The organism is Streptomyces sp. SID8352 (genome assembly GCF_009862265.1).
In the GTDB taxonomy this organism is placed as follows: Bacteria; Actinomycetota; Actinomycetes; order Streptomycetales; family Streptomycetaceae; genus Streptomyces.
In genome coordinates this window covers 61457-119127 of the sequence record NZ_WWGX01000035.1, presented here as the reverse complement: position 1 = coordinate 119127, position 57671 = coordinate 61457, and the positions used below count along the sequence as shown (strand labels likewise).

Annotated in this window: 39 protein-coding genes (2 of these 39 running past the window's edge); 14 read left to right on the top strand and 25 right to left on the bottom strand. The window is 75.6% G+C overall.

Annotated elements, in window-relative coordinates; all coding sequences use genetic code 11:
• Together GTY84_RS12000 and GTY84_RS11995 are read right to left on the bottom strand one after the other, a co-directional pair.
• Positions 1-660: the beginning of a helix-turn-helix domain-containing protein gene (locus GTY84_RS12000; RefSeq protein WP_161226173.1), read on the bottom strand. It extends 1056 nt beyond the left edge of the window; only the first 660 of its 1716 coding nucleotides appear in the window; the start codon lies at positions 658-660; its stop codon lies off the left edge, out of view.
• A 121-nt stretch (positions 661-781) separates the two neighbouring features.
• Positions 782-1456, bottom strand: a complete 675-nt coding sequence (locus tag GTY84_RS11995) for a GntR family transcriptional regulator (protein WP_161226172.1) — start codon at positions 1454-1456, stop codon at positions 782-784.
• Positions 1457-1692: 236 nt separating this feature from the next.
• On the opposite strand from GTY84_RS11995, the gene GTY84_RS11990 reads away from it, so the two are divergent.
• From GTY84_RS11990 to GTY84_RS11980, 3 genes are read left to right on the top strand one after another with little or no spacing between them, the layout of a single operon-like run.
• Positions 1693-3186, top strand: a complete 1494-nt coding sequence (locus GTY84_RS11990) for an NAD-dependent succinate-semialdehyde dehydrogenase (RefSeq protein WP_161226171.1) — start codon at positions 1693-1695, stop codon at positions 3184-3186.
• Positions 3183-4421, top strand: coding sequence for an iron-containing alcohol dehydrogenase (locus GTY84_RS11985; RefSeq protein ID WP_161226170.1), 1239 nt, complete (start codon positions 3183-3185; stop codon positions 4419-4421). Before GTY84_RS11990 ends, GTY84_RS11985 begins: the two co-directional genes overlap by 4 nt.
• Positions 4418-5398, top strand: a complete 981-nt coding sequence (locus GTY84_RS11980; RefSeq protein WP_161226169.1) for a 3-hydroxyacyl-CoA dehydrogenase — start codon at positions 4418-4420, stop codon at positions 5396-5398. The genes GTY84_RS11985 and GTY84_RS11980 overlap by 4 nt, the downstream gene beginning before the upstream one ends.
• 107 nt (positions 5399-5505) lie before the next feature.
• On the opposite strand, the gene GTY84_RS11975 is transcribed toward GTY84_RS11980, so the two are convergent.
• The 6 genes from GTY84_RS11975 to GTY84_RS11950 form a co-directional block, all read right to left on the bottom strand.
• A complete protein-coding gene (locus GTY84_RS11975; RefSeq protein WP_161226168.1) occupies positions 5506-6225 on the bottom strand; it encodes an aspartate/glutamate racemase family protein in 720 nt (239 codons plus the stop codon).
• Positions 6226-6345: 120 nt separating this feature from the next.
• The gene (locus tag GTY84_RS33765) at positions 6346-7863 is read right to left on the bottom strand and encodes a helix-turn-helix domain-containing protein (protein WP_161226167.1); all 1518 of its coding nucleotides are present in this window, start codon (positions 7861-7863) and stop codon (positions 6346-6348) included.
• Positions 7860-8930 (bottom strand): DUF917 domain-containing protein, encoded by a 1071-nt coding sequence (locus GTY84_RS11965; protein WP_161226166.1) that lies wholly within the window; start codon positions 8928-8930, stop codon positions 7860-7862. Before GTY84_RS11965 ends, GTY84_RS33765 begins: the two co-directional genes overlap by 4 nt.
• Positions 8931-8982: 52 nt before the next feature.
• Positions 8983-10047: a DUF917 domain-containing protein gene (locus GTY84_RS11960; RefSeq protein ID WP_161226165.1), complete on the bottom strand. Its 1065-nt coding sequence runs from the start codon at positions 10045-10047 to the stop codon at positions 8983-8985.
• Complete coding sequence (locus GTY84_RS11955; protein WP_237532195.1) at positions 10040-11599, bottom strand: hydantoinase/oxoprolinase family protein; 1560 nt, start codon at positions 11597-11599, stop codon at positions 10040-10042. The genes GTY84_RS11960 and GTY84_RS11955 overlap by 8 nt, the downstream gene beginning before the upstream one ends.
• Positions 11600-11624: 25 nt before the next feature.
• Positions 11625-12983, bottom strand: a complete 1359-nt coding sequence (locus GTY84_RS11950) for a cytosine permease (RefSeq protein WP_161226164.1) — start codon at positions 12981-12983, stop codon at positions 11625-11627.
• A 648-nt stretch (positions 12984-13631) separates the two neighbouring features.
• On the opposite strand from GTY84_RS11950, the gene GTY84_RS11945 reads away from it, so the two are divergent.
• Together GTY84_RS11945 and GTY84_RS11940 are read left to right on the top strand one after the other, a co-directional pair.
• Positions 13632-14363, top strand: coding sequence for a YoaK family protein (locus tag GTY84_RS11945; RefSeq protein WP_161226163.1), 732 nt, complete (start codon positions 13632-13634; stop codon positions 14361-14363).
• A 55-nt stretch (positions 14364-14418) separates the two neighbouring features.
• Positions 14419-15216: a hypothetical protein gene (locus GTY84_RS11940; RefSeq protein ID WP_161226162.1), complete on the top strand. Its 798-nt coding sequence runs from the start codon at positions 14419-14421 to the stop codon at positions 15214-15216.
• Between the two features lie 97 nt (positions 15217-15313).
• Here the strand turns inward: GTY84_RS11940 and GTY84_RS11935 are convergent, their stop codons facing one another.
• From GTY84_RS11935 to GTY84_RS11915, 5 genes are all read right to left on the bottom strand, one after another.
• Complete coding sequence (locus GTY84_RS11935; protein WP_161226161.1) at positions 15314-15973, bottom strand: MSMEG_1061 family FMN-dependent PPOX-type flavoprotein; 660 nt, start codon at positions 15971-15973, stop codon at positions 15314-15316.
• 247 nt (positions 15974-16220) lie between these two features.
• On the bottom strand, positions 16221-16898 hold the full coding sequence (locus GTY84_RS11930; RefSeq protein ID WP_161226160.1) for a LuxR C-terminal-related transcriptional regulator: 678 nt from the start codon (positions 16896-16898) through the stop codon (positions 16221-16223).
• Entirely contained in the window at positions 16895-18085 is a 1191-nt protein-coding gene (locus GTY84_RS11925; RefSeq protein ID WP_161226159.1) for an ATP-binding protein, read from the bottom strand. The genes GTY84_RS11930 and GTY84_RS11925 overlap by 4 nt, the downstream gene beginning before the upstream one ends.
• 1101 nt (positions 18086-19186) lie before the next feature.
• Positions 19187-19822, bottom strand: coding sequence for a response regulator transcription factor (locus GTY84_RS11920; protein WP_161226158.1), 636 nt, complete (start codon positions 19820-19822; stop codon positions 19187-19189).
• Between the two features lie 370 nt (positions 19823-20192).
• Entirely contained in the window at positions 20193-20852 is a 660-nt protein-coding gene (locus tag GTY84_RS11915; protein ID WP_161226157.1) for a TetR family transcriptional regulator, read from the bottom strand.
• Positions 20853-21020: 168 nt separating this feature from the next.
• Between GTY84_RS11915 and GTY84_RS11910 the strand changes: the two genes are divergently transcribed.
• From GTY84_RS11910 to GTY84_RS11900, 3 genes are read left to right on the top strand one after another with little or no spacing between them, the layout of a single operon-like run.
• Positions 21021-22088 carry an ABC transporter permease gene (locus tag GTY84_RS11910; protein ID WP_161226156.1) on the top strand — a complete coding sequence of 356 codons (1068 nt, stop codon included), beginning with the start codon at positions 21021-21023 and terminating at the stop codon, positions 22086-22088.
• The gene (locus GTY84_RS11905) at positions 22085-22975 is read left to right on the top strand and encodes an ABC transporter ATP-binding protein (protein ID WP_161226155.1); all 891 of its coding nucleotides are present in this window, start codon (positions 22085-22087) and stop codon (positions 22973-22975) included. Before GTY84_RS11910 ends, GTY84_RS11905 begins: the two co-directional genes overlap by 4 nt.
• A complete protein-coding gene (locus tag GTY84_RS11900; RefSeq protein ID WP_202550899.1) occupies positions 22972-23856 on the top strand; it encodes an ABC transporter ATP-binding protein in 885 nt (294 codons plus the stop codon). The genes GTY84_RS11905 and GTY84_RS11900 overlap by 4 nt, the downstream gene beginning before the upstream one ends.
• Before the next feature lie 46 nt (positions 23857-23902).
• Here the strand turns inward: GTY84_RS11900 and GTY84_RS11895 are convergent, their stop codons facing one another.
• From GTY84_RS11895 to GTY84_RS11850, 10 genes are all read right to left on the bottom strand, one after another.
• Positions 23903-24124, bottom strand: a complete 222-nt coding sequence (locus GTY84_RS11895; protein ID WP_161226154.1) for an acyl-CoA carboxylase subunit epsilon — start codon at positions 24122-24124, stop codon at positions 23903-23905.
• Complete coding sequence (locus tag GTY84_RS11890; protein WP_202550924.1) at positions 24121-25671, bottom strand: acyl-CoA carboxylase subunit beta; 1551 nt, start codon at positions 25669-25671, stop codon at positions 24121-24123. Before GTY84_RS11890 ends, GTY84_RS11895 begins: the two co-directional genes overlap by 4 nt.
• A 186-nt stretch (positions 25672-25857) precedes the next feature.
• A complete protein-coding gene (locus GTY84_RS11885) occupies positions 25858-27615 on the bottom strand; it encodes a fatty acyl-AMP ligase (RefSeq protein ID WP_161226152.1) in 1758 nt (585 codons plus the stop codon).
• Positions 27612-28184 (bottom strand): flavin reductase family protein, encoded by a 573-nt coding sequence (locus GTY84_RS11880; RefSeq protein WP_161226151.1) that lies wholly within the window; start codon positions 28182-28184, stop codon positions 27612-27614. Before GTY84_RS11880 ends, GTY84_RS11885 begins: the two co-directional genes overlap by 4 nt.
• Positions 28174-29838, bottom strand: coding sequence for a hypothetical protein (locus tag GTY84_RS11875; protein WP_161226150.1), 1665 nt, complete (start codon positions 29836-29838; stop codon positions 28174-28176). The genes GTY84_RS11880 and GTY84_RS11875 overlap by 11 nt, the downstream gene beginning before the upstream one ends.
• A gap of 89 nt (positions 29839-29927) precedes the next feature.
• The gene (locus tag GTY84_RS11870; protein WP_161226149.1) at positions 29928-31562 is read right to left on the bottom strand and encodes an NAD(P)/FAD-dependent oxidoreductase; all 1635 of its coding nucleotides are present in this window, start codon (positions 31560-31562) and stop codon (positions 29928-29930) included.
• Between the two features lie 103 nt (positions 31563-31665).
• Positions 31666-36366 (bottom strand): type I polyketide synthase, encoded by a 4701-nt coding sequence (locus tag GTY84_RS11865; protein ID WP_161226148.1) that lies wholly within the window; start codon positions 36364-36366, stop codon positions 31666-31668.
• Positions 36363-45101, bottom strand: coding sequence for a type I polyketide synthase (locus GTY84_RS34615; RefSeq protein ID WP_161226147.1), 8739 nt, complete (start codon positions 45099-45101; stop codon positions 36363-36365). Before GTY84_RS34615 ends, GTY84_RS11865 begins: the two co-directional genes overlap by 4 nt.
• Positions 45098-46441 (bottom strand): NAD(P)/FAD-dependent oxidoreductase, encoded by a 1344-nt coding sequence (locus GTY84_RS11855; protein WP_161226146.1) that lies wholly within the window; start codon positions 46439-46441, stop codon positions 45098-45100. The genes GTY84_RS34615 and GTY84_RS11855 overlap by 4 nt, the downstream gene beginning before the upstream one ends.
• Positions 46442-46471: 30 nt before the next feature.
• The gene (locus tag GTY84_RS11850; RefSeq protein WP_161226145.1) at positions 46472-46756 is read right to left on the bottom strand and encodes an acyl carrier protein; all 285 of its coding nucleotides are present in this window, start codon (positions 46754-46756) and stop codon (positions 46472-46474) included.
• Between the two features lie 606 nt (positions 46757-47362).
• Here GTY84_RS11850 and GTY84_RS11845 point away from each other — a divergent pair.
• From GTY84_RS11845 to GTY84_RS11825, 5 genes are all read left to right on the top strand, one after another.
• Complete coding sequence (locus GTY84_RS11845; RefSeq protein WP_161226144.1) at positions 47363-48139, top strand: alpha/beta fold hydrolase; 777 nt, start codon at positions 47363-47365, stop codon at positions 48137-48139.
• The gene (locus tag GTY84_RS11840) at positions 48124-49254 is read left to right on the top strand and encodes an acyl-CoA dehydrogenase family protein (RefSeq protein WP_161226143.1); all 1131 of its coding nucleotides are present in this window, start codon (positions 48124-48126) and stop codon (positions 49252-49254) included. The genes GTY84_RS11845 and GTY84_RS11840 overlap by 16 nt, the downstream gene beginning before the upstream one ends.
• Positions 49251-50732 carry an AMP-binding protein gene (locus GTY84_RS11835; protein ID WP_161226142.1) on the top strand — a complete coding sequence of 494 codons (1482 nt, stop codon included), beginning with the start codon at positions 49251-49253 and terminating at the stop codon, positions 50730-50732. Before GTY84_RS11840 ends, GTY84_RS11835 begins: the two co-directional genes overlap by 4 nt.
• 1088 nt (positions 50733-51820) lie before the next feature.
• Positions 51821-53140, top strand: coding sequence for a cation:proton antiporter (locus GTY84_RS11830; protein WP_161226141.1), 1320 nt, complete (start codon positions 51821-51823; stop codon positions 53138-53140).
• Between the two features lie 396 nt (positions 53141-53536).
• The gene (locus GTY84_RS11825) at positions 53537-55342 is read left to right on the top strand and encodes a radical SAM protein (protein ID WP_161226140.1); all 1806 of its coding nucleotides are present in this window, start codon (positions 53537-53539) and stop codon (positions 55340-55342) included.
• A 31-nt stretch (positions 55343-55373) separates the two neighbouring features.
• On the opposite strand, the gene GTY84_RS11820 is transcribed toward GTY84_RS11825, so the two are convergent.
• A complete protein-coding gene (locus tag GTY84_RS11820) occupies positions 55374-56318 on the bottom strand; it encodes an EamA family transporter (RefSeq protein WP_345943412.1) in 945 nt (314 codons plus the stop codon).
• Between the two features lie 186 nt (positions 56319-56504).
• Here GTY84_RS11820 and GTY84_RS11815 point away from each other — a divergent pair, with 186 nt between their 5' ends.
• Complete coding sequence (locus GTY84_RS11815) at positions 56505-57197, top strand: hypothetical protein (RefSeq protein ID WP_161226138.1); 693 nt, start codon at positions 56505-56507, stop codon at positions 57195-57197.
• A 148-nt stretch (positions 57198-57345) separates the two neighbouring features.
• Here GTY84_RS11815 and GTY84_RS11810 read toward each other — a convergent pair whose 3' ends face one another.
• Positions 57346-57671 carry the end of an amino acid ABC transporter permease gene (locus GTY84_RS11810; protein ID WP_161226137.1) on the bottom strand. Its footprint extends 337 nt past the window's final position, so 326 of the gene's 663 nt are visible here — the last part of the coding sequence; its start codon lies off the right edge, out of view; the stop codon is at positions 57346-57348.

The following is a 57671-nucleotide window of genomic DNA, read 5'->3' as shown; positions in this document are numbered from 1 at the left end:
GGCCCGTGCCTTCGAGGCGTCCAGGAACGCCTGGAAGACGGCCCGCGCCTTGGGCGAGGCCACGTCGAGGAGGTGCTGTTCGAGCTGGTCGGCGACCGCTCTGACCATGGGCCGCAGCAGTGAGCGGCCGTCGATGAGCCCGCTGGAGAGGGTCACCACCGCGACGATCTTCTGGGTCGCGGGGTGCCGGATCGGCGTCCCGGTGCAGACGGAGTCGCTGTACATGTCCGCGTAGTGCTCGGCACCGGTGATCTGGACGCTCTGCCCGGTCGCCAGGACCGTGCCGACGCCGTTGGTGCCCACCAGCGACTCGTCCAGGACGGCGCCGCGGCCGGTGCCGACCCGGTCGAAGTGGCGGGAGGAGTCGCGGTCAGCGGCCCACCGGCCCAGGATGCGGCCCTGGGCGTCGGCCAGGAGCAGCCCCACGCCCGTTCCGGACAGGTCGCTGGAGAAGCGGGACATCGGCGCCTGGAACAGGTCCAGGAGATGCTGGTCGAGTTCGTCCTCCGCCACGTGCGGAACCTCGCGGACGTTGGCCGGCACGCCGAGCGCCTCCCGGGAGCGCTGCCAGGACCGCAGCAGCTCGGGTGCGACGCCGATGCGTTCGGTGCCCCCTGTCAGCCACTCGTCCTTGAGCGTGTGGATTGGCGCCATCGACATGCTCTTCTCCTTCCTGGAGCAGAGTCGGAGCATTGTGCGACATGGCGCGTATAGTGCCACATCACATCATCCGGTAATAGGAGAAGACGGTGGGCCCCGGACCGTGCGGGCCGCCGTCCCCTCAGGCCGTGCGGCGGCGGTGCTCCTCGGCGGCCAGGGCCGCCGCGCCCCGGACGTGGTCCTCGCACGCGGCGCGCGCCTCGGCGGGGTCGCGGTCGACGGCGGCGGCCCGGGTGATGCGGCCGAAGTGCTCGAAGGAGATCCGTGCCCGCCGGGCGTCGGTGAAGGCGTAGCGGCGGAAGATCTGGACCCGGGCGTGGATGCGGGCGACCTCCTCGGTGAGGACGGGGTTCCCGGCGCCTTCGAGCAGAAGGCCGTAGAACCGCTCGTTGGCCTCCTCGCGCGTGCGGACGGTGCCCCGGAGGTAGCTGACGTCCATTCCGGCCAGGAGTTCCCGCAGGGCGGTCCTGGCCCGCTCCGGCGCGTGGACCGCGAAGAGCTCCCCCACCAGGCCCTCCAGGGCGCGCCGGACCTCGTAGATCTTCTCGATGTCCTGCGGGGTCAGGACGGTGACGACCGGGCCGTGGTGGGCGACGACGGTCACCAGCCGTTCGGTCTCCAGCTGGCGCAGCGCTTCCCGGACGACGGTGCGGGAGACGCCGTAGGCCTCGCACAGGGCGCTCTCCCGCAGGGCGTCGCCCGGCTGGTGGGCACCGCTGAGGATGTCCTCCCGCAGGAGGCGCGTGATCTGCTGCCGCAGGGGTGCCGCGTGCCGGGTCAGTCTCGGGGTGCTCATGACGGGTTCCTCAAACTCCAGCCGCTGCCCGGCGTCCCCGGGGCGGTCCCGGTCCGTGGGGCAGCTGTCTCAAATCGATGCACCGGGCCTGATCCGGCCCTCGGACCCCTAGCGTATTACGGGATGACGGTCATACGTCATGGGCGTGCACGCGCCGTGCGGCACCGGGGGCAGTCCCGCCGGGCCGGCCGGCCCGCCGCCGTATTGCTGCCGCCGAAACGAGGAGGGCCCCTTCCATGACGACTCCGACCGCGCCGGTCACCGCGCAGGTCCGCGGACGGGAGATTCCCGTCGGCCTGTACGTCGACGGCGCGTGGACACCTGCCGCCGGGACGTTCCCGGTCGTCAACCCGGCCGACGGCCGGACCGTCGCCGAGGTCGCCGACGGCACCGTCGGGCAGGCGCTCGGCGCCCTCGACGCGGCCGTCGCCGCCCAGGACGGCTGGCGCCACGTGCTCCCCCGCGAGCGCGCCGACCTGTTCCACCGCGCGCACCGGCTGCTCCTGGAGCGGGCCGACGAGATCGTCGAGACGATGACGCTGGAGAGCGGCAAGCCGCTGGGCGAGGCCCGGGGCGAGTTCCAGCTCTCGGCCGACTTCTTCCTCTGGTACGCCGAGCAGATCGCGCACCTGCACGGCACCTACGCGCACGGCTCCCGGGGCGACTACCGCATCGTGACCACCCATCAGCCGGTGGGTCCGTGCCTGCTCATCACCCCGTGGAACTTCCCGCTGCTGATGATCGCCCGCAAGGCCGGGGCGGCGCTGGCGGCGGGCTGCGCGGTGGTGGTGAAGTCCGCGAAGGAGACGCCGCTGACCTGTGCGCTGTTCGTGCGGGCCCTGCACGACGCCGGTTTCCCGGCAGGTGTGGTCAACCTCGTCCACACCACGTCCTCGGCGAAGGTGTCGGCGGCGCTCATGGCGGACAGCCGGCTGCGCAAGGTGAGCTTCACCGGTTCGACCGGTGTGGGCAGCACCCTGCTGGGCCAGGCGGCCGCGAACATCACCAACGCCTCGATGGAGCTGGGCGGCGACGGCCCGTTCCTGGTGCTGGACGACGCCGACCTCGAACTGGCGGCGGAGCAGGCGGTGCTGTGCAAGTTCCGCAACGCCGGTCAGGCGTGCGTGGCGGCCAACCGGATCATCGTCGACAGCAGGGTCGCGGAGGAGTTCACGGCCCGGTTCGTGGCACTGACCGAGAAGCTGAGGGTCGGCGACGGGTTCGACCCGGACACGGAGATCGGCCCGATCATCTCGGCCCGCCAGCGCGACACCGTCAGGGAGCTGGTGGACGGCTTCCGGGAGACCGGCGCGACGCTGCTGACCGGCGGCCGGGAGGTGCCGGGCGACGGGTTCTTCTTCGAACCGACCGTCTTCTCGATGGCGGGGGCGGCGGCGGGCGACATCTGCCGCCGGGAGCTGTTCGCGCCGATCGCCGCGATCTACCCGGTGGACTCGGTCGCCGAGGCGGTCGCGGCGGCCAACGACACCGGCTACGGGCTGGCCGCCTACGTGTTCACCCGTGACGTGGACCGCGCCATCGCCGTGAGCGAGCGCCTCGACTTCGGCATGGTCGGCGTCAACCGCGGGGTGATGGCCGACCCGGCGGCGCCGTTCGGCGGCATCAAGGCCTCCGGCCTGGGCCGCGAGGGCGGGCACGAGGCGATCCACGAGTTCCTCGAACCCAAGTACCTGGCGATCACCGTGAACGGGACGGGGGCCGGACTGTGAGCGCGGACGTCTTCCCCACCGGTGTGCTGCGCCAGCCCGGGACCGTGCTCTTCGGTCCCGGTGAGCGGCGCCACCTGCCCCGTCTGCTCGCCGGGATCGCGCGGCACGTCCTGGTCGTCACCGACGCCCGCATGGCGGGATCGGCCGTGTTCACGGACCTGGTGGCCGCCGTCGAGGCGGAGGGGCTCACGGTCTCGGTGTTCTCCGGGACCGAGCCGGACCTGCCCCGCGAGAACGCGCTCGCCGTCGTCCGGGAGTACGGCGGCGCCGGTGTGGAGGCGCTGCTCGCGGTCGGCGGCGGGTCCTGCCTCGATCTGGCGAAGGTGGCCTCCGCCGTCCTCGCGCACGGCGGCGACGTGCGGGACTACTACGGCGAGTTCCTCGTCCCTGGACCCGGGCTCCCGGTCGTCACCGTCCCCACCACCGCCGGCACCGGCGCCGAGGTGACCTGCGTCTCCGTCGTCTTCGACCGGGAGCGGGGCATGAAGGTCGGCGTGGCCAGCCCGCACCTGGAGCCGTACGCCGCGGTCATCGACCCCGAGCTGACCCTCACCTGCCCGCCGGCGCTCACCGCGGCCACCGCGGCCGACGCGCTGACCCATCTGGTCGAGACGTTCACCGACCGGGTCAAGGACGTGACGCCGGAGTTCCTGGACCGTCACCTCTACGTCGGGAAGAACCCGCTGACCGACATCTTCTGCCGCAGCGGGCTGACCCTGCTCAACACCTCCCTGGAGGCCGTGGTCGCCGACCCGTCCGACATCGGGGCACGCTCGGCGACCATGCTGGCCGCCTACAACGCCGGGATGGCCATCAACACCGCCGGCACCGCCGCGGCGCACGCGATCCAGTCCCCGATCGGCGCGCTGACCGGCACCTCGCACGGGTTCGGGGTGGGAGCCCTCCTGCCGTACGTGATGCGCTTCAACCTCCCGGCCCGGGTCGCGGAGTTCGCCGAGATCGGGCGGCTGCTCGGGGCCGCCGCTCCCGGGGCGGCGCCCATGGAGCAGGCGCGGGCCGGGATCTCCCGGGTGGAGGAGCTGCTGGAGACCGTCGGCTGCCCGACCGATCTGCGGACGCTGGGCCTGGACCCGGGGGACTTCTCCCGCGTGGCCGACCAGGCGATGCTGGCGACCCGTCTGACGGCGAACAACCCGCGCGACCTCACCCACGCGTCGGTGGTCGAGATCCTGCGGCGCGGCTACGACAACGACCGCGGCTGGTGGTCGGTGTGACGGGCACCCCCTCCGCTCCCCCGCCGGACGCTCCGGCTCCGGTCGCGGTCGCCGGGGCCGGCTCCATCGGGGTCGCCTTCGCGATCGTCTTCGCCCGGGCCGGGCACACCGTGCGGGTGTGGGACCCCTTTCCCGCGTCCCTGGAGCGCGCCCGGGGCGAACTCGCCGACCGCCTGGAGCGGCTGGCGGCCCACGGGCTCGCCGGGGACCCGGCCGCCACGGGGGCCCGCGTCGCGTTCACCGACGACCTGGCGGAGGCGGTCGCGGAAGCGGCGCTGGTCCAGGAGTGCGCCCCGGAGCGGGCGGACGTCAAGCGGGACCTGATCCTGCGCGCCGCGCGGAGCGCGCCGCAGCGGGCGGTGTTCGCCAGTTCGAGCTCCGCGATCCGCCCCGGCCTCCTCGCCGAGGGCCTGCCCGGCACCGTGCGGGAACGGGTCCTGGTCGGCCACCCCGGCAATCCGCCCTACCTCATCCCGGTGATCGAGGTGGTCCCCTCCCCCGCCACCGCCGGGTGGGCGGCCGAGCGGGCCCGTGCCCTCTACGCCGGGGCGGGGCTGCGCCCGGTCACCGTCCGCCACGAACCGGAGGGGTTCGTGTTCAACCGGCTCCAGGGGGCGGTGCTGCGCGAGGCCTACTGCCTGCTGCGGGACGGGGTGGCGACCGCCGACGAGATCGACGAGGTCGTCCGCAGCGGTCTCGGCCGCCGGTGGAGCCTGATCGGCCCGTTCGAGACCGCCGACCTCAACAGCCGCGGCGGGCTGGCCGCGCACGCGCGGACCATGGGGCCCGCCTACGCCCGGATGGGCGCCGAGCGCGGGCAGGACGATCCGTGGACGGAGGACCTCGTGTCGGACGCGGTGGCCCAGCGCCGCGCCCTGCTCCCGCTGGAGCGGTGGGAGGAGCGGGTCCGCTGGCGCGACGAGCGGCTGATGCGGCTGACCCCGCTGTGGGAGGAGGGCCGCGACGGCGCCTCCTGAGCGCCCGCACCGGGGGGCCGCCCCCGCCGGGCCGCCCGCCGGCGGTCCCGCGGGGGCGGCGCCGTCCGGTCCCGGGCGCGCGGGCGGGGCCGCGGGGGCCGGCGTCCTCAGGCGGAGCGGGTCTTGGCGGGCGGTGTCATGTAGGTGGTGCGGCTCGGGGTGACGCCCAGGCGGACGCAGCTCTCCAGCCAGGTGACGGCGGCGCCGGTCGGGTCGATCACGGGGACGGCGTGGCCCGCGGCGGCCAGGCGGTCGCGGAGTTCGGCGGCGACGCCCAGCATTCCGGTGCAGCCGAGCACGATGACGTCCGCCTCGCCCCGGGTGACCGCGTCCGACGCCTGGGCGAAGAGGCGGTCGAGGAGCACCCGGCGGTCCTCCAGGCCGAGCACCGGCAGGTCGACGACGCGGATGGTGCCGATCCGGCCCTCGATGCCGTAGCGGCGGCCCAGCGAGCGGAGCATGGGCAGCACGTTGGGCAGCACGGTGACGATGCCGATCCGCTCGCCGAGGCTGAGCGCGGTGAGCATGGCGGGCTCGTAGCCGCCGACCACGGGGGCGTCGATGATCTCCCGGGCGGCGTGCACCCCGGGGTCGCCGAAGCAGGTGACGAAGACGCCGTCGACGCCTTCCGCCGCGGCCTCCTCCACCCGCCGGAGGATGCCGGGCCCGGCCAGGGCCTCGTCGTACTCCGACTCGATGCTGGCGGTTCCCCGCTCCAGCGACACCACGTCGACCTCGGTCCCGGCGGCGGCCCAGCCGGTCACCTCCGTGCGGACGTGCTCGATCAGGGCATCGCCGATCACGGGGAGGATGACCCGAATGCGCATCTCGTCTCCTTCGGTAGCGGGGGTACGGGGAGAGTAGGCAGCCCGGAGGGGACCGGGAAGGTGCGCGATGCCCAGCGGGCCGCCGTGTCCTGTGCGACCCGCCCTGCCGCGGGGGTGCCGTCAGGCGCCGAGGGCACGGCAGGCGACCTGGAGGGCGAGGCGCCGGCTGGGGTCGTCCAGGTCGATGCCGAGGCGTTCGCGGACCTGCTGGAGGCGGGCGGTCACCGTGTTGCGGTGCACGCCGAGGGCCTGGGCCGTCAGGACGACGGATCCGCCGCTCTCCAGGTAGGTCCGCAGGGTGGCCAGCAGGTGGGTGTGCGCGGGGTCGCGCAGCGGGGCGAGGGAGGTGTCGGCGAAGGCGCGGGTGGCCTCGGAGCGCTGCCAGGTGGCCAGCAGCCGGGCGACGCCCAGTTCGTCGGAGTGCTCGACGGCGGGGCGGTGGTCGTGGCTGCGGGCGAGTTCCGCGGCGTCCCGGGCCTCGGTGAGGGTCTCGGCGAGGCCGCCGGGGCCGGGGTGCGGGCGTCCGATGCCGGCGGTCAGGTCGCGGTCGCGGGGCAGGGCGGCGATCACCCGGCGGACCGCCCGCAGGGTCGCGCGGGCGTCGTCGGGCGCGGGTTCGGTGTCGGTCGTGGTCCACAGGGCCCATCCGTCGCCCCGGTTGACGGCGCCGGCCAGGGGGACGCCGTGCCGGGCCAGTGCGGCGCGGAACTCCTCGACGAGGGGGTCGCGGACGCCGGGCCCGCCCGGGTCGCCCGCGGCCAGGTGCAGTCCGACGTGCCAGCCCTGGAGCCGCCAGCCGAGCGAGACGGCGCCCTGGACGACGTCGCGGCTGACCGAGTCTCCGCCGGTGAGGATCTCCGAGAGCATCCGGGACTGGAAGACGGAGTCGCGGACGGTCCGCGCGCGCTGCGCGGACAGCCAGGAGCGCACGAACGGCTCGGTCATGGCCAGTCCCACCGCGAGCGTGTCCAGCCGGGACTCGGCGGCGCGTTCGTAGGGGCAGGCCAGCCAGGCGGCCGCGCGGTGCGCGTCGGGGTCGAGGACGGGGTGGACCAGGACGCGGTCGGCGCGCTGGGGCACGGGCTGTCCGAGGCGGAGGGCGGGGTCGAGGGCGACGGGGTCGCCGAGGAGGACGTCCCCCTCGGCGGTCACCAGGGAGAGCGGGGCGGCGAGGACCTCCCCGGCACCGGCCAGGATGTCCCGGCCGGTGCGTCTGGCGGCGAGCCGGCGCAGCAGCCGCTCCACCGTCCGGGCGCGGGCCTGTTCGGGGGCGCGGACCCGGGCGGTCAGTTCCTGCACCAGGCGGACCGGGTGGTCCTCGCGCAGCCAGAGCACGGGGATCCGGAGGCGGTCGGCCAGCCGGACGCCGGAGAGCAGCGGCTGGGCCGGGGCGGCGACGACGAGGAGGGCGGCGGCGCCGGCCTCCTGGGCCCGCCGGACCAGGGCGTCGAGCCGGTACAGGGGGGTCACGTCGCTCTCGCCGCACAGCAGGAGGTGGCCCTCGATGCCGTCGACGTCGCCGTCGTACCAGCGCACGTCCCGCACGGTCCGTTCGGTGCCGGCCGCGCCGGCGACGGTGCGCACCCCGTCGAGTACGGGGTCGTGGAGGAGGTCCGCGACGCGGGGGCAGCCGGTCATGGGGTCACCGCTTCGGGGTCGAGGCCGAAGGCGGAGGGGCCGACGAGGCCGTCCGTGCCGGGGGGCCAGGTGTGCAGGGCGGGCAGGGCGAGCAGGGCGAGGGACTGGCCGAGCCGGAGCTGGTCGGTGCGCAGCGGGGCGCCGTTGCCGGCGGCGAGGGCGACGATGATGTCGGGGGTGCGGGCGACGGTGGCGCCGTCGAGGGTGACGGCGAGGAACTCCTCGTGGTGGTCGAGGCGGGCGGTGGCGGCGCCGTCGGGGGCGGTGAGGGTGACGCAGCCGGGCGCGCCGGCGAGCGGGGGGCGGATCTCGTCGATCCGGCCCTCGAACAGCGGCCGGGCGCCGAGCCGGGCGGCGAGTCCGCGGGCGCCGGCGGCGGGGTCGTGGGCGAGGAAGGCGGTGCCCAGGGCGTGGCAGGTGCTGAGGCTGGCGCGGACGCCGTGGGCGGTGAGCACGGCGGCGGTGAGCGGGTACATCGCCAGGCAGGCCGCGCCGCCCATGGTGGCGGCGCAGCCGCGGATGAGGGCTTCGGCCATGGCCGGGGAGGCGGCCGGGACGATCACGGTGTCGGCGGCGGGGCCGACCAGGGCGAGCGGGGCGGCGGGGTGGCCCGCGGCGGCGGCCGTGGTCTGGCTGATCCGGGGGAAGGCCCGGCCCATGAGGTCGCCGTCGACGACGGGGACGCCGAGGTGGGCGGCGGTGAGGACGGCGGCCATGGCGTTCAGCCCGCCGATCTCGATCACGCCGACGGCGGCGAGGCCGCCGCCGAGGTGGCCGACGAGGGCCTCGACGGCGCGGGCGAGGTCGGCGGGGGCCAGGAGCCGTTCGGCGAGCACGTCGGGGGCGCCCACGACGCCGGCGTGGACGACCAGGGCGGTGGGCGGGAGGGCGGTGGCGGGCACCACCTCGACGCGGCGTCCGGCGGGTGCCAGGGCCCGGCGCAGGAGGTGTCCGGCGAGGGAGACGTCCCCGCCGCCGCCCGAGCCGAGCAGGGTGGCGCCCGCGCCCAGGGCGTCGATGTGCTCCGCGGCGATGGTGCGGAGCGCATCGTTCCGGGTGGACGTCATGGGCCGATGATCGCAGATGGCGGCGGGGTGTCCGCGGGGTGCGGAGGGGCGGTCACACGGGGACGTAGGGGTGGTCGTAGCCGAAGTAGGCGGGGCCGGCCAGGGCGAGTCCCCCGGGGGTGCGCCAGCGCGGGTCGCAGGGGGCGACGACGACGCTGACCCGCAGTCCGTAGCGGAGGGTCTCGGTGGTGACGGGTTCGCCGGTGTCGGTGTCGAGGAGGCAGATGAGGTCGGGGACGCTGGCGACGACCCGGCCGTCGTGCCGGGCGACGAGGTTCTCGTTCTGGAAGGAGACGTCCATGCGGTCGCCGAGGTCGGGGCCGAGCCCTTCGAGGACGGCGTCGCCCCGGGCGAAGCCGCCCTCGGTGGTGCGGCGCACGTCGACGAGCTTGCCCTGGAAGGCGCGGCGGCCGCGGAGGACCGCCGCGGCGGCGGCGACCGGGTCGGTGTGGTTCTCGTGGGCCTCGCGGATGGCGGTGCCGATGTGCCGGCACAGGGTGATGGTGCCGTGCACCATGTGGTCCTTGACCTGTCTGCCGGTCAGGACGTAGAGGCTGACGGCGGCGCTGCAGCCCATCTCGATGGTGGCGGAGCGGGCGAGGCGTTCGGCCCAGGAGTTGTCGGCGGTGCGCAGGCCGACGGTGTTGCCGCGTTCGTCGGCCAGGGCCATCGGGGTGGCGGAGACGCCGCCGAGGGTGGGCAGCAGCATCTGCAGTTCGGGGAAGGCGCGGCCCATGCCGTCGGCGTCGACGAGGGGCAGGCCGAGTTCGGCGGCGGCGGAGAAGGGGATCATCGAGTTGAGTCCGCCGGCCTCGATGGAGACGGTGTGGGTGGCGCGGGTGCCGATGAGGTCCTCGAGGGCCTTCAGGGCGGCGGTGAGTTCGCTGCCCGAGGGCAGTTTCTCCAGCATGACGGTGGGGGCGCCCATGAAGGCGGTGGGGATGACCACGGCGTCGTCGGGCAGCGCGGCGGCGTCGACGAGGCGGACGGGGCCGTTGCGGCGGATCGACTGCTGTGCGAGCAGCCGGCCGATGTAGGGGTCGCCGCCGCCTCCGGTGCCCAGTACGGCGGCGCCGCGGGCCATGTCGGGCAGGTCGTGGACGGTGATCTCACGCATCGTTGTCTCCCAGGCTGAGTTCGCCGACGGCCTTGACGCGGATCCGGGTGGCGTTCCCGGGCAGGTAGGCGAGCGGCACTTCTTCGATGTCGACGACCCGTACGGAGCCGGGGCGGGCTCCGGCGGCGACGGTCCGGTCGACCGCTTCCTGCCGGGCCTCGTCCAGGACGGTGTCGCGGCGGCCGGGCTGGACGGAGAAGACCCGGTCGACCTCGCCGCCGACCTCGGCGATGGCGGCGCCGATGGCGTTGGCCACGGCATGGTGCTCGGGGCGGTCGACGGTGGAGGCGCCGGGGAGCCGGTCGGGGACGAGGATGCTGCCGCCGCCGACGGCGACGACGGGGACGGGTTCGGCGGAGATCCGCATCCGGTCGACGGTCTCGGCCATCCGGTCGGCGATGTGGTCGAGGCCGGCGCGGACGAGGTCCTTGTCCAGGTGGGCGACGCGGCCGGGGTCGCCGATGGCGGCGAGTCCGGCGGCGACGGCGAGGTCGGTGGCGGTGAGCCGGTCGCCGCCGAAGACGAGGGCCTGTTCGGTGAGCCGGGAGCCGACGCTCCTGGGGCCCACGCGCGGTGCGCCGTCCCGGGTGACGTGGCTGCCGCCGCCGATGCCCATGGACAGGACGTCGGGCATGCGGAAGTTGGTCTGGATCCCGGCGACGGCGACGTCGGCGGACGCCTCGCGGGGGAAGCCGTTGCGCAGGATGCCGACATCGGTGGTGGTGCCGCCGACGTCCATCACGGCGCAGTCGGTCCGGCGGGAGAGGAAGGCGGCGCCGCGCATGGAGTTGGTGGGGCCGGAGGCGAAGGTGGCCACCGGGTAGCGGCGGGCGTAGTCGACGTCCATCAGGGTGCCGTCGTTCTGGCTGAGGAAGAGGGGGGCGGTGATGCCGGCGGCGGTGACGGTCCGGGTGAGACCGGCGGCGACGTGTTCGGCCAGTTCGCGCAGGGCCGCGTTGACGACCGTGGCGTTCTCCCGGCCGAGCAGGCCCATCCGGCCGATCTCGTGGGAGAGGCTGATGGGGCAGCCGGGCAGTTCCTCGGCGATGATCTCGGCGGCGCGCTGCTCGAACTCGGCGTTGACCGGGGAGAACACCGAGGAGAGGGCGAAGGAGCGGGCGCCGGCGCGGGCCGCCCGGTCCAGGACGGCGCGGAACTCCGGTTCGTCGAAGTCGGCGATGCGGGTGCCGTCGTACTCGTGTCCGCCGTGGCACAGGTAGCTGTGGTCGCCGATGGCGGTGCGCAGCCCGTCGGGCCAGTCGACCAGGGGCGGCAGGGCGCTGGTGGCGGGCAGCCCGAAGCGGATGGCGGCGGTGGGGGCCAGCCGGTCGCCCTCGACGAGGGCGTTGATGAAGTGGGTGGTGCCGATCATCACCGCGGCCACGGAGGCGGGGTCGAAGTCCGACGCCTCCTTGAGTCCGGCGATCGCGGTGACGATGCCGGTGGTGACGTCCGGGCTGGTGGGTGCCTTGGTGGTGGCCAGGACACGGTTCCCGTCGATGAGGACGGCGTCGGTGTTGGTGCCTCCGACGTCGATTCCCAGTCTCAGCATGGTGTGCGTTCTCCTTCGCTCGGCTTCACCGGGCGGCCGGGCGGTCGGGGTTCGCCGTCGTCCCGGTGGTGGTGGGGGGCAGAGGGGTGGCGGACCGGCCGGCGCCGCGGACCAGGCCGAGCCGGGCCGCCGCCGTGTAGAGCAGCATCGCGACGGCGACGGAGTTCACGGACGGCAGGCCCCAGTCGACGAAGTGGCCGAAGAGCGAGGCGCAGGCCCACACCGCCAGGGCGGCGGGTACCCAGGTCGGCGCGGTGTCCGGGAGGGTGCCGCGTTCGCGCGAGGCGTCGAGTTCGGGGCGCCAGGTCCGGGCGATGAAGTACTCGGCGACCATGATGCCCGCGATGGGCGGGAAGATCACGCCGAGCAGCACCAGGAAGTCGGTGAAGCGGTCGAGGATGCCGGCCGCGCCGAGGACGGAGCCGAGGACGCCGGCGGCGAGGGTGACCGCGGTGCGGTGGACGCGGCGGCCGAAGGCCTGGTCGACGAAGTTGACGATGCCCAGGGAGGCGGCGTAGAGGTTCCAGTCGTTGATCTTGAGGGTGGCGGCGATGATCACCAGGGTGCCGAGGAAGCCGGACGTGGAGGTGACGATGGCGACGACGTCGTTGGTGCGCAGGGCGAGGGCGAGCAGGACGCCGATCAGGCCGATGACGTACTCGCCCAGGGATATGCCGATGACGGTCTGCCGGACCACGTCCCCGGGGGTGCGGTTGAAGCGGCTCATGTCGGGGGTGATGACGGCGCCGACGATGAATCCCCCGGCGACGATGGAGGTGCCCTGCAGCAGGCTCAGCTGGGGTCCGGCGGGCGCCGCGTGGATCAGGTCGCCGAGGCTGTGCCGGGACAGCTCACTGACGATGGACCAGCCGGCCAGGGCCAGGAACGCGGGCACGGTGAGGTAGGCGGTCCAGGCCATGGAGCCGATGCCGAGCATCACGATGGCGGTGACGGCGAGGCCGAAGACCAGGGCCCAGGCCCACATCGGCAGGACGCCGACGAGGCTGACCAGGCCCTGTGCGGAGACCGCGTTCTGGATGCCGAACCAGCCCAGTGCCGAGATGCTGATGGCGAGGCCGATCAGGGAGGATCCGGCCCGGCCGAAGCCGGTCCAGCGGGCGAGGACGGAGGTGGACAGTCCTTCGCGCTGTCCGGCGATGCCGGTGAAGACCGTGACGATCTCCAGGACGACCGCGCCGAAGGTGATGGCGAGGACCGCGTCCCAGAAGTTCATCCCGAAGCCGAGCGTGGCGCCGATCAGGAAGCTGGCGAGCGAGCTCAGCATTCCGAAGCGCTGTACGGCGAGGGAGAACCAGTGGTGCCTGCGGTGGGCGGGCATCCGGCTCAGAGCGTGGTCGTCGTGCTGCTCAGCGGTGGTTTCCATGGCGTCTCCCGGGCCGGGAACGGAACATTCCGCTGAAGGTAGGCGTCCCGGTGACCCCGGTCACTGGGCGGAAGGACCGGTGCGGCCGGGGTGGCTGTGCGGCACGCACAGCGGCGGCGGGGCGCCGGGGGGCTCCGGGACGCCCGGGGGCGGGTTCCCGGGCGGTGGGGGCGGGCGGAGCGCCGCCGGGCGGACGGCGGGGGCGGCGCCGGGCAGCCGGCGGGGGCGGCGCCGGATGGCGGGGCGCCGTACCGGCGGCAACGAGTCCGTGTCCGTGAGGGACGGACGCCCGGATGCCGGGGGCGGGCGCCGGACGCCCGGGGGCGGGCGGCGCAGGGCGGGCGGGCCGGGCGGCGTGGGTCGGGCGGCGCGGGCCGCCGGGGCCGTCGTCCCGGGACGGCGGGCTTCCCTCCCCCGGGTCCGGCGGGCGTCCTCCGGGAGGGGCCCGGGTCCGCGCCGGGGGCCGCCGCCGTGTGCACACGTCCGGGTGGTTCCCGGCGGCGCCGCCCGCGTCCGGGCGCTCCCGGCGGCCGGGGGCTGCGAGCATCGGGGACCGTCCGTGCCCGCCCTCCGCGCCGGTGAGGTCCCCGCGTCCGTGAAGGTTCCCCGAGTCGTCCCCGCCGCCCGCAGGGGTGGGAGGAGGACCGTGTGCGCGCTCTGCTGACGGACGCGTACCGCACCCTCGTGCCGCCCCGGGGGGAGCGGCACGGTCCGCTGCCGCCGCTGCTGCTGGTCCTGACCCTGGTCACCGGTCTGACCGACGCGGTGAGCTTCCTGGCGCTGGGCAGGGTGTTCGTCGCCAACATGACCGGCAACGTGGTCTTCATGGGCTTCTCCCTGGTCGGGGCGCCGGGGCTGTCCACGCTCGCCTCCGGGGCCGCGGTGGCGGCGTTCCTCCTCGGGGCGCTCGCCGGGGGCCGGCTCTCCGTCCGCCTCGCCGCGCACCGCGGGAGGCTGCTGTCCCGGGCGTCCGCCGCCCAGGCGGTCCTGTTCGCGGTCGCCGCGGTGGTCGCCGCCGCGGCCGGGGGCCGGATGACGACCGGCGTCCAGTACGCGCTGATCGTGCTCCTCTCCCTCGGCATGGGGCTGCAGAACGCGGTCGCGCGGCGCCTGGGCGTGCCCGACCTCACCACGACGGTCCTCACCCTGACCCTGACGGGGCTGGCCGCGGACTCCACGGCCGCGGGCGGGGCGGCGCCCCGCCCGGGCCGCCGCGTCCTGGCCGTGCTCGTCATGTTCCTCGGCGCGCTCGGCGGAGCCCGGCTGGTCCTGGACGGCCGTCTCGCGCTCGCCCTGGCGCTGACCCTGCCCCTGCTCGGGTGCGTGGCCGTCCTGGCACACCGCTTCTCGGCCGGCGGCCCCGCCTGGACCCGGCCCTGAGCCGAAGGGCCGCCCGCCGCGGACGGAGCCGGCCCCGCGTGCGACACTGCCGCCCATGTCGCTGTCCGGCCTCACGCTCCGTCAATGGCGGTCCTTCGACCGGCCCGCCGCCCTGCGCACCGCCCGGGAGGCCGCCGACCGGGCGGGCGGCCGGGTGGCGCTCGTCGAGACCTCGGAGGGCGCGGACGGCCCGCTGCACCGCGTCCTCATCGAGCGGGAGGGCCGGGAGTTCGCCCTGGTGCCGGGGGGCCGGGTGACGCTGGGTTTCGACCCGGACGCCTGGCGGCCGTCCCCGGAACAGACCGCCGACTACGCCGGGAGCCTGGAGCAGGGGTACGGCCAGGGGCCCGATCTGCGGGCCCACCTCGCGCGGGTGCTCAGCCCCCGCCGGAGCGTGGACCTGGCGGCCGTGCTCATGGCCGTCGAGGACGAGGACCTGAGCGAGCCCCCCGCCGACATGCCGGCCGTCCTCGCGGCCCGCGGGCTGCGGATGCCGAGTTCCGACGAGTGGGAGCACGCCTGCGGCGCCGGGGCGGACACCCTGTTCCGGTGGGGCGACGACTGCCCCCTCGACGACGTCCCCCTCCCGGACCGCCCCGGCCCCCAGCACCGGCCGAACGCCTTCGGCCTGCGCATCGCCTACGACACCTACCGCACGGAGCTGAGCAGCGACGTCACCGCCGTCCACGGCGGCGACGGGGGCGAGTCGGTGTGCGGCGGCTACGGCGCCCTGCTGGCCTGGCTCCCCCTGGCCACCGCCCACCGCAACCCGTTCATGGCCGAGTTCGTGTACGGGCCGGACGGGGAGGACCTCCACGAGGACTGCTCCACCCGCCCGGTCCTGGCGCTCTGACGCCCCGAAAGGGGCGTGCCCCGGCCCGGGGACCCGGCCGGCCGCCGGTGTGACGGCGGACGCGGGGCCGGTCCGGCCGGGCGCCCGGCCCGGACGGTCACTCGTACCGGTACTTCAGCGACTCCGCCTCCGTCCGCTCGATGTCGGCGATCGTCAGCCCAGGCTTCCGCAACTGGGCCAGCGTCACCTCGGCCGAGGTCGGCTGGGCGTCCGCCGGGAGCCACTGCTCCGGCTTCCAGGCCCCGGCGCGCAGGAACGACTTGGGGCAGTGCGGATAGACCTCCTCGATGCCCAGCACCAGCGCGGAGGCCGGCGGCCTGCCCACGGCGGTCAGCCGCGACAGCAGGTCCGGGCGGGTGGAGACACAGGCCCGGCCGTTGACCCGGAGCGTCGTGGTGCGTCCCGGGACGACGAACAGCAGCCCGGCCCGCCCGGTGGCGACGACGTTCTCCAGGGTGTCCAGCCGCTTGTTGCCGGTCGCGTCCGGTACCGCCACCGTCCGCGCGTCCAGGACGGCGACGAACCCGGCGGGGCCGCCGCGCGGGGAGACGTCGCAGCGGCCCTCGGCGTCCGCGCTGGCGACCAGGACCAGCGACGAGCACCCGATCAGCCGTCTGGTCTGCTCGGTGAGCCCGGCCATCTGCTTGCGCACGGCGGCGTCGCCGGGCAGCGCGTAGGCCCGGCGCAGCGCCTCCCGGTCGGGCACGGCGTCGAGGCGGAGCGAGTCGAAGGCACTGCCGGCGGGGGACGTTGTCATGCCTCCCGACCCTACGGCCCCTCCCGCGGACCGTGCCGGGGGCGGTGCCGCGCGGGGCGCTCGGGAGGGTGCCGTGCCGGCCGGGACCCGGCCGGGTCCCGGGAGGCGGGGCCGGGGCGTCTCAGAAGAGGATTCCCGTGAGGCCGTCCCCTCCCCGCGCGCAGGCGAACGTGCCCGCGCGGCACCGCTCCCGGCCGGTGGGGGCACGGATGCGGGCCGGTGCGGGCGCGGATGCGGTGGCGGGCGGTCAGCCGGGACGGGCGGGGCGGCGGGAGGGCCAGAAGTCGAGCAGGTCGCCCGGTGCCAGGCCCAGGGAGCGCTCGATGTCCGCGGGGGCGGTCTGCTGGAGGTGGTCGGCGGCGACGGCGGCCAGGTCGTGCCAGTAGCCGCGCAGGGTCGACTCGGACAGGTGCATGGCGCGGCTCATCTCGGTGTAGGTCTGGCCGCGTGCCCGGCCGGCCAGGACCTGGCGCTGGCGGGGGGACAGGATGGTCAGCGAGCCCCTGCGGACGAGGAGTTCGGTGAGCGCGACGAGGCTCTGGGGGACCACGACCCGGCCCGCGGCGAACTGCGCGATGGCCTCGGCGACCTCGGGCAGGGGCAGGGACTTGCGGATCAGGCCGCGCGCGCCCGCGGCCAGGCAGGCCGCCAGGACGAACCGGCGCTCCTCCTGCGTGTAGAGGCAGACCCGGTATCCGGCGGAGACGAGGTCGGTGACGGCGGCGACGCCCTGGGTGGCGTCGCGCTGGCCGCTGTTGGCCAGGTGGAGGTCGAGGATGACGATGTCGGCGGCCGGGCGGGCGCGCAGGGCCTCCTCGGTCCGGGCGAAGGCGGCCACGAAGGTGATGTCGGGCAGCAGGGCGGGCAGTCCGAGCCGGATCGCGGTGGCGTCCTCGATGAGGACGGCGGTGAGGCCGCCGGTCATGGGCGGAGGTTCCCTTCGATGGTGATCCGGGTGCCCAGGCCGGGGGCCGAGGCGATGCTCGCGGTGAGCGCGTGCCGTTCGAGTTCGGCGAGGAGCTGGCGGCGCAGTCCGGTGCCCAGGGCGGTGGTGGCGGTGTCGAAGCCGATGCCGTTGTCGCGGATGGTGACGACCCAGCGGGCACGGTCCCGTTCGGCGTCGGCGTGGACGATGACCATCGTGGCGCGGGCGTGGCGGCGGACGTTGTGCAGGACGCCGGCGACGGCGCCGCGCACCGCCTCGCCGGCGTCCGCGTTCACCCTCACGCCGTCGGCCAGTTCCAGGGCGGGTTCGAGGCCGAGGTCGGCGAATCCCGACATCCCCTCCTCCAGGACGTCGCGGAGCGTCACGTCGCCGTCCCTGCCGAGGCCGCCGGTGCCGGGCGGGTGCGGGGCGCCGGGTCCGCCGCGCAGGTAGGCGCGCATCCGCCGGATCTCGGCGGCGGCCTGTTCGCAGAGCTGGGCGCGGGTGTCGGCGGGCAGGGCGGGGTCGGTGAGCAGGTGCATGATCGTGATGGCGTCGTGCATGGTGAGCTGGGCGCGCTGCTTCTCCTCGTGGCGGGCGAGTTCGGCGACCCGGGCGCGCGCGGCGTCGGCGTCGGCGGCGACGCGGCGGATGTAGCGGACGACGATCCGCGCGACGCCGCCGAGGCCGAGGAGGGTCAGGGTGTTGCCGGCGATCGTGGAGTGGCCGGCAACGGCGGTGGCGTCGGCGATGAAGAAGACGTAGGCGGCGGTGACGGTGGCGACGGCGGTGCACCAGGCGGCCGTGCTCAGTCCGGCCACGCCCACCACCACGGCCAGGGAGTAGCCGGGTGCCCAGCCGACCCAGGTCCCGACGCGGTCCTGCACCGGCACCGCGAGGGTGCCCAGGACGAGGAAGGCGGTGCACAGGGCCACGTCCACGACGACGACGGCCGGTGACAGCCCGCGGCGCCGCAGCACGGCGACCGTGACGGCGCCCGCGGCGTTCGCGGCGGCGAGCAGCCAGAGCACCAGGTAGAGGCGGGGGTTCTGGCTCACCTCCATGCCGCGGGGCAGTGAGGGCAGCATCTGCAGGATCGTCGCGACGCGTGCGCAGCCGTAGGCGAGCGCGAGGACGTTCTCCACCCCGGCGGCCGACGTGGACGCCGTCAGTCGGCCCCGCGACACCGCGTCCTGCCCGGCTCGTCCGCCACACTCCCCGTGAACACGCCGACATTCTGTCCCAAGATCCTTCTCCGTACCCGCCGTTCGGTGAATCGGGAGGCGTATGCCCGGCGGCCCGCCGGGCACACCCGTCATGGGCGCCCCGTCCGTCTCCGCCGGGTGCCCGGCGGGTCCGGGAGCGCGGGGAGCGGGCCGTCGCCGGTCCCGTTCCCGGCCCGGCGGGTGCCGCGGGCGGGGCGGCGGGGTTCCTTTTCGGGGGGTACGGCCCCGGGGTACCCGGGGCCGCAAGTCCGCGTTTTCGTTGGGTTGCCGTCTGCGCGGGCCCCGTTCTTTGATGGCGGGGCCGCCGCCGGTGACGTGCTGTGTTCGCAGGTGGTGGACGAGTTCCGGCTTCCGCCCCCTCCACGTCCGTTTGGGAGCACCAGTGAACGCGCACCTTCCCTCCGCTCGTTCGGGTGCGGGTGTGTCCCGGTGCCCCGGGGTTCCGGGGACCGCCCCGTCGGCCGCGGTGGCCGCGGTGGTGCGGCGCCCGCCGGCCACCGCGCCCGGGGCGGCGCCGGTGTGCGGTCCGTTCCGGCCGGGGCGCGCGCGTCCCGGGAGACGGGGGGCCGTGCCGTGTGTCCGTTTCCGGAGCCGGGCGGGCGCCGTGTCCCGGCGTGCCGCCGGATTCCGCGCGCGGGGTGCGGCCGTTGGCCGCGCGGGACGGCTCCGGGGACCGGGGCGGTCCCGCCGCCGGGGGTCCGGCACGGGGTGCGTCCCGGTCCGCCGGGTGCCGTCCGCGGGACGGGCCGGGGCCCTTCCGGGATGCGACGCCGCGGCGGCGGGCCGCCGTCCGTGCGCTCCGCGGTGGCCGGGGCGTTCGCGCCGGCCGCCCGGACCGGGGCGCCGTGCCCGTCGGCGGGCGGCCCGGCGGGCCGGGGCCCGTCCGGGCGGGGCCGTGCGGGACCTGCCGTCCTCCGTGGTGTGATCCGGCGCCGGTGTCCGGCGCGGGCGCCGGGCCGGGCGGTGCGCGCCGGGGGCACCGGTGCGCACTCGTGCGCCCTCCCCGGGGCCGCATGGCGCGGCGGGTGCGGGACGGGTGTTCCGGACCCGTCCCGCACGGTGTCAGTGAATATTGCCCCCGGCCCGCACTATGCCCTTTTCGTAGGCGTAGATCACGGCGTGCACCCGGTTGCGCAATGCGAGCTTGTCCAGCATGCGCTGAACATGTGATTTCACTGTGCTTTCACTGAGGAAAAGCGCCTCTGAAATCTCCGCATTGGAATATCCGCGGATGATGAGTTCCAGCACGTCACGTTCTCTGCGGGTTATTCCGATGGCTTCCAGATCAGGATCGGATAAACCCGCCTGTGCGACGTGGGCGGGCTCTTCGGCCTTCGCCTCCCCGCCCTCGCAGTGCGGCACGACCAGCCGGTAGCCGGCGCTGATCATGCGGACGGCGGCGACGATGCGCTCGGGGCTGGCCCGGTTGTCCAGCACCCCCCAGGAGCCCGCCGCCTGCCAACTGTGCGCCACCCGGTCCACCTGCGGGACCATGGCCAGCACCTTCGGGCTGGCCTCGGCCGCACCGGCGATGAGCAGCCGGATCTCCGCGGATGAACACGGTTCGAGATCCTGGCCGTCGATGATCACGACGTCCGGTGAGAGTCTGGCCAGACTGGGCAGCGCGCTCGCCGGGTCGGCGGCGGCGCCGACCACGTCCAGACCGGCTTCACGGTCCAGCAGAACACTCAGACCCACCCTCGAAACAGCCCTCGAATCCACCAGAAATACTCTGGCGGCCTCCTCTTGCATCGCTAGCCCCCGTACACCTCAGCCAAGCTGCCACAAGCAGAATACGACCCTAGCATGGCCGCCGCGCCCCGGACCATAGTTGGGAATTGAAACAATCTCCCCCGAGCACCGCGACGGAGGGCGCGGCGATCGGTCCGGTTCCGTTTACTGTTTCATTCGGCGGGCGCGGCTTTCCGGAGAGCGGAAGGCGTGCGCACTTCCCCGGTATGAATTCACCGGGGTCCGGAAACCGGTGTCCCCGGACACCGGTCCGCGGCGGCGCGCCCGGACGGCGGGGTCCGGCCGGGCGGGAGGGCGCGGCGGTCCGCGGCCGCGCTCACCGGACGGCCCCGTCCCCGGCGGCGGGGGGCGGGGGCGGCAGGGGGCCGGTGAGGTAGTGCTGGATGGTCGGGCCGACGCAGGCCGCGAGGTGGTCGATGTCGGCCTCGGTGAGGGGCTGGAGGGCGAGGATGTGCCGGCCCATCGCCAGGCCCACGAGGTGGGTGGCGGCCAGGGTGATGCGCAGGCCCGGCTGGTCCCGGCCGGAGGCGGCGGCCAGCGGGCCGAGGATGGTGGAGGTGAGCACCTGCTTGAGGATGTCCGCGGCCTCCGGGTCGGACATGCCGGTGCGGACCATGGCGGCCAGCGGGCGGGCGGTGGCCGGCTCCTGCCACATCGTCAGGTAGAGCCGGACGATGTACCGGCCTATGTCCTCCATGTCCCCCGCGACGAGTCCGGGGAGCTGGTCGACGAGCGGCTCCGGCAGGTGCACGGTGGCGGCGAACAGGTCGCGCTTGGTGCCGAAGAAGTGGTGCACCAGCGCCGGGTTGACGTCGGCGGCGGCGGCGACGGCGCGGATCGTCGTGGCGCCGTAGGTGCGGGTGGCGAACAACTCCCTTGCGGCCTCCAGGATCCGCCCGCGGGTCGCGGTGTCGCCGGAGCGGCTTCCCGCGGGCCGTCCGCGGCTGCGTCGAGGGGCCGGGCCTGTTGCTGTCACGCCCCCATCCTACTTAATAAACGCCTGTTGCATTTCTGCTTCCGGACCCCCTACGGTGTGCCAGTCCGGCCCACCCCTCGCGACGGCACCCCTGGCGTGGGCCGGCCCTCTTTCCGGGAGGCGGGACCGGGCAGACACGGCCCGCCGTACGAACAGTTGGGTGACGCCATGTGGGCGATGATCCTCAAGGAATTCCTCGAGCTGCGACGGGACAGGCGGACGATGGCGATGATCATCGCCCTACCGCTCCTGCTCCTGGTGATCTTCGGCTACGCGGCGAACTTCCATGTGGACGAGTTGGAGACACGGGTGGTGGGCCCGCGGGCCGAGCAGGTGGCCCAGCAGCTCAGGGGGCCGTTCGACGTCACGTCGGTGCGGCCCGGCGAGGGGCGCGCGGACGCCGAGCGGGCGCTGCGGTCGGAGAAGGCCGCGGTCGTGGTCGTCACCTCCGAGGGTGACGGGAAGCCGCGGGCGCTGATCGACGGCTCGCAGCTCTTCTCCGCGCAGTCGGCGTCGGCCGCGGTCGCGGCGAGCAACGGGGCGCTCACGCCCGAGGTCCTGTTCAACCCGCGGCTGAAGACCTCGTGGGTGATGGTGCCCGCCCTGGTCGGCATGATCATGGCCTTCATCGGCACGATCGTGACCGCGATCGGCCTGGTGCGCGAGCGGCAGGCCGGCACGCTGGAGCAGCTCGCGGTGATGCCCTTCCGGCCCTCGGACGTGATCGCCGGGAAGATCGCGCCCTACTTCGTGCTGGCCGCGGTGGACATGGTGCTGGTCACCGTCATCGGCTGCCTGCTGTTCGGGGTGCCCTTCACGGGCAACGTGGCGGTCTTCGCGCTGGGGGCCGCGCTGTTCCTCTTCGTGGTGCTGGGCCTGGGCGTCCTCATCTCGACGCTCTCCCAGAACCAGGGCCAGGCCATGCAGATGGCGCTGATGACGGTGATGCCGCAGATCCTGCTCTCCGGCATGATCTTCCCGCTGACCGCGATGGCCGCGGGCGTGCGCTGGATCGGCTACATCCTGCCGCTGACGTACTTCAACATGATCTCCAACGGGGTCATGCTGCGGGACGCCCCGGTCTCCTCGCTCGCCCTGCCGCTCGGGGTGCTGGCGCTGATGGCGGTGCTGGTGTTCTCCGCGGCGGTGCTGCGTTTCCGCCGCGACCTGGCGCCCAGCGCGCCCAAGCGGATGAAGGCCGCCCAGGCGGCGTCGGCGGCGGGAGAGGGCCGATGAGCCGTACCGTTCCCACGCCCGGGCCCGACGGGCCGTCCGCCGGGAGGGCGGGTTCCCCCGAGGACTGGGGGATCTTCGGCGCCACCGTCGTGCTGGAGCGCACCACCGCGCTGGACGACGTCACGCTGGCCACCCCGCGCGGCGAGGTGACCGCCGTGGTCGGCGGTGACGGCGCGGGCAAGACGACCCTGCTGCGCACGCTGGTGGGCCGGGTGCGGGTGAGCGGCGGCAGGGTGAGCGGTCCGCCGCCCCCGCGCTGCGGGTTCATGCCCACCGGCGCCTCCGGGGTCTGGCGCGACATGTCGGTCGAGGAGAACCTCGACTTCGTCGCCGCCGCCCACAAGCTGGGCGGGCGGGAGCTGGCCGGGCGGAAGGCCGAACTCCTGGCGGCGGCCGGTCTGACCGACGCCGTGGGCCGGCTCGCGCAGGACCTGTCCGGGGGCATGCGGCAGAAGCTCGCGTTCTGCCTGGCCATCCTGCACCGACCGGACCTGCTGGTGCTCGACGAGCCCAGCACCGGCGTCGACCCGGTCAGCCGGGTGGACCTCTGGCGGCTGATCTCCCGGGCCGCGGCCGAGTCCACGGCCGTCGTGATGGCCACCACCTATCTCGACGAGGCCGAACGCGCCACCACCTGCCTGGTCCTGGACCACGGCACCACCCTGGCCTCGGGCGCCCCCGCCACGATCCTGGAGCGGACACCGGGCACGCTGACCACCGGCCGCGCCCCGGCCGGCCCGGCGGAGCTGTCCTGGCGCCGCGGCTACGACACCCGGTCCTGGCACCCGGGACCGCCCCGCGACGGGGAGACCCCCATCCCCGCAGACATGGAGGACAGCGTGATCGCCTACACCCTGGCCGCGCAGCGCGCCGGAGACGCCTCGTGAGCGCCTCCCCGGCCGCGCGGCCCCTGGCCTCGGCGGTCTCCGCGGGCAAGCGCTACGGCTCCTTCGCCGCCGTGGACGACGTGAGCATGCACGTGGGGGCGGGCGAGATCGTCGGCCTGCTGGGCGCGAACGGCGCGGGCAAGACCACCCTGATCCGGCTGGTGCTGGGCCTGACGATCCCCACCAGCGGGTCCGTCGCCCTGTTCGGGCAGGCACCGGACCGCGCCACCCGCCGCCGGCTGGGCTACGTCCCGCAGGGCCTGGGCCTGTGGGAGTCGCTGAGCGTCACGCAGAACCTGCGCTTCGCCAACGCCGCCTTCGGCGCCGACGACCCGGAGCTGCCGCCCGCCCTGCAAGCCGTCCGCGACCGGCCGGTCGGCGCGATCGGCCTGGGGCTGCAGCGTCAGCTCGCCTTCACCATCGCGCTCGCGCACCGGCCCGAGCTGCTGGTGCTGGACGAGCCGACCTCGGGCGTGGACCCGCTCTCGCGGGCCCGGCTGTGGGACGCCGTGCACGCCGAGGCCGACCGCGGCGCCGGTGTGCTGGTCACCACCCACTACATGCAGGAGGCCCAGCAGTGCGACCGGCTGGTGCTGATGTCGCACGGCAGGGCGGTGGCCGAGGGCACGGAGAAGGACATCATCGGCGCCACCACCGCCTGCGAGGTCGACACCGGGCAGTGGTCCACCGCCTTCGAGGCGCTGGACCGGGCCTCGCTGCCGGTGACGCTCGCCGGACGGCGGATCCGGCTGGCCGACACGCCGCCCGGGACCGTCCGCGACACGCTGAGCGCGGCGGGCGTGACCGCCGACGTCCACGAGGTCCCCGCCACCCTGGAGGAGACCATGACCGTCATCGACCGGGCCGCCGCGGCCACCTGACGCCGGGCCGGCCGGGCCGGGGGTCCGCTCCCCCGGCCCGGCCGGGTCAGGACGTCCAGCCGCTGCGCCGCCAGGCTCCCGCGCCCGGGACGGGCACCCCGGTCATCACGAAGGCCCGGGCCGGCGGGCGGGCACCCTCCGGCCCGCCGTCGCGGGCGGCCGCCGCGCGGGCGCCCTCCTCGGCCAGCCGCGCCCAGAGCACCATCAGGGCGGCCAGTTCCTCGGGGTCCGGGGTGCCGCGCACCACCCGTATGTGCGAGCCGCTCACAGCGGGATGTTCCCGTGCTTGCGGGGCAGCCGGGTGATCCGCTTGTCGGCCAGGGCGCGCAGCGCCGACGCCACCTCGCGGCGGGTCTCCCGCGGCATGATCACCGCGTCCACGTAGCCCCTTTCGGCGGCCCGGTAGGGGTTGCACAGGGCCTCCTCGTACGCGGCGCGCAGCCGGTGCGCGGTCTCCTCGGGGTCGTCGGCCCGCTCGACCTCCCTGCGGTGGAGCACGGTGACCGCGCTCTGGCCGCCCATGACGGCGATCTCGGCGGTGGGCCAGGCGAGGTTGACGTCGACGCCCAGGTGCTTGGAGCCCATCACGCCGTAACCGCCGCCGTAGGCCTTGCGGGTGACCACGGTGACGGTGGGGACGGTGGCCTCGGCGTAGGCGTAGATCAGTTTCGCGCCGCGGCGGATGATGCCGCCGCGTTCCTGGTCCAGTCCGGGCAGGAAGCCGGGGACGTCCACGAAGGACAGGACGGGGACGTGGAAGGCGTCGCAGGTGCGGATGAAGCGGGCGGCCTTCTCGCTGGCGTCGATGTCGAGGGCGCCGGCCATCATCTGCGGCTGGTTGGCGACCACGCCGACGCTGCGGCCCTCGACCCGGCCGAAGCCGCAGATCATGTTGCGGGCGAACAGCGGCTGCACCTCCAGCAGTTCGCCGTCGTCGAGGACGGCCCGCAGCACCTGGTGCATGTCGTAGGGGCGGCTCGGCTCGTCGGGGACGAGGGTGTCCAGGGCGAGGTCGGCCGGGGAGAAGGTGTCGGGGTCCACGGCGGGGGCGTACGCGTCGACGGGTGCCTCGGACATGTTGTTGCTGGGCAGGTGGCCGAGCAGCAGCCGGACGTACTCGAAGGCGTCCTTCTCGTCGCGGGCGAGGTAGTGGGCGTTGCCGGAGACGGTGCTGTGCACGGCGGCGCCCCCCAGTTCCTCGCGGCCGATGCGCTGGCCGGTGACGGCGTGCAGGACCTCCGGGCCGGTGACGAACATGTGCGAGATGCCGTCGACCATCACCACGAAGTCGGTGATGGCCGGGGCGTAGACGGCGCCGCCCGCGCAGGGCCCGGTCATCAGGGAGATCTGCGGGATCACCCCGGAGCCCTGGACCTGGCGCCTGACCATCTCGGCGTAGTGGGCGAGGGCGACCACGCCCTCCTGGATGCGGGCGCCGCCGGAGTCGTTGATGCCGATGACGGGGCAGCCGATGCGCAGGGCCAGGTCCATGACCTTGTTGATCTTCTCGCCGTAGACCTCGCCGAGCGCGCCGCCGAAGACGGTGAAGTCCTGGGCGAACAGGCACACCCGGCGGCCGTCGACGGTGGCGTGGCCGGTGACGACGCCGTCGCCGAGGGGGCGGTGGCGTTCCATGCCGAAGTCGTGGCTGCGGTGGCGGGCCATGGCGTCCAGTTCGACGAAGCTGCCGGGGTCGACCAGGGCCTCGATGCGCTCGCGGGCGGTCAGCTTGCCCCGCTCGTGCTGTCTGCGCACGCCGGGCGCGTCCTCGGCGGCGGCGCGCAGTTCCTCGCGGCGGGCCTCCAGTTCGGCCAGCCGGGCCGCGGTGCCGGGGCGGGTGCGGGGGGCCGGGGCCCGGGGCGGGTCCGGGGCGGGCGCCGGGGGCGGTGCGGGGGTGTCCGACACGGGCTGGTACCTCCCTGGGTACGCGGACGGCGGGTGCGGGGGGCGGGGCGGTGCTGGGGCGGGGGCGGTGGGGGCGCCGCGGGGGGAGGGGCCCGGTCAGGGGGTGCCGGGGCCGGCGGCCGCGAGGGTGCCGGCCTCGTACAGGCCGCGGGCGGCCCGGCGCTGGACCTTGCCGCTGGTGGTCTTGGGCAGGCTGCCGCGCCGTACCAGCAGGACGTCGTCGGTCTCCAGGCGGTGGTTGTCCCACACGGCGTCGCGCACCAGGCGGCGCAGCCGGGCGGGGGCGGTGGCGCGGGCCGTGCGGCCGTCGACCTCGACGACCACGACCAGGCGTTCGGCGGTGCCGTCGTCGACGCAGAAGGCGGCGGCGCAGTTGGGGTGCAGGCCCGGGGCGCTGGTCTCGGCGGACAGTTCGATGTCCTGGGGGTAGTAGTTGCGGCCGGTGCGCACGATGACGTCCTTGAGGCGGCCGTTGACGAAGAGTTCGCCGTGGTGGAGGAATCCGAGGTCGCCGGTGCGCAGGTAGGTGCGGCCGTCCTCGTGGCCGGGGGCGGGGCGGGCGCGGAAGACCTGTTCGCTCAGGGCGGGCCGGCCGTGGTAGCCGCCGGCGACGCAGGGGCCGCTCACCCAGATCTCGCCGATGGTGTCCTCGCCGGACGGTACGAGGGTGTCCGGGTCCACGATCAGTACGCGGGTGCCGCCGACCGTGCGGCCGCAGCCGACCAGGGGGCTGGTGCCGGGGGCGGCGGCGGGGCGGGTCACGACGCGGCCGTCGCGGCGGGCGTCGTCGTCGAGCCAGAGGACGGTGGGGGGTTTGCCGCCCTGGTCGCCGGTGGCCTTCAGGGTGTTCTCGGCCAGGCCGAAGCCGGGGCACATGGCGCGGGCGTCGAAGCCGTGGGGGGCGAAGGCGGTGGTGAAGGCCTCGATGGCGTGCCAGCGCACGGGTTCGGCGCCGTTGGCCGCCACCTGCCAGCAGGACAGGTCCAGTCCCGGGGGCACCGCGCCGGCCTCGGCGGCCCTGGCGCACAGTTCGTAGGCGAAGCTGGGGGCGGCGGCGTGGGTGCCGCGGAAGCGGGAGATCGCCTCCAGCCAGCGGGCCGGGCGGCGGATGAACGCCTCGGGTGCCATCAGGTAGGCGGGGGTCCCGCAGAGCAGGGGCAGGATCACTCCGAAGAGCATGCCCATGTCGTGGAAGAGGGGCAGCCAGGAGACGACGGCGCTGCCGGGGCCGCACGGCCAGGACTCGCGGGTCTCCGCCGCGTTGTGGAGGAAGTTGGCGTGGGAGACGACGACGCCCTTGGGGTCGCCGGTGGAGCCGGAGGTGTACTGGAGCAGGGCCGGGGCGTCCGGTCCGGGCGGGGGCGGGAGCGCCGTGCCGGCGGGCCGTGCGGGCAGGGTGTCGGTGGCGATCAGGTCCAGGCCGTCGAGTTCGGGGCCGTCGCCGAACCGTTCCAGCAGGTCGGTGCGGACGGCGGCGGTGGTGAGCACGGTGCGGGTGCCGGCGTCGCGGGCGACGCGCCGTACGCGGTCCAGGGAGCGGGCCCGGGTGGGCACTTGCAGGGGGGCGGCCACCACGCCCGCGCGCATGCAGCCGAGGAGGGCGCGGACGAACTCCGGGCCGGTGGGGTACAGGAGCAGCGCGGGACGTCCGGCCAGTCCCGCGGCGGTGAGGGCGCCGGCGCGGTCGGCGGTGGCGGCGGCCAGGTCCCCGTAGGTCAGGGGCGGTTCGGGGTGTTCGCCGTCGCGCAGGAAGACGTAGGCGGGGTCGTGGGGGTGGGTGAGGCCGCGCAGGGCGAGGGCGCCGGTGAGGGTGTGCGCCCCGTCGGTCACGTGCTCGGTGAGCTCGGCGGTCATCGTTCGCACTCCTTGTCGAGCCGGGCGAGCCGCCCGCGGTAGAAGGTGAGGGGGCCGTCGTGGCCGGCCGCGGTGCCGGGGCCGAGGAGGCCGAGGGCGGTCACGGCGCCGACGACGATGCGGTGGTCGCCGCCGGGGTGTTCGTCGGCGAGGGCGCATTCCAGGTAGGCGACGCTGTCGCGCAGGACGGGGGCGCCGGTGGTCGTGGTCAGGCAGTCCAGGCCGTCGAAGGAGGGCCGTCCGCGGGCCGCGAAGCGCAGGGCGGTGGCGCTCTGCGCGGCGGCGAGGATGCTGACCGCGAAGCGGCCGCGGGTGCGGACCGCGTGGAGCAGGCGGGAGTCGTGGCGCAGGCAGAACAGGACGAGGGGCGGGTCGAGGGAGACGGAGGTGAAGGAGTTCACCGTCGCTCCCGTCCAGCCGTCGCCGGTGTCGGCGGTGACGACGGTGACGCCGGTCGTGAAGTGGCCGCACACCCGGCGCATGGCGTCCGGGCCGGGGGCGGTCCGGTCCGCGGCGGGCGGGGCGGGGCGGTCCGGGGCCGGGGTGAGCGGGCGGGGGTCAGTCGTCATCGCCGAGGTCCCTGCCGCCGCCGCGCAGTCCGTAGGAGCGGACCAGGCGCTGCACCGAGGGCTGGGCCTCGCCGCGTATCCAGCGCAGGGTGCGCAGCCGGCCGCGCAGGCTCAGTACGTACTCCAGGTCGTCCGGGTCGCCGAAGCCGTAGATCGGGGGGACGATCCGGTCGTGGCGCAGGCGCCGCATGATGCGGTCGGCGGCCTCGCGGGGGGCGGTGTCGTCGGCGGCGACCCGGCGGCACAGGGCGAGGGTGGAGTCGAGCAGGTCGTCGTACTCGGGGACGGTGCGGTGGCAGACGCCGCGGGACGGGTCGGCGCGCAGTCCGGCGAGGGCCTTCTCGGAGGCGCCGCGGGCCAGTTCCTTGGCGCTGCGTTTGAGGGAGAGCGCGTCGAACATCGTGCCCAGCAGCCATACGCGGGCCAGGGCGCTCCAGAGTTCGAAGGAGCCGCCGGCCGCGAGGGCCGCGCCGACGAGGGCGTCGTGGCGGTCGGCCATGCCGTGCTGGAGGCGTTCCAGGTAGCGGAAGCGGCCCGGGGAGAAGTCGTCGTCGCGGGCGGCGGCCAGGATGTCCCCGGCGGCGACCAGGACGAGCTGGGCGGAGGCGTAGAGGTCGCGGCCGAGCAGGGGGTCGCCGCCGAGGGCGGCCCGGTCGAGGAGGAGCATGCGCTCGCCGGCGGTGCGGGTGGCGCGCCAGTGGGGTGCCGGGTCGCTCCAGGAGGCCATGGGGCGGGCCCGGGCGAGCTGGGCGGCGAGGGAGGGGTGGGGTGCGGTGTGCCGCAGGACCTCCTGCCAGAGGTCCTCGGTGCTCTCCCCGGGCGGGGCGGGGTGGCGGCTCGCGTCGAGGGAGAGGGTGACGACGGCGGGGGCGGTGGGCGGCGGGGTGCCGTCGCCGTTGCGGAAGTGGCCGATCTGGAGCCAGCCGCCGTCGAAGAGGTGGGTGAGGACGCCCTGGGACCAGGGGTGGGAGCCGGGGCGGGGCGGGGCGATCAGTTCGTAGGGCCGTACGCCGACGGCGTGGAAGCCGTGGGTGCGGGTGGTGCGGAGGGTCGTGCGTTCGGCGCCGAGGGCGCGGGCGACGGCGGAGCCGGGGCCCTGGGTGTCGACGACCATGCGGGTGCGCAGTTCCCGGCCGGAGTCGAGGGTGAGCCGGACGCCGTGGTCGTCGGCGACGGCCTTGTCGACCCGGGTGCGCTGCTGTGTGCGCACGCCGCGTTGTGCGGCGCGGGCGAGGAGCCAGGCGTCCAGGTCGGGCCGGTGGAAGTGGCTCTCGCCGTGTTCGGAGGGCACGTTGAACTGGAGGCTGTGGGCGGCCCGGTGTTCCCTGCCGGGTTCGTGGTGGGCGAAGCCCCAGGTGCGGTGGACGCCGGAGTGGTGGGAGACCTCGGCGCGGACCCGGCCGGCGTCGGCGAGGAGGGCGGCCTCGGGCAGCCGGTAGCGGGTGGCGATCAGTTCGTAGAGGAACGAGGTGCACGGCAGGGTCGCCTCGCCGCCGGTGACGCGGGGCAGCTGGTCCTCGCCCAGGAGCTGTACGGTCAGGCCGCCGCGGGCGAGGGCGAGGGCCAGCAGGGTGGCGGTGGGCGTGGTGCCGAGGACGGTCACGTCCGCGTCGTCGGCGGGGCGGGCGCCGTGGTGGTCGGGCTGGCTGGTCATGTTCGCCATCACCTGTTCGGATCGGGCACGTTCGGGTGCCGGTCGGGGTGCCTGCGGGTGCGGGCCGGGGCCGCGCGGGTGGGCGCGGGTCAGCGGCCGGGCACGTGTTCGCGGGCGAAGGAGCTCATGGCGCCGGTGATCGTGCCGGCGATGTGCGCGGGTGCCTTGGTCCTGGCCCAGGCCGCGGTGCGGGCCATGCGCGGTGGTGTGGCGTGGAAGAAGTGGTTGTCGGGGCGGGCCAGTTGCAGGGGCGGGGGCAGGAAGTCGGCCCGGCCGAGGAGGTCGAAGATGCGGGTGGACGCCTCGCGGGGGTCCAGGGTGCCGTTCTCGACCCGGTCGCTGATGGCGGTGGAGGCGCGCAGCAGTTCGTTGGTGGGTTCGTGGGTGGGGAAGGGGGAGCCGAGGTACTTGGCGTTCTCCAGGTCGCGCAGCGGCTGTGTGTCGCCGAAGCGGCGCAGGCGGTCGTAGGCGGTCTGGAGGCCGAAGGTGCCCAGGACGGTGGAGATCGCCCAGACCCGGAAGACCGCGTTCCAGAGGTCGTAGTCGCGGAAGGCGGTGAAGGAGCTGTTGACCAGGTCGTCGTTGGAGTCCAGCAGGCGCTGTTCGAGCTGTTCGACGGGGGCGAAGCGGTCGCGGGAGAAGTCGTCGTCGCGGACGGCGTCGAGCAGGCGGTGGGCGAGGACGTTGACGACTTCCAGGGTGTTGGTCATGCCGCGGGAGTAGAGGGCGTCGATGAAGCCGGCGGCGTGTGCGGTGACGCAGTAGCGGTCGCCGACGGTGCCGGTCGCGGAGTACTGCAGGCGGCCGGTGGAGACCCATTCGCGCACGGGGCGGGCGTCGCGGAACTGGGGGGCGATGTCGGGGAAGCGGCGCAGGAAGTCGTCGAACTCCTGCTGGGGCGGGCCGTCGGGGCGGGGGTGGCGCCGGGGGTCGAGGGTGAGGCCGACGCTGACGAGGGGGTTGGTGCCGTTCTTGGTGTTGTCGAAGGGGATGACCCACAGCCAGCCGCCGTCGAAGACGTGGTGGAGGGTGCCCTCGTGCCAGGGGCTGGGGTTGCCGTAGGCGCGGGGGTTGCGCATCACCCGGTCGTAGGGGGTGACGTTGACCATGTGGGTGAACAGGGACCGGGAGTGGTGGCGGAAGCGGGTGGGGGTCTCGCGCAGTCCGAAGCGTTCGGCGACCGGGGAGCGGTGGCCGCTGGCGTCCACGACGTAGCGGGCGAGGAAGCGGGTGCCGCCGGCGGCGCTCAGGGTGACCCCGGAGCCGTCGATGTCGATCTCCTCGATGCGGGTGTTCTGGCGGACCTGCGCGCCGTAGCGGGCGGCGGTGTAGGTCATGTAGGCGTCGATGTCCTGCCGGAAGAAGTGGTTCTCGGTGTGCAGCATCCGGGGGATGACGAACTGGTTGACCTCGTGGGGCCGCTGGGCCCGGCCCTCGCGCTGGTAGACGAAGCCGAAGTTGCGTTTGATGCCGCAGGCGCCGGTGACGTTCTTGCGTACGGAGGCGAAGCTGGAGAGGTGGCCGATCTCGGGCACGCCGTAGCGGGCGGCCACCACTTTCAGCAGGACGGAGGTGTAGGGGATGGTGGATTCGCCGATGGCGAAGCGGGGGTGGCTGCCGGCGTCCAGCAGGAGCACCTTGGCACCGTTGCGCGCGAGCACCGACGCCAGGATCGAGCCGGCGATGCCGGCTCCCAGGATGGCGACGTCGTGGCGTTCGGTCATCTGATGCCTCTTTCGTTCTGGTGCTGCCGGTCCGGTGTGCGGCCGGCCGGTGCGGCGCCGGTCGTGGCGGTGCCGTCGGGGCGGCCGGGTGCGGGTCGCGGGGTCAGGGGGTGCGGGGTGCGGGGTGCTGGCGGGCGACTTCCCCGGCGAGCAGCCGTCCCCAGCCGATGGCCGGGATCTCGAAGAAGGGCCGCGGTTCCAGGCGCAGGGCGAGGTCCTTGCGGTAGCGGGTGATGAGCTGGCTGACGCCGAGGGAGTCGAGGCCCATGTCGAGCAGGTCGATGTCGTCGGTGATCTCGGCGCGGGCGACGCCGAGCTGGTCGGCGAGGGTGTCGCGGACGTAGGTGTCGAGGAGGTCCTCGTGCCGGTCGGGCGGGGCGGCGAGGACGCGGGTGAGCCGCGGGGAGGGGGCGGTGGCGGGGCCGCCGGGTCCGGCGGCGCGGATGCCGGCCAGCAGGGGGCGGGCGCGGCGGGATTCCAGGAGGGGTTTGAGGGTGTCCCAGTCGGTGCCGGAGACCACCGCGTGGGCGTGGTCCTCGCGCATCAGGCCGCCGAGCTGGTCCAGTCCGGTGCGGGCGTCCAGGGCGCGCAGGCCGAGGGCTTCCAGGCGGGCCAGGAGGTCGTCGCCGCCGAGGCCGCTGGCGATGTTCCACGGTCCCCAGCTGATGCTGAGCGCGGGGCGGCCGGTGGCGCGGCGGTGGGCGGCCAGGCCGTCCAGGAAGCGGTTGGCGGCGGCGTAGGCGGCCAGGTGGGCCGATCCCCAGACGGAGGCGATGGAGGACATCAGGACGAGGAAGTCCGGTTCGTTGCCTTCCAGCAGCCGGTGGAGGGTCCAGGCGCCCTCGACCTTGGGCCGCAGGACGGCGTGGAGTTCGGCGGGGTCGGCCTCGTCGATGTTCTGTGCTCCGGCGAGTCCGGCGGCGTGCACGACGCCCCGTACGGGGCGGCCCTCGGCGGCGGCGGTGGTGAGGAGGTCGCGCATGGCGGGTTCGTCGGTGACGTCGGCGCGGGCGACGGTGACGCGGACGCCGCGGTGTTCCAGGGCGCGTACGGCGCGGACGCGGTCGGCCGCCGGGTCGCGGGGGGCGGCGGAGGGCCCGGTGGCGGTGAGGGTGTCCCACTGGTCGCGTGGTGGCAGTCCGGAGCGTCCGGTGAGGACGATGTGGCGGGCGCCGCGGTCGGCGAGCCATGCGGCGAGGGTCAGGCCGAGGCCGCCGAGGCCGCCGGTGATCAGGTAGGAGGCGTCGGGGCGCAGGGCGGGCGGTGCGGTGTCGGGGGTGGTGTCCGCGGGCGGGCGGGGGGTGAGGCGGGGGACGAGGCGTTCGCCGGCCCGCAGGGCGATCTCGTCCTCCTCGCCGGGGTGCAGCAGTTCCGCGGCGAGGCCGGCGGCCGTGTCGGGGCCGGGGGCGGGGTCGAGGTCGATGCTGCCGCCCCAGAGGGCGGGCTGTTCGAGGGCGGCGACCTTGCCCAGGCCGATGAGCATGGTGCCGGCGAGTCCGGCGGGGTCGTCCTTGTCGCGGGCGCTCTGGGCGCCGCGGGTGACGAGCCAGAGCCGCGGCGGGCCGTCGGGGCCGGCGGCGGTGCCGTCGGCGAGTGCCCGGAGCAGGTGGACGGCGGTCTCCGGGCCGGTGACGCGGGCCAGGGCGAGGTCGGCGGCGGTGGCCGTGCCGCCCGGGGGGATGTCGAGGGAGGCCAGGTGGACGACGCGGTCCAGCGGGGCGTGTTCGGTGAGCAGGGCGCGCAGCCGGGCGGGGTCGTCGGCGGGGACGGTCAGGGGGCCGGGCGCGGGGCCGGCGGGGGTGGTGAGCCGGGCGGTGACGACCGTGCCGCCGCGGGCGGTGAGGCGGGCGGCCAGGTCCTGGGCGACGCCGCCGGAGTCGGCGAGGAGCAGGGTGCGGCCGGCCGGGGTCTCGTCGGTGGCCGGGGCGGGGGCCTGCTGCCAGGTGACGGTGTAGCGCAGGGTGTCGGCGGGAGCGGTGGCGGGGGCGGCCGGGGCGGTGGCGGGGGCGGCCGGGGCGGTGGGGGCGGTGGCCGGGGTGAGGGGGTAGGACAGGGGGCGGCGCTGGAAGGCGTAGGTGGGCAGGGGGACGTGGCGGGGGGTGCCGGGGGTGTGCAGGGCGGTGAGGTCGACGGGGGCGCCCCAGGTGAACAGTTCGCCGAGGCTGTCCAGGATCTGGGTGTTCTCCGGGGTGCCGCGGCGCAGGGAGGGGAGCCGGAGCAGGGGGTCGGTGTCCTGGTCGGGCAGGGTGCGGGCGGTGAGGCCGAGGAGGGTGCGGCCGGGGCCGGTCTCGATGAGCGCGCCCGCGCCGGAGCGGGCGAGCGCGAGCAGTCCCTGGTGGAAGCGGACGGGCAGGCGGGCGTGCCGGGTCCAGTAGCCGGGGTCGGCGAGGGTGGCGCGGTCCAGTGCCTGTCCGGTGAGGTTGGAGTAGACGGGGATGCGCGGCTCGTGGAACCCGATGGCGGCGGCGGCCTCCCGGAGGGGGGCGAGGACGGGGTCGAGCAGGGGTGAGTGGAAGGCGTGCGAGACGGCGAGGCGGCGGCCGGTGACGCCGTCGGCGGCGAGTTCGGCGGCGATCTCCTCGATGGCGTCGGCCGCGCCGGACAGCACGGTGTCGCGGGGGCCGTTGACGGCGGCGAGCGAGACGCGGTCGGTGCGCGGGCCGACGGCGCGCAGGGCGTCCTCCTCGCCGAGGGGCAGGGCGAGCATGGCGCCGGGGGTGCGCACGCTCTCCATGAGCCGTCCGCGCAGGGCGATCAGGCGCAGGGCGTCGGGCAGGTCGACGGCGCCGGCGACGCAGACGGCGGCGTACTCCCCCACGCTGTGCCCGATCAGGGCGGACGGCCGCACGCCCCAGGACTGCCAGAGTTCGGCCAGGGCGTACTCGACGGCGAACAGGGCGGGCTGGGTCCGGGCGGTGCGGGCCAGTTCGTCGCCGTCGGGGGCGAAGACCACGTCGTGCAGGGTGGGTTCGCCGTCGGTGGCGAGCAGGTCGGCGCAGCGGTCGAAGGCCCGGCGGAAGACGGGTTCGGTCTCGTGGAGCTGCCGGCCCATTCCGGCGTACTGGGTGCCCTGGCCGGGGAAGAGGAAGGCGACCTTGGCGCGCTGCGGCCGGCGGGCGCGGCGCGGGGCGGGGCCCTCGCCGTCGGCGAAGGCGCGCAGGCGGGCGGTGAGGCCGGGCAGGGTGGTGGCGGTGAAGGCCGCGCGCAGCCGTTGTGCGGCGCGTCCGGTGGCGGCGGTGCGGGCGACGGCGGGCAGGGGGGTGGCGGGGTGGGCGTCGAGGTGGCCGGCCCAGTGGCCGGCGAGTTCCCGCAGGGCGTCCTCGCCGCGGGCGGAGAGGACGACGAGTTCGGCCGGGCGGGCGGGGAGGGGGTCCGTCCGCTGTCCGTCGGTGGCCGGGCGGGGGGCGGGGGGCGGTTCCTCGACCAGCAGGTGGACGTTGGTGCCGCTGGCGCCGAAGGAGCTCACGCCGGCCACGCGGGGCTGTCCGTCGGCGGGCCAGGGGGTGTGCGCGGCGGCGACGGCCAGGTGCAGCCGGTCCCAGTCCACGTTGGGGTTGGGGGTGCGGAAGTGGAGGCTGGCGGGGATCTGCCCGTGCCGGACCGCGAGCACGGCCTTGATCAGTCCGGCGATGCCGGCGGCGGCCTCCAGGTGGCCGATGTTGGTCTTCACCGAGCCGACGACCAGGGGGTGTCCGTCCGGTCGCCGGCTGCCCAGGACCTGGTGCAGGCTGCGCAGTTCGATGGGGTCGCCGAGGGGGGTGCCGGTGCCGTGGGCCTCGACGTAGCCGACCTGTGCGGCGGGCAGTCCGGCGTCCTCCAGCGCGGCGGTGATCACGTCCTGCTGGGCCTGGGCGCTGGGTACGGAGATGCCGCTGGCGTGTCCGTCGTGGTTGACGGCGCCGCCGCGGATCACGGCCAGGACGCGGTCGCCGTCGGTGAGGGCGTCGGAGAGGCGTTTGAGGACCACGACGCCGCAGCCCTCGCCGCGTCCGTAGCCGTCGGCGGTGGCGTCGAAGGTCTTGCAGCGTCCGTCGCGGGCGACCGCCCCGGCCTTGCTGACCAGGACGAAGCCGTAGGGCGACAGGATGACGTTGACGCCGCCGGCGAGGGCGAGGTCGGTCTCGCCCTGGCGCAGTGACTGGCAGGCCTGGCGGACCGCGAGGAGGGAGGAGGAGCAGGCGGTGTCGACGACCTGGGCGGGGCCGCGCAGGCCGAGGGTGTGGGCGATGCGGCCGGCGATGAAGCTGTTCTCGCCGAGGATCTGGTAGGCGTCGATGCCCTCGGGGGCGCCGAACTGCTGGCGCATGCGGACGTAGTCGCTGGTGCTGACGCCCATGAAGACGCCGGTGCGCGAGCCGTCGAGGCCGTCCGGGGGGATCGCGGCGTCCTCCAGGGCCTGCCAGGCCACTTCGAGGGCGATGCGCTGCTGCGGGTCCATGCCGGCGGCCTCGGCGGGCGCGATGCCGAACAGGGCGGCGTCGAAGGTGTCGACGCGGTCGAGGAAGCCGCCGTCCAGGACGTAGGCGGTGGCGGGTGTCTCGGGGTCGGGGTCGTAGTAGGGGGTGGTGTCCCAGCGGTCCTGGGGGAAGGGGCCGATGGCGTCGGTTCCCCGGCCGAGCATCCGCCACATGGTCTCGGGCGAGTCCGCGCCGCCGGGGAAGCGGCAGCCGATGCCGACGACGGCGACGGGGGCGCGCAGGGCGGCCCGCTGTTCCTCCACCGTGGCGCGCAGGGTGGAGATGGTGCGGGCGGCCTGGGCGAGCAGGGCCCGCACGTCGCCGGTGGCGGCGGTGGGTGGGTTCATCGTTCCTCCTGCTCGAACAGCTCGGTGGCGGCCGCCAGTTCGGCTGCGAGCCGGGCGGTCAGGTCGTCCAGGTCGCCGGCGGGCGGGCCGTCCGGGGCGCCGTGGGGGGCGGGGGCCGCGGTGCCGTCGGGGGCGGGGGTGCCGGTGGGCCGGGGCGGGGCGGCGGGGGGGGGGGGGGGGGGGGGGGGGGCTCCCGTCGCCCGCGGGGTGTCCGTTCCGGTCACCTCGGCGGCCAGGAAGGCGGCGAGTGCCTGCCCGTTGGGGTGTTCGAAGGCCAGCGTCGCCGGCAGCGGGCAGCCGAAGCGGCGTTCCAGCCTGACCTTCATCTCCAGGGCGGTGATGGAGTTCAGTCCCAGCTCGAAGAAGCCCTGGCGCGGCTCCAGTTCGTCCTGTCCGTCCAGGCCGAGGACCACCGCGACCTCCTCCAGCACACAGTCGAGCACCAGGTCGGCGCGGGCGTCGGCGGGCAGGGTGCGCAGCTTGTCCAGCAGCGCGTCGGCGTCGCCGGGGGCGGACCGCTCCCGCTCGGCCAGGGCGTCGAACAGGGGGAACGGCAGTGCCTGCCGGTAGAGCGGCAGCAGCAGTCCCCAGTCGACGTCGGCGATCTCGGCCGCGGGGTGGCCGGAGGCGGTGACCCGGTCGAGGAGTTCCCGGGCGGTGGCGGCCGTGAACGGGGTCATGCCGCTGCGGGTCAGCCGCTGGGCGCTGTCCCGGTCGAGCAGGCCGACATCGCTCCAGGGCGCCCAGGCCACGGAGGCGGCGGGCAGTCCGCGGGACCTGCGGTGGGCGACGAGCGCGGTCAGCACGGCGTCGACCGGGGCCTGTGTCCCGGCGCCGATGGCGCCCCAGCTTCCGGCCACGGTGCTCCACACCTGGAACAGGCCGGGCTCGGTGCCGGTGCGGCGGCACGCCCGGTGGAGCAGCCACGCGCCGCTCGCGCGGGCGGTGAGCGCCTCCTCCAGGGCGCGGGCGTCGGGCGCGGCGCCGGAGGGCAGGTTCCAGTCGGCTCCCAGCCACACGATGCCGCCGACCGGGCGGCCGGCCGCGGCCTGGTCCTCCAGGAGCCGTACGGCGTGTGCGGCTCCCTCGATCCGGGGGACGCTCAGCACGTGTCCGGCGCCGCGGTCGGTGAGCCATCCGGCGACCTGTGCGGCGAGCGGTCCAGCGGTGCCGGCCACGAGGTAGGTGCGGGCCTCGTCCAGCCGCACCGGTGCGGGGGGCGCGGCCGGGGCGGGGGCGGGCAGCACCCGTGCGGCCAGTCTCCGGCCGCGGCGCAGCGCGAGCCGGTCCTCGGGGGGTCCGCCGGGGGCGGGGTGGCGGCCGAGTTCGGCGAGGACGGCGTCGGCGTCGGCGCCGGGGTCCGCGCGGAGCGGGTCCAGGTCGAGGGCGGCGCCCCAGGCGGTGGGCTGCTCGACTCCGGCGACCACCGCGGCCCGGCGCAGCGCGGCCTGGGCGGGGGACGGTTCCTCCAGGTCGTCGACGGCCACGGCGCCGCGGGTCACCCACCACAGCCGGGCGCCGGCGCCGGCCGCCGCGACGGCGGCGGTGGCGTCCGCGGCCGCCGCGCACGCCCCGGCGACGGCGGCCGCGCCGGACACCGGGTCCTGGGGCAGGTCGAGTCCGGACAGGTGCACCACGGCGGCGCAGCCGGGTCCGGCGGCCAGGTCCCGCAGGGCGGTGCCGAGCCGTTCGCGCAGTCCGCCGGCCGGGCCGGGGGGCAGCAGGCGCACCGGTGTGCCGCGTCGGGTCAGTGCGGTGGCGAGCGCGTCGGCGACGCCGGAGGCGTCCGCGAGGAGCAGGACCGTGCCGGGGGCGGGCGGTGCCGGTGGCGGCGCGCCGCCGGGCGGGCCGGCCGCGGGCTCCGCCCCGGTCCCGGTCCCGGTGTCGGGTCCGGGTGCGGTGGCGGGCAGTTCCTGCCAGCCGGGGACGTGCACATGGGCGGCGTGGCGGCGGTCGGTGTCCGGGTCGGGGCAGTGCGCGGCGGGGGCGGCCGGGCGGATGCCGGTCAGTTCGGCCAGGGGGCGGCCGTCCGGGTCGGCGATCAGCACGTCGGCCGCCGGGGCGGGCCCGGTGTCCTCTCCCGGGGCGGCGGGGGTGATGTGGAGGACGACGTGCTCGCCGGGCACGTCGTGCGCGGTGACCGAGGCCACCGAGCCGGCCGGGGCGGCCGGGGCGGTCCCGGGTCCGGGGTCGCTCTCGGGGGTGAGCAGTGCGGGGGCCCCGAGGGCGATCCCGGCGAGGTCGGGGGCCAGGTGCCAGCGCATGGCGGCCGGGCCGCGGCGCAGTTCGACCCGGATGCGGTCGCCGTCGGTGCGGACCGAGAGGACCTCGGCCGCGGTTCCGGCGAGCGCGGCGGCGCGGGCGCGCAGGCAGGCGCCGGCCTCGGTGCCGGTGGCCGTGGGGGCGGGGCCGCGCGGGCCGGCCGGGAGGGCGGTGCCGGTGGCCAGGCGCAGCGGGCGGTCGCCGTCCGGGGCGGTGATCTCGAAGCGGTGGGCGCCGGGGGCGTCCGGGGAGCGGGTCAGGGTCAGGGCGGCGGTGCGGGTGCCGTCGGCGGCGGGCGCGGGCAGGGCGGTGCCGAGGGTGACGCCGGTGAGCCGGACGGTGCGGTCGTCGCCGAGGGCCGTGCGGGCGGCGGCGACCGCCAGCTCCAGCCAGGCGGCGGGGGGCACCAGGGGCGGGTCGGCGGCGGGGTCGGCGCCGAGCGCGGTGACGAGTTCGGTGTCGAGGTCGGCCTCGACCACGGTGGTCCCGCCGGTGCGCACGGTGCGGGCGGTCAGCGGGTGGCCGGTGCCGGCCGTGGCCGGCCGTCCCTCCACCCAGTAGCGGCGGTGCTCCCAGGGGTAGCCGGGGGTGGTGACGGGGCCCCGGGGGCGGGGGTGGAGCCGGTGCCAGTCGACGGCGGCGCCGCCCGTGTGCAGGGCACCGAAGGCGGTCAGCAGGGCGCTCTCGCCGTCCTCGCCGCGCACCAGTGAGGGGACGAGCAGTCCCTCGGTGCCGTCGGCGCGCAGTTCCTGTTCGATCGGGGTGAGCTGGACCGGGTGCGCGGACAGTTCGACGAAGGTGTCGTGGCCGTCGCGGGCGGCGGCGCGCACGGCGTCGGCGAACCGGACGGGCATGCGCAGGTTGTCGCCCCAGTAGCGGGCGTCCATCGGGCGGCCGGTGAGGGCGGCGCCGTCCACCGAGGAGTACAGGGGCACGCGCGGGGGCGCGGGGTCGAGCCGTCCGGTGAGTGCCTCGGCGAGTTCGGCGCGCAGGGGTTCGGCCCAGGGGCTGTGTGCGGGGCCGCCGGCGTCGACCATGCGGCAGAAGACGTTGCGTTCCTTGAGGGTGGCGGCCAGTTCGGCGAGGGCGGCGCTCTCGCCGGAGACGACGGTGGAGGCGCGGCTGTTGACGACGGCGACGCACAGCCGGTCGCCGTGGCGGGCGATCTCGCGGGCGGTGGCGTCGGCGTCGAGGCCGACGACGGCCATGCCGCCCAGGCCGACCAGGGAGCGCAGCAGGCGGGTGCGGCGGACCATCACCTCGGCGGCGCCGGGGAGGTCCAGGACGCCCGCGCACAGGGCCGCGGAGACCTCGCCCATGCTGTGGCCGATGACGGCGGCGGGCCGCACGCCGAGGTCGTGCCAGGCGGCGACGAGGGCGTGCTGGACGGCGAACAGCAGGATCTGGCGGTCGAGTTCGTCGGCGGGTTCGGTGCCGGCGGCGATGGTCGCGGCGGGTGACCAGTCGAGGAAGGCGGACAGGGCGCTGTCGGCCTCGTCGAGCGCGGCGCGGAAGGCCGGGTTGCGCAGGGCGAGCGGGCGGGCCATGCCGGGCCAGTAGGAGCCGTGGCCGGAGAAGACGAAGACGGGTCCGCGGTCCCGCTCGGCGGCGCGGGCGAGGACGGTGCCGGGGGCGTCGCGGCCCTCGGCGAAGGCGTCGAGGCGGTCGGCGAGTTCGGCGCGGTCGCGGCCGACGACGGCCAGGCGGTGCTCCAGGTGGGAGCGGCGCAGGGCGAGGGTGGCGGCGAGGTCCGCGGGGGCGGGCGCGTCCGGTGCGGTCAGCAGGTCGCGGTGGGCGGCGGCGCGGGCCCGCAGGGCGCGCGGGGAGGCGGCGGACAGGGTGAGGAGCCGGGGGGCGGCGGTGCCGGGTGCCTGCGGGTCCGCCGCGGCGGGGGCCGTGCCGGGTGCTGTGGCGGGGGCGGGCGGGCCGTCGGGGGCTTCGGCGAGGACGACGTGGGCGTTGGTGCCGCTGAAACCGAAGGCGCTGACGCCCGCGACGCGGCGGCGGCCGCCGCGCGGCCAGGGGCGGGTGGCGGTGGGCACCCGCAGGGGCAGTTCGTCCCAGGGGACGGCGGGGCTGGGCCGGTGGAAGTGGAGGTGGGCGGGGAGGGTCCCGTGGTGCAGCGCGAGGACCGTCTTGATCAGTCCGGCGATGCCGGAGGCTGCCTCCAGGTGGCCGATGTTGGTCTTCACCGAGCCGACCAGGCACGGGCCGAGGCCGGCGGGCCGTCCGTGCAGGGCGGCGCCGAGGGCGTTCAGTTCGATGGGGTCGCCGAGCGGGGTGCCGGTGCCGTGGGCCTCGACGTAGTCCAGGTCGGCGGGTTCCACCCGGGCGTCGGCGAGGGCGGTGCGCAGCAGCTCCTCCTGGGCCGGGCCGTTGGGGGCGGTGAAGCCGCTGCTGGCGCCGTCCTGGTTGACGGCCGAGCCGAGCACGAGGGCCAGGACCCGGTCGCCGTCGCGGCGGGCGGCGGACAGCGGTTTGAGGACGACGGCGCCGCAGCCCTCGCCGCGGGTGTAGCCGTCGGCGGCGGCGTCGAAGGTCTTGCAGCGGCCGTCGGCCGCCAGGGCTCCGGCCGCGCCGCTGGCGCGGTGGATGGTGGTGTCGAGGATGAGGTTGACGCCGGCGGCGACGGCCAGGTCGCTCTCCCCGGCGCGCAGGCTGGCCGCGGCCAGGTGGATGGCGACGAGGGAGGAGGAGCAGGCGGTGTCGACGGCGAGGCTCGGGCCGCGCAGGCCGAGCAGGTAGGAGAGGCGGCCGGGGGCGGCGCTGAAGGAGGTGCCGGTGCCGTAGAAGGCGTCGACGCTGCGGGCGGCCACGCGCTGGGCGTAGTCGGTGGAGTTCATGCCGAGGAACACGCCGGTGCGGGTGCCGTCGAGGGAGGCGGGCGCGATGCCGGCGTGTTCCAGGGCCTCCCAGGCGACCTCCAGGAACATCCGCTGCTGGGGGTCCATGACCCGGGCCTCGCGCGGGGGGATGCGGAAGAAGGGGGCGTCGAAGCCCGCGGGGTCGTCGAGGAATCCGCCCCACCAGGTCCGGGCGTCGTCGAAGCGGCCCTCGGGGGCCTGCCGGACGGCGTCGACGCCGTCGGTGAGCAGCCGCCAGTAGGCGTCGGGTCCGTCGGCGCCGCCGGGGAAGCGGCAGCCGACGCCGACCACGGCGATCGGCTCGGGCGCCGGTGGCGGTCCGGTCCGGGCGGCGGCCGCGGGGACACCGGCGGCGGTGGTGTCCGGGGCGGTGGGGGCGAGGGCGGTGGTGTCCGGGGCAGTGGCCGCGGGGGCGGCCGGGGCGGGGGGTTCCTGGCGGTCGAGCAGGTCGGCGAGGTGGGCGGTCAGGCGCCGCACGGTGGGGTGGTCGAAGGCCGCGGTCCTCGGCAGCCGCAGGCCCAGTGAGCGTTCCAGGGCCTTGCACAGTTCGACGGCGCCGAGGCTGTCCATGCCCAGGTCGGCGAAGCCGCGGGCGCGGGCGACCGCCGCCGGGGAGGCGAGGCCCAGGACCCGGGCGGCGCAGGAGGCGACGAGGTCGGCGAGGGCGGCCCGGTCCGGGCGGGCGGGGGCCGGTTCCGCGGCGGGCCGGGACGGCCCGTCCGCCGTGTGTCCGCGGGCCGGGGCGGCGTCGGCGGTGTTCCCGCCCGCCGGGTGGCCGCCGGGGTGGCCGGTGAGCAGCCGCAGTCCGTCGGTGCGGGCGACGAGCCGTCCCTCGGTGTCGAACAGGCTCAGTTCGCCGCGGAGTTCGGCGGGCAGCGCCGGGGCGGCGCCGGGGGGTGTCCGGATCTCCTCCGGGGTGCCGCCGGGCACCTCGAACCACAGCGGTTCGCCCTGCCAGGGGTAGCGGGGCAGGTCGCGTGCCGGGTCGGGGTGGGGTTCGACGTGCCGCCAGCGGATGTCGGCGCCCGCCGTGTACAGCTCGGCGAGCGCGGCCCGGGAGGTGTGCACGGCGTCGGTGTCGCGGCGCAGGGTGGCCACCACCCGGCCGTCGGTGCCGGCGGCGGCCATGGTCTGGAGGAGGGGCTGGGTGAGCACCGGGTGCGGCCCGATCTCCAGGAAGACGCGGTGTCCGGCGGCCAGGGCGCGGGCGGCGGCGGCGGCGAACCGGACCGGTTCGCGCACGTTGCGGCCCCACCAGGAGGCGTCGAGGGCGGGTTCGGGCCCGTCGGGGGCGGTGCCGCTGGTCCGCAGCAGGGGCAGGGTGGGCTCGGCGGGGGCCAGGCCGTCCAGCAGTGCGGTCAGTTCGGCCCGGTGGGGGTCCATCTGGGGGCTGTGGAAGGCGTAGGCGCCGGGCATGTCGCGGCAGGTGACGCCGCGGGCGGACAGCCGGGCGGTGAGGGCGGACACGGCGGCGGCGGTGCCGGACACGACGGTGGAGGAGGGGCTGTTGACGGCGGCCAGGCAGAGGTCGTCGCCGAACGGCTCCAGCAGCGGCGCCAGTTCGTCCTCGGGCAGGGCGACGGCGGCCATGCGGCCCTGTCCGGCGGAGCGCTGCAGGAGGCGTCCGCGGTGGACGGCGATGCGGACCGCGTCGGGCAGGCTCAGCGCGCCGGCGACGTGGGCCGCGGTGATCTCGCCCATGCTGTGGCCGATGACGGCGGCGGGCTCGATGCCCCAGGAGCGCCACAGCGCGGTGGCGGCGATCTGGAGGGCGAGGACGACGGGCTGGGCGATCTCGGTGTCGGCGAGCCGGGAGCGGTCGGCGCCGGCGCGCAGTTCGGCGGCGGGTGACCATCCGGCGGCCTGCCGCACGAGGGCGTCGACCTCGTCCAGGGCGGCGGCGAAGACGGGTTCGGCGCCCTGGAGTTCGCGGCCCATTCCGGCCCACTGCCCGCCCTGTCCGGAGTAGACGAAGCAGACCGGGAGGCGTTCGGGTTCCTCGTCGGGCAGGGGGGTGCCGGTGCTGTCGGGGAGGGCGGGGTCGGGGGCGGCGAGGAAGGTGTCGAGGTCGGCGGCGAGGTGGGCGGCGGTGGTGCCGGTGACGGCGAGCCGGTGCTCGGCGTGGTGGGTGCGCAGCCGGGCGGCGCCCGCGGTCCAGGGGGCGGGGTCGGCGCCGGGGCGGGCCAGCAGGCGGTCGCGGTGGGCGCGGGCCAGTTCGCGCAGTGCCTCGCCGGAGCGGGCGGACAGGGCGAGCACGCGGGTCCCGGCGGTGCCGGGCGCGGCGGGCGGGGCGGGGGGTGTGCGGGGGGCGGGGGCCTCGACGACGACGTGGGCGTTGGTGCCGCTGAGGCCGAAGGCGCTCACTCCGGCGAGGCGGGGGGTGTCCTGCGGCCAGTGGGCCGGTTCGACGGGCACGCGCACCGGCCAGCGGTCCCAGCGGATCGCCGGGCTGGGGCGGTTCAGGTGGAGGTTGGGGGGGATCAGGCCGTGGTGGACGGTGAGCGCGGCCTTGAGCAGTCCGGCGACGCCGGCGGCGCCGTCGGTGTGGCCGAAATTGGTCTTGAGGGAGCCGACCAGCAGCGGGGTGCGCGGGTCGCGTCCCTCGCCCAGGACCCGGGCCAGGGCGCTCATCTCCAGCGGGTCGCCGAGCGGGGTGCCGGTGCCGTGGGCCTCGACGAAGCCGATGTCGGCGGGGGCGGCGCCGGCGGCGGCCAGCGCGTCGCGCAGCAGGTTCTGCTGGGCGGCGGCGCTGGGCACGGTCAGGCCGGCGCTGTGTCCGTCGTGGTTGACGGCGGAGCCGCGGATGACGGCGAGGACCCGGTCGCCGTCGGCGCGGGCGTCGCTCAGGCGCTTGAGGACCAGGACCGCGCATCCGTCGCCGCGGACGATGCCGTCGGCCGCGGCGTCGAAGACCTTGCACCGGCCGTCGCGGGCCATCGCGCCGACCTTGGACATGAAGATGGTCAGTTCCGGGGCGAGGAGCAGGTTGACCCCGGCGACCAGCGCGGTGTCCGACTCGCCGGTGAGCAGGCTCTGCCGGGCGAGGTGGGCGGCGACGAGGGAGGAGGAGCAGGCCGTGCTGAGCGCGACGCTCGGCCCGTTCAGGCCCAGGAGGTAGGACAGCCGGCCGGGCCCGAAGCTCGCCTCCTTCCCCGACGCGTACCAGGGGTCGATGCCGGTGCGGCCGGCCTCCTGCGCGTGGCGCAGGAAGTAGTCGGCGCCGAGTCCGCCGGACCACACCGAGGTGCGGGTCCCGGCCAGGGTGCCGGGCACGATGCCGGCGTTCTCGAGCGCCTCCCAGGCGACCTCGATCAGCAGCCTCTGCTGGGGGTCGATCTGCCGGGCCTCGCGCGGCGCGATGCCGAAGAAGCCCGCGTCGAAGCGGTCGGGGTCCGGCAGGAACCCGCCCCAGCGCGCGTAGGTGCGGCCGGGCGCGTCCGGGTCGGGGTCGTAGATGCCGGCCAGGTCCCAGCGGGAGGGGGGGACTTCGGTGATGACGTCCGTCCCGTCCCGCAGCAGGCTCCAGAAGGTGTCCGGGCCCGTCACCCCGCCGGGGAAGCGGCAGCCCGCCCCGACGATCGCCACCGCGTCGGCTGCTGTGGAGGTCATTTCAGCAGTGCCGCCCCGGAGGGGGTGGTCAGGCTGCCGAGGTGCTGGTGCCAGAGGTGGTCGGGGTCGCTCTCGACCGCGGCGACGATCCTGCGCATGGCTTCCAGCGCGCGCGGCTCGTCGTCGTCGTAGACGTCGCCCTGGAGCATCTTCAGGACGTCGAGCCGGTACCTCGGGTCCTGCACGAAGGCCGTGAACAGGATGTTGAGGCGGTAGTAGATGCTGATGAACTCGTACCAGTTGCCTACGCCGCGGCGCAGGGTGCGCTCGTACTCGGCGAAGCGGGGCTTGGTGAAGTCGCCGGCCTCGGCGGCGGCGATGATGTCCTTGGTGGCGATGCGGGCGCTGTTGAGGGCGACGCTCACGCCGCTGGAGAAGATCGGGTCGACGAAGCGGGCGGCGTCGCCGATGAGGACCCAGTTGTCGCCGGTGATCTCCTTCATGCCGTAGCTGTAGTCGCCCTCGGCCTTGAAGGGGCGGACCCGCTCGGAGTCCTCCAGGGCGCTGCGCAGTTCCGGCCGGCTGCCGACGCAGTCCCAGAAGAAGCCCTCCAGGTCGTCCTTGGAGGCGGTGAAGTACTTCTTCTGCGTGACGACCCCGATGCTGGTGATGGTGTCGGTGATCGGGATCTGCCACACCCAGGTGTCGGTGATCGGCAGGAAGTGGATGAAGATGTAGTCGGCCTTCTTCCTGTCGTGCGACAGTGCGCTGCGGTCCAGGCCCTCGAACCAGGTGTGCACCGCGTACTGGTTGAAGACCGGGTCGGGCACCTTCAGCTTCATCTGGCGGCCCAGCATGGTGCCGCGTCCGCTGGCGTCGACGACCATGCGCACGGTGTGGGCGGAGCCGCCGCGCACGGGGCGCAGCACCGGGTTGTCGCCGGAGAAGTCGACGCTGCCGATGCGGGTGTCCTCCAGGACCTTGGCGCCGCAGGACGCGGCGTGCTGGAGGAGGAGCTGGTCGAACTTGCCGCGGTCGACGTGGTAGGTGTGGGCCTGTTCGACGCCGGGCTGGTCGCGTTCGTCGAACTCGATCTCGGCGGCGCCCAGTCCGTGGGAGAGGCCGGAGAATCCGAGGGTGGGGATGCCCTTGGGGGCGGCGGAGGTCCAGGCGGCCCCGAACTTGCGGGGGAAACCTGCCTGTTCGACGAGTTCCAGGGCGCCGATGTCGCGCAGCACCGGGGTGGTGGCGGGTACCAGGGACTCTCCGACGTGCGGGCGGGGGAAGGTTTCGCCTTCGAAGACCGCCACGGACAGGCCGGCCCGGGCCAGGTAGCTGGCCGCCGTGGAGCCCGCGGGGCCCCCGCCGATGATGCCGATGTCGTAGTCGACTGCGGACAAGACTGCTCCTCTGCGATCGGTGTGGGTGGGTCAGGCCATCGCGGCGGGGTCGCCCTGGAGCCGGAAGACCAGGGCGCTGATGGTCTCCAGCGTCTTGAAGTTGCGGCCGACGATGTGCTCGGGCGGGATGTACAGCCGGTACCGCTCCTGGATGCGGGCGATCAGCTCGGTGGTGTTCAGCGAGGTGAGGATGCCGAGCTGGAGCAGCGGTGCGTCGGTCTCCAGGCCCGCTGTCCCCTCGGGCAGGAAGCGCTCCTCGATGAACGCCTTCAGTTCGGCGAGGATCTCGTCCTGGGCAACGGTCTCTTCGGGCATGCCTGGGGCCTCCGGGGTCCGGGCGGGGATACGGCGTGACGGCTCGGATCGCGCGCCGCGGGCGTCCCGCCGGGGCGGGTCGGCCGCCGCGGGCGCGGGGACTCGGGACCCGTCGGCTCCGAGTCCCGACGGTTTCCTGCAGGCCGTTCCGGGCGGGCCGGCCGCGGGTTCCCTGCGGTCGGCCGGGGGTCCGGGTGCGGTCGGCTGGGGCCAACCGTACTCAGCGACCCAGGGCCCGGGCTTCGCTCAACGTGATGAATTGCCGGGGGTCCACAGGGGCCCTTCTCCGTACCTAAGGGGGAGATCCGGGCGGGGGGAGGGCAGAAAGGATGAGTACCCGCGGCCGTCGCCGCGGGGCGCCCCGAGCGGTCAGGATCGACGCGGGCGCTTGCCCGCCCGCGGCCACCGCCGACGGACGGCGGGTGCGCCCCGCCGGTGCGGCACGGGCGGGACACGGCCGCCCGGTGCCGCGAGGGAGGGGCCGGGCCGCCGCGCGGCGGTGCCGGACCGGGCACCTCCCGGTGCCCGCCTTCCCGCCCGGTGTTCCGGTGGCGCCCCGGTGGTGCCCCGGTGGTCGGTTCCGGTGATTCCTGGAGGTCGAGAGCAGTGCTGCGCGCCCAGCCCCTTCCCCAGCTGCTGTGCCTGCCGCACGCGGGCGGCAGCGCGGTGATGTTCCATCCGTGGCGCGCCCGGTTCGCCGCCGCCGCCCGGGTGGTGCCGGTGGAACTGCCCGGGCACGGGCGGCGGCGTGCCGAGCCCCCCGTCCGGGACTTCGGCGTCCTGGTGGACCTGCTGGCGGGCGAGCTGGCCGCGGTGGTCGACGGCCCGTACGTGCTGTTCGGGCACAGCTTCGGCAGCCTGGTGGCCGCCGCGCTGGCCCGCGGGCTGCCCGGCCGGGCCGGTCACGCGCCCCTGGCGCTGGCGGTCTCCGGCCGCGACGGCCCGTGCGTCCCGCACCCCCGGGCGCCGCTGCACGACGCGCCCGCCGATGAGCTGCTGCGCGGTCTGCGGGCCCTCCAGGGCACCCTGCCCGCCGTGGAGCGGAACCCGGAGCTGCTGGAGGTCTTCCTGCCGCCGCTGCGCGCCGACCTGGAGATGGCCGAGACCCACCGGTGGGCCGGGCCCGCGCCGCTGGCGTGTCCGGTGCAGGTGGTGGCCGGCGATCTGGACCCGCTCGTGGACGGGGCGGGGCTGGCCGCCTGGCAGCGCGAGACGACGGGGCCGTGCCGGGTGGCGCGGGTCCGCGGCGGCCACATGATCCTCGACTCCCCCGAACTGCACCGCTGTCTGGACGGCCTGCTGGCCCGCACCGCGCCGGCCGCCGGGCGCGGCGCCCCCGCCTCATCCCCGAACCCCCAGGAGACATCGTGGACTTCCAACTGAGCGCGGAGCAGTCCGCCCGCCGCGACCGCGTCCTGCGGCAGGTCGCCGAGGCGTTCCCCGCCGGGCGCCCGCCGGGCTTCGCCCGTGAGGACTGGCGCACGATGGGCGAACTGGGCCTGCTCGGCACCTGTCTGCCCGCCGAGTACGGCGGCGGCGGGCTGGGCGCGCTGGACACCGCCCTGGTGATCGAGGCGTTCGGACGGGCGTGCACCGACACCGGTCTGGTCTTCGCCGCGAGCGCGCACCAGTTCGCCTGCTCGGTGCCCGTCGCGGCGTACGGCACGGACGCGGTCCGCAAGGGCCGGCTGCCGGACCTGGTCTCGGGGGCGGCCGTCGCGGGCAACGCCATGACGGAGCCGGAGTCCGGGTCCGACGTCTCCCGCCTGCGGGTGACGGCTCGTCAGGTACCGGGCGGGTGGGTCCTGGACGGCACCAAGAGCTTCGTCAGCAACGGCCCCGTCTGCGACCTCCTGGTCACCTACGCCACCAGCGACCCGGACCTGGGGCATCTGGGGCAGACCGCCTTCCTGGTCGACGCGTCCGCGCCCGGCGTCCGCCGCAGCGGGCCCTTCGACAAGATGGGCCTCTGGTCCTGCCGGGCCGGGTCGGTGGACTTCGAGGAGTGCTTCGTTCCCGACGAGCAGGTGCTGGGGCAGCCGGGGGCGGGCGCGGCGGTCTTCCAGGCGTCGATGGGCTGGGAACGGGCCTGCCTGTTCGCCGGGTACGTCGGCCTGCTGGACCGGCTGGTCGAACGGTGCGTCCGCTTCGCCCGCGAGCGCCGCCAGTCCGGCCGGCCGATCGGCTCGTTCCAGGCGGTCTCGCACCGCATCGTGGACATGCGGCTGCGGCTGGAGGGCGCCCGGCTGCTGCTGTACCGGGCGTGCGCGGAGATGGACCGGGGAGAGCGCGCGGTACTGCCCGTGGCGCTGGCCAAACTCGCCGTCTCGGAGGCCGCGGTGGCCGGTGCCCTGGACGCGGTGCGGGTCTTCGGCGGGCGCGGCTACCTCGCCGACGACGGCATCGAGGCCATGCTGCGCGACTCGGTGCCGGCCGTGCTGTTCTCGGGCACCTCGGAGATGCAGAAGGAGATCGCGGCCAGGGAGCTGGGACTGTGAGGCTGTACGAACCGGTCGTCGACGCGGCGCGCAGGACACCGCACGCCCTGGCCGTGGACGCGCCCGACGGGCGGCTGGACTACGCCGCCCTGGACCGGCTGGCCGGCCGCTACGCCGCCGCGCTCACCGCCCGCGGTGCGCGTCCCGGTGACCGCGTGGTGCTGTGGGCGGCCAAGAGCCTGCACGGGGTGGCGCTGATGCAGGGCTGCCTGCGGGCGGGGGTGCTGTACGTGCCGGTGTCCTCGGCCAACCCGCCCCCGCGCGTGGCCCGGATCGCCGCGGCCTGCACGGCGGTGCTGGTGGTCACCGACGAGGAGGGTGCCGAGGCCGCGGCCGACGCCGGGGACCAGGCCCCGCCGTGCACCACCTTCGGGGAGCTGCTCGCCGGCGCGGAGGGGGTGCCGGTGCCCGAGCCGGTGACCGGGTCGCCGGACGACGCGGCGTACATCCTGTTCACCTCCGGCTCCACGGGGGACCCGAAGGGGGTGTGCCTGAGCCACCGCAACGCGCTGTCGTTCGTGCGGTGGGCCGTCGGGGAGCTGGGCATCGGGCCGCACGACCGGCTCTCCAACCACGCGCCGTTCAACTTCGACCTGTCGGTGTTCGACCTGTACGCGGCGTTCCTGGCCGGGGCGAGCGTCCATCTGGTGCCCGAGCACCTGGCCTACGCCCCGGCGCAGCTGCTGGGGTTCGTCACCGACCACGAGCTGACCGTCTGGTACTCGGTGCCGTCCGCGCTGACGCTGCTGATGACGCGCGGCGGGCTGCTGGAGCGGCCCGCGCCGCCGTCCCTGCGGGTGTGCGTCTTCGCCGGTGAGCCGTTCCCGCCCGTGCCGCTGCGCCGGCTGCGGGGCGCCTGGCCGCGTGTGCGGCTGTTCAACTGGTACGGGCCCACCGAGACCAATGTGTGCACCTCCCACGAGGTGCGCGACGCGGACCTGGCGACCGGGCGGGCGCTGCCCATCGGCACCGCCTGTTCCGGCGACACCCTGCACCTGGGCGAGCCGGAGCCGGGGCGGCGCGGGCGCGAGCTGCTGGTCTCGGGGCCGACCGTCATGCTGGGCTACTGGGGCGCTCCGCCGCAGCACGGCCCGTACGCCACCGGTGATCTGGTCGAGGCGGACGGCGAGGGGCTGCTGGAGTACCTGGGCCGGCGCGACCAGATGGTGAAGATCCGCGGGAACCGGGTGGAACTCGGCGAGATCGAGGCGGCGCTGGGGCTCCATCCGCGGGTGCGCGAGGTGGCGGTGCTGGTGGACGGCGAGGGCGTGGAGGCGCGGCTGCACGCCGTGGTCGTCCCGGAGCCGGACGCCGGGCCGGACCTCCTGGACCTCAAGCGGTGGAGCGCGCAGCGGCTGCCGTCCTACATGATGCTGGACTCCCTGAGCCTGGTGGGCGAACTGCCGCGCACCGACAACGGCAAGACGGACCGGCGCGTGCTGGGACAGGCGCTGCGGCCGCAGGGCCCACCGCGCTGACCGGCGGCGCCGCCGGCGGGTACGGCGCCGCTCCCCCGCCCGGCCGGACGGGCCCCTCACGCCCGGCCGGGCGGCCCCAGATGCCCGGCCGGGCGATGCCCCTTCCCCCGTGCCCGGCCGGGCGCGCGGCCCCTTCATGTCCGGCCGGGCGGCGTCTCTCCCCTCCGTGCCCGGCCGGGCGGCGCGTCTCCCGTCCGCGCCCGGCCGGGCGCCCGCGCCCTGCCGCGCCGCTCCCCCGCGCCCGGCCGGACGGCGCCCCTCTCCGCGTCCGGCCGGGCCGTTCGCCTCCTCCCCCACCGGGCCGCGTGGTGCCGTTCGCCCCTGCCCGGCCGGGCGGCTCCCCCGCGCCCGGCCGGGCGGCGCGTCCGCTTCCCCGACGCGCGATGCCGCTCTCCCCCCGGGTGGGGTGGCGCGGTGCCGCTCGCCGGCTCCCGGCCGCGCGGTCACCCCGCGCGCCGGTGCGGTGGCCTTCCTCCGTGTGCCGGGCGGCCGGAGTGTGTTCCCGCCAGCCGGTGGGGACGCGCCCCGGGGGGTGCGCCGGGGGCGGGCGCGGTGGCCTCCGGGGGCCGCGCCGGGTCCGCGGCCGGGGTGCCGGGGCCGCGTCCGGGGTGTCGCCGTCTACCGGCGGGTGACGGGGCGGGCGGCGTCCCCCTCGCACGGCCGTCGGCAGGAGCGGTCCTTCACCGTGCCGCCGGGCGGGGCGGCCGGGAGTCCGCCCTTCCCCCGGTGCCGGGGCGCTCCGGGGCGTCCCGGCCGCCGCGCGGGGCGCCCGGCGGCGGGGAGAGGGCGGTGACCTGCCGGGAGTCGCGTTCCGGGGCGGCGCAACCCCCGAAAGGAGGAACGCCCGGCGGGCCGCCGGGGTCGTTCTTTCGGTGCGGTTCTCGTCCCGACGGACTTACCGGGCGCGGCGGGCGTGCGGGAGTTTTCATCCCAACTGCTGTTACCAGCAGGGCACCCGAGTGAGCAGAGTTTGAGTCCGCGGTGTGCCGCCACGCCGCGCCGCCCGGCCGCCCCACGAGGGCGGCGGGTCCGCGCGGCCCTCGCCGCCGCGGCCGCCCTCCCCCGCTCCCCTCCAGGCAGGAGTCCCGATGTCCGTGTGGTTCCGAGACCTACCGCCCGACTGCGTGGCGCTGGCCGACGTGGCGATCGCCGTCCTCGCGGGCGCGGCGCTCATCCGGGCCACCCGCCGGCTGCGCCAGCCCGCCGTGGTCTGGGAGATCGCCACCGGCATCATGCTGGGGCCCAGTCTGCTGGGACTGCTCCCCGGCGATCTGGACACCTACCTCTTCCCGATGGCCCAGCGCCCCACGCTCACCGCGATGTCCGAGCTGGGCCTGCTGTTCTTCATGTTCCTGGCGGGCTGGGAGATGAACCCCCGGCTGCTGCGCAGCGGCCGGTCGGCGGTGGCGACCACGGCGCTGTCGGCGATGGCCGTGCCGTTCGTGATGGGCGCCGGCCTGGCCCTCCTCCTCGCCGGTGACCACCGGGGGCAGACCCCGACCTCCACCTTCGTCCTCTACTTCGGCACCACGATGGCGATCACCGCCTTCCCCGTGCTGGCCCGCATCCTGCACGACACGGGCCTGGGCCGCACCCAGGCCGGCGTCCTGTCCCTGACCTGCGCGGCGATCGGTGACGGCATCGCCTGGTGCCTGCTGATCGTGGTCGTCGCCGTGGCCTCGGCGGACGGGGCGGGCCAGGTGTGGCAGACGCTGCTGATGGCCGCGGTCCTGGGCGCGGTGCTCTTCGGCCTGGTGCGGCCGCTGCTGGCGCGCTGGGCGGCCCGGACCGAGCGGGACGAGGCGGCGGGGAAGGAGGGGCCGGGCGGCAGCCGGGCGTTCCTGCTCGCCGGTTCCTTCGCGCTGCTGTGCGGCTGTGCCACGGCATGGATCGGCATCCACCCGATCCTGGGCGCGTTCGCCGCCGGCCTGGTGATGCCGCGCACCGTCGGCCCGCGCACGCGCGAGGCCGTGGAGGTGCCGCTCGCCCGGGTCAGCGCCCTGCTCCTGCCGGTGTACTTCATCGTCACGGGCCTGTCGGTCGACCTCAAGGCGATCGGCTGGACGGGGGCCTGGGAGCTGTGCCTGATCATGGTGGTCGCGGTGGCGGGCAAGCTCCTCGGCTCGGTGATCCCCGCCCGGTCCTTCGGGGTGCCCTGGCGGGAGGCGGGCGCGCTGGGCATCCTGATGAACACCCGGGGCCTGACCGAACTCGTCGTCCTGGGCATCGGCCACGACCTCGGGGTCATCGACGACCAGCTCTTCTCGATCATGGTGATCATGGCGCTGCTCACCACGGCGATGGCGGGCCCGCTGCTCCGCCTGATCGGCGTCAGGGCACCCGGGGTCCCCGACTCCCCCGCCGGGGCCGACGGCACCCCGGCCCTGTCGGGCTCGTCCCGGAACTAGGGTCTTTCGTTTGGATCGGGCCGGGGTCCGCGAGCCCGGCATGGTCCGAACGAGAGGCCCCAGGCATGCAGGCACGGGGCTGCCCCGCCCCCGCTTCTCCGGGGCGGGGCGGCCCCGTGTCCGCCCCGCCCCGGGCATGAGGCCCACGGTTTCCGGGGGTTCCGGAAGTTCCCGGGACCCCCCTGTCCCGGCCGGGGCCGGGGCCGGGGCGAGAGCCGGGGCCGGACCGAGGGGCGGGCCGAGGGCCCGGGGCGGGGGCGGGGCCGCTTGCCCCGGGGGGGTGTTTCGCGCCATTCCCGGGAAATGCCCCCCATCGCGATGTGAGGCACGTCACCATGACGGGCGCACTCCTGTTCGTATCGGTCCGTCGGTCAACCGGTCAGAAGGAGCCCCCTCATGTCCCACGCCGTCCCCCCGTCCCCCGTGGTCGTCGAGAACCCGGACATCGCGTTCTCCAGCGCCCCGCAGCGCGCGCCGCTGCGGCATCTGGGCAGGCCCTCCCTGCGCACCTCGGTCTCCGGCACCCGGCGGCGCGCCCGCGGCGAGGCGCCCCGGGTCCTGCTCGTCGTCCCCTCGTACACGCGGGTCGTGGAGCCCTCTCCCGAGGGCAGCAGCTTCCGGGCGCTGGGCCTGGACACCTTCGAGGTCATGAAGCGGGCCGGGACCCCGATCGGGCTGCTGCGCATCGCGGCCAACGCGCGCCTGGCCGGGTTCGAGGTCCGCATCGTCGACTCGCCCTTCGCCGGCTGGGAGCAGGAGCGGCGGCTGGTCGGCCTGGGCGGCGGCTCCAGCCTGGTCCGCTACGGTCTCGACGACGCGCAGTTGCGGGCGGTCGTCGAGGAGTTCGACCCGGACGTCGTCGGCGTCCAGTGCATCTACACGGTCCAGTGGGGCAACGCGCGGGCCCTGGCCGACCTGGTCAAGGACATCGACCCGGGGATCGTGACGGTCACCGGCGGCGCCCACCCCAGCGGGGACTGGCGGTACGCGGTGCCGGACTCCCCCTTCGACCACGTCGTCATCAACGAGGCCGACCAGACCTTCACGGCGCTGCTGCGGGCGCTGACCGAGGAGGGCGGCGACATCGACGCGGTGCCCGGCGTCGCCTACCGGCGGGCCGACCTGGCCGTGGTGCGGACCACCGCCAGGTCGCCGTACATGCGCATCCTGCCCAAGCGGCAGGGGCTGGACCAGCGGCTCGGCATGATGCCGCTGCCGGACTTCGGGATGCTGGACATGAGCCAGTACCGGCAGGGCTACCACTCGTCGGGCAGGCGGGTGCGCGACCACGGCTCCTGGGCGCAGATCTTCTCGACCATCGGCTGCAACGTGGGCTGCGACTTCTGCTACATCCCGATGGTGAACGGGCCCTGGCGGGCGCTGGGCACCGACTGGTTCGACCTGCACCTGGGCGAGCTGACCCGGCAGGGGGTGACCGAGGTGCTGATCGAGGACGACCACCTGCTGCACGATCCGCTGTACGCGATGCGCGTCTTCGAGCTGCTGCGCAAGCACGACCTGCCGTGGGTGGAGGAGGGCGGCCTGAGCCTGTTCAACCTCGTGCTGCTGCACCTGGGCGAGTCGTTCGCCGCCGGGATGGACGAGGCCGAGCGGCGCAACCCCAACTTCCGCAACATCCTGGCCGCGATGCGTTCCGGGCTGACCTGCCGCGACCTGATCAGGGCGATGGCCGACGGCGGCTGCTACAGCGTCTACCTCGCCGTGGAGAGCGCCAACGAGGACAGCCTCGAACAGTCCGGCAAGCCCCGTCTGAACGCGTTCCAGCAGGCGACCGGCGAGATCGTGGAGATGTTCACGGAGTACGGCATCCAGGTCACCGGCGGTTTCATGCTCGGCTTCGTCAACCCGCCGGCGCGGCCCGGGGACGAGCCGTACATCGAGTCGCTGGAGCAGATCGAGAGGACCATCGACTACGCGGTCACGCTGATGGGCCACGGCATGGCGTACGCCAACCCGTTCATCGTCACCCCACTGCCGGGCACCCGGATGTGGGACTTCCAGAAGGACTACGTCGTGCGCCACTACGACAACGGCTGGTCGCACGAGAAGGCGACGATGGCGACGGAGAAGTGGTCCGCGGAGGACATCGAGCGCATGCGGCTGGAGCTGCTGGTGCGGGCCAACGGCGCCGACCGGGTGACCGAGATGGTCCGCCGCGGGACCTGGCCCGTGGACGCCTGAGCGGCGGGCGCGGCGCTCCGCCGTGCCCGGTTCAGCCCCGGCGGAGCGCCGTGCGCAGCGCGTCCGCCGAGGCGAGCACGGCACCGCCGGTGACCAGCACGCAGGCGGCGGCGACGGGCCAGCTCGCGTCGGCCCGTCCCGTCGCGATCAGCAGGGCGGTGGACAGCAGCGGGGCGAAGTACGACAGGGTGCCCAGGAGCCGGATGTCGCCGTGCTTGGTGCCGCGGTCCCAGAGGTAGAACGCGCCGCCGACCGGTCCCAGGCCCAGCGCGAGCACCGCGAGCCACTGGCCGGGGCCGGGCCGGACCGTGTCCTCGAACCGCAGGTGGCACAGGGCGGCGAGGACGGCGGTGGCCAGGCAGAAGAACGCCACCGCGTCCGTCGGGACCTTCGGGTGGCGCCGGTTGGCCACCGAGTACGCCGACCAGAGCACCGCGCAGACGGCGGCCGCCGCGTACCCGGGCAGGTACTGTCCGCGCAGCTGGACGCCGTGGCCCCCGGTGACCAGCAGGAAGGTGCCGCCGAGCCCGAGGACCGCGCCCGCCGAGTGCCGCCAGCGCAGCCGTTCGCCGGGCAGCAGGGCGGAGAGGACCACGATCAGCAGCGGCCAGAGGTAGGCGATCAGTCCGGCGTCGACCGCGGGGGCGTTGCGCAGGGCCACGAAGTAGAAGAAGTGGTAGCCGAACAGGCCGCCGACGCCGAGGGCCCAGGCCCCGGGGGGCACCGCGCGCGCGAGCGCCGCGCCGCCGCGCAGCGCCCGGGGCAGTCCGAGCAGGCCGCCCACGGCGAACGCCATCGCGGTGAGCTGGAACGGCGGGATCCGCCCGGTCAGGGTGGTGAACAGGGCCAGCGACGCCCACAGCAGCACCGCCCCGGCGCCGGTCCCGGTCGCCCTGAGCCGGCCCGCCGGGCGCGCCGCGGCGCCGTGTCCGGTCCCCGGTGCCAGGGCGCCGGCCGGCGCCTCCTGAGCGTCCACATGCCCTCCAGCCCACCGCCGGTCCATGACGGTCCGTCATTCCTCGGTCGCACAGGGGCATCGTAGGGAGGCGGGGCGCCCGTACCCGTGCTTTCCGGTCAACGGGCGGGGCGGACGGGACCCGTGCGCCGGGCGGGCCGGGGGGTGCGGTAGGAAGGGACCCATCCGCAGAACCGGGAAGCAGGCATGACGGAGCAACCGCGGCACGGCCGGCGCGACGTGATCAAGGTCAATCAGGTGTGCGGCGTCCGCGAGGCGCGGTGGGTGCGCGGCGCCGACATCCTCGGGGTCTGCCTGGGCGACGGCGGGCGCACGGTGACCGCGGAGGGGTTCCGGGAGATCAGGCGGGCGGTGTCCGCGCCCCTCGCCCTCTCCGTCGACGCGTCGGCGGGCGTGTCCGACGCGGACCTGCCGGGCCTGGTGCGCTCGCTGGGGCCGGACTACTACGAGTTCACCCCGCCCGACCCGGAGAAGGCGGAGGCGTTCGAGGCGCGGCTCGCGCTCGTGCGCCGCGTGGGCCTGCCGGGCATCGCCAACGGGTTCTTCCTGCTGGAGGACGAGGTGTCCCTGGTGCGCTCGGCACCGCACCTGGACCGCCTGGCCGCGGCCGGGGTGCGGTACTTCCAGGTGGAGGCGGACTCGCTGCTCGGTCCCCGCGGCACGATCTCCGCGGGGACCCGGCGGCTGGCCGCGGACCTGTTCGGCCGGTACCCGTTCCTCGTCAACGACCGGTTCGGCCACCTGGACTCTCCCCTCGACGTCCAACAGAGCGGGCTGTACCTGAACATCGGCGGCCGGGGCGTGCGGAACTACGACCTCTCCGAGCGGTCCTACGCCCTGCCGGCGGCCGTGCGGCTGCTGAGGTCCGCGGGGCGCTGAGTCCGGCCGGGCCGTGCGGCGCCGACGGCGCCGCCCCGGCCCCCTCGCCCCGGCCCCTCGCCCGGTCCGGGTCCCGCCCCGCCGCACAGGAGCCGGGGCGGGGCGGCCGCACAGCGGGGGCACCGGCACTGGACGGGACCGCCCCGTTTCAGGAGAACACCGGCATGGTCTCCGGTGCGGTCCGGCGCCGGCGTCCCTTCTCGGCCAGTCCCACGAGGTGGGTCAGCGGCACCGTGACGACGACGTAGATCACCGCGAGAGCGGTCATCACCGGAAGGACCTCGTACGTACGGTCCATCTCCGAGCGGCCGGTGTGGAGGAGTTCGGGCAGCCCCACGGCGGAGGCGATCGCGGTGAGCTTCATCAGGGCCACGTACATGTTCAGCCCCGGGGCGAGCAGCGGCTGCAGGATCTGCGGGAGCACCACGTGGCGGTAGACCTGGGGGTGGGACAGTCCGAGGGACTGCCCCGCCT

Bases quoted from the DNA above. Each gene is read 5' to 3' on its own strand.
- GTY84_RS11995 (WP_161226172.1), bottom strand. From the start codon at position 1,456: ATGAGCACCCCGAGACTGACCCGGCACGCGGCACCCCTGCGGCAGCAG.
- GTY84_RS11990 (WP_161226171.1), top strand. From the start codon at position 1,693: ATGACGACTCCGACCGCGCCGGTCACCGCGCAGGTCCGCGGACGGGAG.
- GTY84_RS11975 (WP_161226168.1), bottom strand. From the start codon at position 6,225: ATGCGCATTCGGGTCATCCTCCCCGTGATCGGCGATGCCCTGATCGAG.
- GTY84_RS33765 (WP_161226167.1), bottom strand. From the start codon at position 7,863: ATGACCGGCTGCCCCCGCGTCGCGGACCTCCTCCACGACCCCGTACTC.
- GTY84_RS11965 (WP_161226166.1), bottom strand. From the start codon at position 8,930: ATGACGTCCACCCGGAACGATGCGCTCCGCACCATCGCCGCGGAGCAC.
- GTY84_RS11960 (WP_161226165.1), bottom strand. From the start codon at position 10,047: ATGCGTGAGATCACCGTCCACGACCTGCCCGACATGGCCCGCGGCGCC.
- GTY84_RS11955 (WP_237532195.1), bottom strand. From the start codon at position 11,599: ATGCTGAGACTGGGAATCGACGTCGGAGGCACCAACACCGACGCCGTC.
- GTY84_RS11950 (WP_161226164.1), bottom strand. From the start codon at position 12,983: ATGGAAACCACCGCTGAGCAGCACGACGACCACGCTCTGAGCCGGATG.
- GTY84_RS11940 (WP_161226162.1), top strand. From the start codon at position 14,419: ATGTCGCTGTCCGGCCTCACGCTCCGTCAATGGCGGTCCTTCGACCGG.
- GTY84_RS11935 (WP_161226161.1), bottom strand. From the start codon at position 15,973: ATGACAACGTCCCCCGCCGGCAGTGCCTTCGACTCGCTCCGCCTCGAC.
- GTY84_RS11930 (WP_161226160.1), bottom strand. From the start codon at position 16,898: ATGACCGGCGGCCTCACCGCCGTCCTCATCGAGGACGCCACCGCGATC.
- GTY84_RS11910 (WP_161226156.1), top strand. From the start codon at position 21,021: ATGTGGGCGATGATCCTCAAGGAATTCCTCGAGCTGCGACGGGACAGG.
- GTY84_RS11905 (WP_161226155.1), top strand. From the start codon at position 22,085: ATGAGCCGTACCGTTCCCACGCCCGGGCCCGACGGGCCGTCCGCCGGG.
- GTY84_RS11885 (WP_161226152.1), bottom strand. From the start codon at position 27,615: ATGACCGCCGAGCTCACCGAGCACGTGACCGACGGGGCGCACACCCTC.
- GTY84_RS11880 (WP_161226151.1), bottom strand. From the start codon at position 28,184: ATGACGACTGACCCCCGCCCGCTCACCCCGGCCCCGGACCGCCCCGCC.
- GTY84_RS11875 (WP_161226150.1), bottom strand. From the start codon at position 29,838: ATGACCAGCCAGCCCGACCACCACGGCGCCCGCCCCGCCGACGACGCG.
- GTY84_RS11870 (WP_161226149.1), bottom strand. From the start codon at position 31,562: ATGACCGAACGCCACGACGTCGCCATCCTGGGAGCCGGCATCGCCGGC.
- GTY84_RS11865 (WP_161226148.1), bottom strand. From the start codon at position 36,366: ATGAACCCACCCACCGCCGCCACCGGCGACGTGCGGGCCCTGCTCGCC.
- GTY84_RS34615 (WP_161226147.1), bottom strand. From the start codon at position 45,101: ATGACCTCCACAGCAGCCGACGCGGTGGCGATCGTCGGGGCGGGCTGC.
- GTY84_RS11850 (WP_161226145.1), bottom strand. From the start codon at position 46,756: ATGCCCGAAGAGACCGTTGCCCAGGACGAGATCCTCGCCGAACTGAAG.
- GTY84_RS11830 (WP_161226141.1), top strand. From the start codon at position 51,821: ATGTCCGTGTGGTTCCGAGACCTACCGCCCGACTGCGTGGCGCTGGCC.
- GTY84_RS11825 (WP_161226140.1), top strand. From the start codon at position 53,537: ATGTCCCACGCCGTCCCCCCGTCCCCCGTGGTCGTCGAGAACCCGGAC.
- GTY84_RS11815 (WP_161226138.1), top strand. From the start codon at position 56,505: ATGACGGAGCAACCGCGGCACGGCCGGCGCGACGTGATCAAGGTCAAT.